Annotated in this window: 34 protein-coding genes and 1 pseudogene (1 of these 35 running past the window's edge); 18 read left to right on the forward strand and 17 right to left on the reverse strand. The window is 46.4% G+C overall.

Annotated features, from left to right (window positions below):
• Positions 1 to 48: 48 nt before the first annotated feature.
• Positions 49 to 1,494, reverse strand: a complete 1,446-nt coding sequence (locus QUB04_RS08315; RefSeq protein ID WP_333283265.1) for an NB-ARC domain-containing protein — start codon at positions 1,492 to 1,494, stop codon at positions 49 to 51.
• A 213-nt stretch (positions 1,495 to 1,707) separates the two neighbouring features.
• Here QUB04_RS08315 and QUB04_RS08320 point away from each other — a divergent pair, with 213 nt between their 5' ends.
• Entirely contained in the window at positions 1,708 to 3,957 is a 2,250-nt protein-coding gene (locus tag QUB04_RS08320; RefSeq protein WP_333283267.1) for a dynamin family protein, read from the forward strand.
• A gap of 142 nt (positions 3,958 to 4,099) precedes the next feature.
• Here the strand turns inward: QUB04_RS08320 and QUB04_RS08325 are convergent, their stop codons facing one another.
• The 6 genes from QUB04_RS08325 to QUB04_RS08350 all read right to left on the reverse strand — a co-directional run bounded on the left by QUB04_RS08325 (position 4,100) and on the right by QUB04_RS08350 (position 10,275).
• Positions 4,100 to 4,711, reverse strand: coding sequence for a Uma2 family endonuclease (locus QUB04_RS08325; RefSeq protein ID WP_333283448.1), 612 nt, complete (start codon positions 4,709 to 4,711; stop codon positions 4,100 to 4,102).
• 285 nt (positions 4,712 to 4,996) lie between these two features.
• Positions 4,997 to 5,941 carry a GDP-L-fucose synthase gene (locus QUB04_RS08330; protein ID WP_333283269.1) on the reverse strand — a complete coding sequence of 315 codons (945 nt, stop codon included), beginning with the start codon at positions 5,939 to 5,941 and terminating at the stop codon, positions 4,997 to 4,999.
• Between the two features lie 536 nt (positions 5,942 to 6,477).
• Positions 6,478 to 7,509: a GDP-mannose 4,6-dehydratase gene (gmd, locus tag QUB04_RS08335; protein ID WP_333283271.1), complete on the reverse strand. Its 1,032-nt coding sequence runs from the start codon at positions 7,507 to 7,509 to the stop codon at positions 6,478 to 6,480.
• 445 nt (positions 7,510 to 7,954) lie between these two features.
• Positions 7,955 to 8,686 (reverse strand): sugar transferase, encoded by a 732-nt coding sequence (locus tag QUB04_RS08340; RefSeq protein WP_333054666.1) that lies wholly within the window; start codon positions 8,684 to 8,686, stop codon positions 7,955 to 7,957.
• 243 nt (positions 8,687 to 8,929) lie between these two features.
• Complete coding sequence (locus tag QUB04_RS08345) at positions 8,930 to 10,096, reverse strand: glycosyltransferase (RefSeq protein ID WP_333283273.1); 1,167 nt, start codon at positions 10,094 to 10,096, stop codon at positions 8,930 to 8,932.
• The gene (locus tag QUB04_RS08350; protein ID WP_333283275.1) at positions 10,093 to 10,275 is read right to left on the reverse strand and encodes a hypothetical protein; all 183 of its coding nucleotides are present in this window, start codon (positions 10,273 to 10,275) and stop codon (positions 10,093 to 10,095) included. The genes QUB04_RS08345 and QUB04_RS08350 overlap by 4 nt, the downstream gene beginning before the upstream one ends.
• 249 nt (positions 10,276 to 10,524) lie before the next feature.
• Between QUB04_RS08350 and QUB04_RS08355 the strand changes: the two genes are divergently transcribed.
• Positions 10,525 to 12,615, forward strand: a complete 2,091-nt coding sequence (locus QUB04_RS08355) for an iron uptake porin (protein ID WP_333283277.1) — start codon at positions 10,525 to 10,527, stop codon at positions 12,613 to 12,615.
• 750 nt (positions 12,616 to 13,365) lie between these two features.
• Here QUB04_RS08355 and QUB04_RS08360 read toward each other — a convergent pair.
• Complete coding sequence (locus tag QUB04_RS08360; RefSeq protein WP_333283279.1) at positions 13,366 to 15,129, reverse strand: NFACT RNA binding domain-containing protein; 1,764 nt, start codon at positions 15,127 to 15,129, stop codon at positions 13,366 to 13,368.
• An 865-nt stretch (positions 15,130 to 15,994) separates the two neighbouring features.
• Between QUB04_RS08360 and QUB04_RS08365 the strand changes: the two genes are divergently transcribed.
• The 11 genes and pseudogenes from QUB04_RS08365 (at position 15,995) to QUB04_RS08410 (ending at position 45,448) form a co-directional block, all read left to right on the forward strand.
• Entirely contained in the window at positions 15,995 to 20,707 is a 4,713-nt protein-coding gene (locus QUB04_RS08365; RefSeq protein ID WP_445301042.1) for an amino acid adenylation domain-containing protein, read from the forward strand.
• 1 nt (position 20,708) lies between these two features.
• Positions 20,709 to 23,981, forward strand: coding sequence for an amino acid adenylation domain-containing protein (locus QUB04_RS08370; protein WP_333283283.1), 3,273 nt, complete (start codon positions 20,709 to 20,711; stop codon positions 23,979 to 23,981).
• Between the two features lie 204 nt (positions 23,982 to 24,185).
• Positions 24,186 to 25,874 (forward strand): pyridoxal-dependent aspartate 1-decarboxylase PanP, encoded by a 1,689-nt coding sequence (panP, locus tag QUB04_RS08375; RefSeq protein WP_333283286.1) that lies wholly within the window; start codon positions 24,186 to 24,188, stop codon positions 25,872 to 25,874.
• A complete protein-coding gene (locus tag QUB04_RS08380) occupies positions 25,864 to 27,405 on the forward strand; it encodes a condensation domain-containing protein (RefSeq protein ID WP_333283288.1) in 1,542 nt (513 codons plus the stop codon). The genes panP and QUB04_RS08380 overlap by 11 nt, the downstream gene beginning before the upstream one ends.
• A gap of 173 nt (positions 27,406 to 27,578) precedes the next feature.
• Positions 27,579 to 28,628, forward strand: a complete 1,050-nt coding sequence (locus QUB04_RS08385) for a TauD/TfdA family dioxygenase (protein WP_333283290.1) — start codon at positions 27,579 to 27,581, stop codon at positions 28,626 to 28,628.
• A 22-nt stretch (positions 28,629 to 28,650) separates the two neighbouring features.
• The gene (locus QUB04_RS08390) at positions 28,651 to 31,911 is read left to right on the forward strand and encodes an amino acid adenylation domain-containing protein (protein WP_333283292.1); all 3,261 of its coding nucleotides are present in this window, start codon (positions 28,651 to 28,653) and stop codon (positions 31,909 to 31,911) included.
• Positions 31,908 to 37,724 (forward strand): amino acid adenylation domain-containing protein, encoded by a 5,817-nt coding sequence (locus QUB04_RS08395; RefSeq protein ID WP_333283294.1) that lies wholly within the window; start codon positions 31,908 to 31,910, stop codon positions 37,722 to 37,724. The genes QUB04_RS08390 and QUB04_RS08395 overlap by 4 nt, the downstream gene beginning before the upstream one ends.
• 246 nt (positions 37,725 to 37,970) lie before the next feature.
• Positions 37,971 to 42,332: an amino acid adenylation domain-containing protein gene (locus tag QUB04_RS08400; protein ID WP_333283295.1), complete on the forward strand. Its 4,362-nt coding sequence runs from the start codon at positions 37,971 to 37,973 to the stop codon at positions 42,330 to 42,332.
• A 59-nt stretch (positions 42,333 to 42,391) separates the two neighbouring features.
• Positions 42,392 to 43,783: an aspartate aminotransferase family protein gene (locus QUB04_RS08405; protein ID WP_333283298.1), complete on the forward strand. Its 1,392-nt coding sequence runs from the start codon at positions 42,392 to 42,394 to the stop codon at positions 43,781 to 43,783.
• 443 nt (positions 43,784 to 44,226) lie between these two features.
• Positions 44,227 to 44,698 (forward strand): annotated as a pseudogene (locus QUB04_RS32505) (ISL3 family transposase); the annotation flags it as partial.
• 498 nt (positions 44,699 to 45,196) lie between these two features.
• Positions 45,197 to 45,448: a hypothetical protein gene (locus tag QUB04_RS08410; protein ID WP_333283300.1), complete on the forward strand. Its 252-nt coding sequence runs from the start codon at positions 45,197 to 45,199 to the stop codon at positions 45,446 to 45,448.
• Positions 45,449 to 45,583: 135 nt separating this feature from the next.
• Here QUB04_RS08410 and QUB04_RS08415 read toward each other — a convergent pair whose 3' ends face one another.
• The 7 genes from QUB04_RS08415 to QUB04_RS08445 all read right to left on the reverse strand — a co-directional run bounded on the left by QUB04_RS08415 (position 45,584) and on the right by QUB04_RS08445 (position 52,142).
• Positions 45,584 to 46,393 (reverse strand): peroxiredoxin-like family protein, encoded by an 810-nt coding sequence (locus tag QUB04_RS08415; protein WP_333283302.1) that lies wholly within the window; start codon positions 46,391 to 46,393, stop codon positions 45,584 to 45,586.
• 162 nt (positions 46,394 to 46,555) lie between these two features.
• Positions 46,556 to 46,804, reverse strand: a complete 249-nt coding sequence (locus QUB04_RS08420) for a hypothetical protein (RefSeq protein ID WP_333283304.1) — start codon at positions 46,802 to 46,804, stop codon at positions 46,556 to 46,558.
• Positions 46,805 to 46,845: 41 nt separating this feature from the next.
• Complete coding sequence (locus QUB04_RS08425; RefSeq protein WP_333283306.1) at positions 46,846 to 47,328, reverse strand: Hsp20/alpha crystallin family protein; 483 nt, start codon at positions 47,326 to 47,328, stop codon at positions 46,846 to 46,848.
• Positions 47,329 to 47,429: 101 nt separating this feature from the next.
• Positions 47,430 to 47,744 carry a hypothetical protein gene (locus QUB04_RS08430; protein ID WP_333283308.1) on the reverse strand — a complete coding sequence of 105 codons (315 nt, stop codon included), beginning with the start codon at positions 47,742 to 47,744 and terminating at the stop codon, positions 47,430 to 47,432.
• 473 nt (positions 47,745 to 48,217) lie between these two features.
• The gene (locus QUB04_RS08435) at positions 48,218 to 50,527 is read right to left on the reverse strand and encodes a nitric-oxide reductase large subunit (protein WP_333283309.1); all 2,310 of its coding nucleotides are present in this window, start codon (positions 50,525 to 50,527) and stop codon (positions 48,218 to 48,220) included.
• Between the two features lie 593 nt (positions 50,528 to 51,120).
• Positions 51,121 to 51,624 carry a hypothetical protein gene (locus tag QUB04_RS08440; protein WP_333283311.1) on the reverse strand — a complete coding sequence of 168 codons (504 nt, stop codon included), beginning with the start codon at positions 51,622 to 51,624 and terminating at the stop codon, positions 51,121 to 51,123.
• Positions 51,625 to 51,779: 155 nt separating this feature from the next.
• A complete protein-coding gene (locus tag QUB04_RS08445) occupies positions 51,780 to 52,142 on the reverse strand; it encodes a DOPA 4,5-dioxygenase family protein (RefSeq protein ID WP_333283313.1) in 363 nt (120 codons plus the stop codon).
• Between the two features lie 154 nt (positions 52,143 to 52,296).
• Here QUB04_RS08445 and QUB04_RS08450 point away from each other — a divergent pair, with 154 nt between their 5' ends.
• From QUB04_RS08450 to tnpA, 4 genes are all read left to right on the forward strand, one after another.
• Positions 52,297 to 52,779: an alpha-L-fucosidase gene (locus tag QUB04_RS08450; RefSeq protein ID WP_333283315.1), complete on the forward strand. Its 483-nt coding sequence runs from the start codon at positions 52,297 to 52,299 to the stop codon at positions 52,777 to 52,779.
• Positions 52,780 to 52,783: 4 nt separating this feature from the next.
• Positions 52,784 to 53,056: an alpha-L-fucosidase gene (locus QUB04_RS08455; RefSeq protein ID WP_333283317.1), complete on the forward strand. Its 273-nt coding sequence runs from the start codon at positions 52,784 to 52,786 to the stop codon at positions 53,054 to 53,056.
• Positions 53,028 to 53,480 carry an alpha-L-fucosidase gene (locus tag QUB04_RS08460; RefSeq protein WP_333283319.1) on the forward strand — a complete coding sequence of 151 codons (453 nt, stop codon included), beginning with the start codon at positions 53,028 to 53,030 and terminating at the stop codon, positions 53,478 to 53,480. The genes QUB04_RS08455 and QUB04_RS08460 overlap by 29 nt, the downstream gene beginning before the upstream one ends.
• Positions 53,481 to 54,297: 817 nt before the next feature.
• Positions 54,298 to 54,735: an IS200/IS605 family transposase gene (tnpA, locus tag QUB04_RS08465; protein WP_333283321.1), complete on the forward strand. Its 438-nt coding sequence runs from the start codon at positions 54,298 to 54,300 to the stop codon at positions 54,733 to 54,735.
• Positions 54,736 to 54,769: 34 nt separating this feature from the next.
• Here the strand turns inward: tnpA and QUB04_RS08470 are convergent, their stop codons facing one another.
• Positions 54,770 to 55,735: an S-layer homology domain-containing protein gene (locus tag QUB04_RS08470; RefSeq protein WP_333283323.1), complete on the reverse strand. Its 966-nt coding sequence runs from the start codon at positions 55,733 to 55,735 to the stop codon at positions 54,770 to 54,772.
• A 50-nt stretch (positions 55,736 to 55,785) separates the two neighbouring features.
• The gene (locus tag QUB04_RS08475; RefSeq protein WP_333283326.1) at positions 55,786 to 56,709 is read right to left on the reverse strand and encodes a DUF2382 domain-containing protein; all 924 of its coding nucleotides are present in this window, start codon (positions 56,707 to 56,709) and stop codon (positions 55,786 to 55,788) included.
• A gap of 566 nt (positions 56,710 to 57,275) precedes the next feature.
• Between QUB04_RS08475 and QUB04_RS08480 the strand changes: the two genes are divergently transcribed.
• Positions 57,276 to 57,671 carry the 5' portion of a hypothetical protein gene (locus QUB04_RS08480; protein ID WP_333283328.1) on the forward strand. The gene runs 216 nt beyond the window's last position, so 396 of the gene's 612 nt are visible here — the first part of the coding sequence; the start codon lies at positions 57,276 to 57,278; the stop codon falls past the right edge of the window.

A 57,671-nucleotide genomic window follows, 5' to 3' on the forward strand; every position in this document is an offset into this window, starting at 1 on the left:
TATCACTAACTCCTCGGAGTCAGGCTAACCGTCCCTGGATAGGAGAACCTACCCATTTAGGTTAAACGAATCGCACACTGAATTTGATATTAAATATTGTCTCACCACAGGACAAACGCTGAATAGCGTTTCATTCTCCCGTTCTTCTATTTCAACTAACGATCGCCTCCCCAAAGATTGCAGCCCGTTGAATAACTCCGAGGGCGATAAATCGGCATCTTTTAGCAATTGCTCTATTGAAACTGAATTTGCTTCGCGGCTGAGGCGGCTGATGAGGTTTTTTTCTAATTCTGACAAACGATTTATCTGCGGGTGCAATGTTGCTGCCAATTCTTCCCCTAAGAATAGCATATCATATTTCAAAAATTCTGCAACCCTACCTCGGAATATTTCTTGAATAGTGGTGGCGACTATTTTCAACCACAATGGATTGCCTCGGTAGGTGTTAATTAGGTTTTCCCATGTTTCGGGATTGAGTAAACTTTTTTGCCGGAAAATTTCGGCTGCGGCTGCACCTAGGCCTGTGAGTTGTAAGCTGCGAACTGGTGATTTTTCTCCTTTTAAGGCGGTAATTTCTCTGGGTGGTTCCCAACTGTTGAGGATTAAACAACTGTTGTGGGTTGTTTCTCCGATTTGTCTGAAGAGGATGCTGTAATTTTCGCATTCTGGGCGGTAATTTCCTGCTAATTGTCCGCTGCTGAGAATGGTTTGCACGTCGTCGAGGATAATGAGACAGCGGTTTTTTCGCAGATATTCCATTAACAGGGAAAGTCGATCGGGAATGCTGGTAGGGAGTTCGATTTCGGGTTTATTTAAGAGAAATTCTAGGAGATTTTTTAGGGTAGTTTCTAAGGGTGGGGAGTGGCGGAGACTTCGCCAGATGACGTATTCAAAGTTATGCTGAATTTTTTGGATGAGGTGGAGGGAAAGTGCGGTTTTGCCGATGCCGCTGAGTCCTGATATGGCTGCGAGGTTGCACTTTTCTTGGACGATGGATTTTTCGAGGGTGGCGAGTTCGGATGTGCGTGAAGCGAAGCTATCGCCATCAGGCGAATCGCACAATAATGAAATATGAGGTGCGTCTGCTAAGTCTAGTCTGGTTTGGGGTTGGGAGGTGTCTGAGGTGGGGGTTGAGGGCGATCGGGTTTTTGGGATTTCGGGAGCTTGCAAACTATTATCACAGACATTTACATTACCAATCTGTAAAGAATTTTTTCCATAATTTGAAAAGTAGGCAAATTGCGACCTCTCCAATGCCGACCTAAAATTTAATTTATTGACATTTTCACCTAATACATCTGAGAGTAGTTGCCATAATTCCGATGCGACATTTCTGACATGACCTTCTGTGCAGTGAGATTCTTCTGCAATTTTAGAGTATCTTTGACCTTTCCATACACCCAGCAGGATAGCTTTTTGCAGATCCTCCAAATGTTCTCCCGTCTTGGCGAAAACCATGTCATCGGCAAATCTCAAGACTTCTTGAACGTTCATTAGTCAGGTAGGCGTGAAAGTTTTGCCTATTTTATCATATTTTTTATGACATTTTCTGACAAAGATGGCACAATCTGACGTTTTCTGACAGATCGCTCGTCTCAATTGCTGATCAAATTTGACATTTTCTTACTCCGATAAATTCATAATTAGAAGATAATTATAAAAACCAAATAACTTCCTGTGGGTTAAACTAGCGGGTAGCAGAATGCTATGAACATTAATTTTAGACGCTATCGGGAACAGAAAGGTATCAGTCAAGAATCAGTTGCCAGCGGGCTCGGCATTTCTGTAGATCAGGTTAAAAATTATGAGCAGTTCCCTGCACAAGTTCCGATGGGAATGGCAGTAAAATGGCTGCAAATATTAGGTGTTGACATTGCAACTGCCATGTCAGAGGAAATACCTCCACTCCCAGGAATTGAACCAGGCAGTCCCTACGCTGAACTTTATCGTCGGCTAAATTTACTTAATCAGTATATCGATGAAAATTCTTTTTTACCTTGGCTAGAATTGCCAACAGAACTACGTATACCTAACGATCTGCAAAAACAAATTAACCAGTATTATCAAAAACCAAATGTTGTCTTGACAGGAGCATTTGACTCTGGCAAATCCTATCTTGCTAATACTCTTTTAGGCCACAAAGTATTGCCAACAGGCTATCAGCCTGCAACAAGAGTCATTACCATTGTTTGTCACGTGGAAAGTCGCCCCGAATGGTTTGATGGAAACGTGGGAATTATTGATGAGAAATTTTGGCAAGATGAAAACGGCAAGCTAAATTTTGACTTCCTATATTTAGAGGATAGGGAGCGTTGTCAGAAGCATTTTTTGCAATTCGGCTCCTTTGACCTGCTAGAAAAATATGGCGTACACCAATATGATGACTCTGACGACAGCAATGACGGCGGACATACAGCTATAGTTTATGTAGATGCTCCTTTGTTAAGAGCGTGTAACCTGATTGACCTTCCCGGTTACTCTGATAAACAAGATGAAGTATCAAAGGATGTTGAGAAAGCTAATAGTGCCACCAAGATTGCTAATGTCTTGCTTTATGCTTCTCCTGCCAAGGGTCACATCAATGGTCAAGATATGGTGCGACTTCGGAATTTGCTGCGTTTGTTGCCGACCCCAGAGAATGAGTGCAACGACTTTCCGACGCTAGGCAATTTCTTTATTGTGGCGACACACGCAGATCCGAGTATCCCTGACGATGAGCTTCCCAAAATTCTCAATAAAGCTTCAGCCAGACTGTATAAAGAACTTGATGAAACTGCTATAGAGTTTCGTCGGAAGCTAACAAAGCGCGATATTATCAAGGAAGATGTGCAAAAGCGTTTCTTCACTTTCTGGTCAGAAAAGCCGGATCGCTGTCAGCGTCTCTTTGATGATTTAACTCAACTCCTCTGCGAGACTCTTCCTAAACCAGTCATCTCTCGTATCGACCGCGAAATCAATGCGGTCAAAAAAGACAAAAAACAAGAATACGCTAACTCGATTGACCAATATCAAACAACTGTTGCCAAAATAGAGGAGTATCGAAAGGAGCTTGACAAAGCGGAAAAAAATGAACCAGAACGTCAGCGAGAAATGCGGCAAAAACGCAGTCAAGTGAGTAAACAAATTAAGGAATTAGAGAAAGATACCCGCCAATCATTTCAGATCTATGCGGCAAAAAAGATCGATGTAGAGTTTATAGAACAAATGATTCGCCAGAGATACGACAAACAGAAAGAGGCTCAAGAATACGCTCCCGGTTATTTAGTCGATCTGCTGCAAAGTCATTTAGAAAATCGGATTAGTGTCAATTCTGAAAAACTCAAGGCTGAGATTGACGCTTTTCTAGAAAAATACCCAGTGCCTAAACTTCCCAACAAAGATGGAATAGTAGTATCTATTCCCTTCGATACAAAAGGAGCTTTTCTTGGTGGGATAGCAGGTTTAGGTACTTATGGTGCCTTAGCCGCTTGGGCAGCAGGCCTTGGCAATCTTGGCAGCTATATCTTAGTAGCGAAATTAGTCAGTCTTTTGTCAGCACTTGGTATTAGTATCGGTGGTGGCACGGCAACAGTAATTTCTTTCGTAGCTGCGATTGGTGGCCCAATAGTTCTAGGGATCGGTTTAGCTGCTGGACTGGCTTCTTTGGTGTGGAATTTTTTTGGGGAAGCTTGGCAGAAGCGGTTAGCAAAAGAAATTCACCAACAATTCAAAAAACAGGGTGTTGTTGATAAATTCTTAGGAGGAATCGACCAGTATTGGCAAGAGACAGCCACAGCCTTTGATAAAGGTGTCGACGCAGTTGAAGCAAAATGCAAACAGTATCTCAAGCATCTGCACGAAATTACTTCAACTGATACCCAGTCAAAAGAACGAATTGAACAGATTATCATAAATCTGGAGAAACTCAGGGTTTTTTTCGCCAACATTCCTTGGGATACCCAGGGAGAATGTTTGTAAAAAAAACCAGCGGTTCTCGTGGCAAACCACCCAAACCCAATAACACGACGTATTGAGTTTTAACTAGGCGATCGCCCTTTCTTTTCCCTCATCCCCAAGTGCGATCGCCCTTCCTTAACTGAGGTGCGATCGCACTTTCCATTTATCCCCTAGATCGCAGTTCATCAAATTCTGCTTCTAAATTTTCCTTAGTAAAAACTACATCCTCATAAATAGCATCAATACCTGTGCGAAAATCTACGCTAGCCAAGTGAATTTCGCTGCCTTGAGTATAGGAATACAAAACCCACAACCCTTCAGCATTGCGACGAAAACACTCTACCCGCTCACGCTTTTGGCTAATTAACACATACTCTTGAAGCGTTTCTAATTCTTGATAGTCAGCAAACTTATCGCCCCGATCGAATCCTTCCGTACCATTAGACAACACCTCGACAATTAAACAAGGATATTTTTTAAAAGATTGAGATGATTTGTCCCGTTCGTCGCACGTTACCATCACGTCAGGATAGTAGTAAATATTCTTAGATTCAATCCTAGCTTTCATGTCGGACATATAAACACGACAGCCCCTACCCCGAACATGATTTCTCAACAAGGTAACTAAGTTGACAGTAACAGTTACATGAGCGTCATTTGCACCTGCCATTGCATAGACTTCGCCCTGAATATACTCATGTTTGAGCGGACTGAGTTCTTCTAACTTCAGATACTCTTCCGGTGAGATATAATTGTGGGTGCGATCGGCAATCATTGGCTTTCCCAAAATTCAGTTTTCGATGATTTCAGTCGAGGTATTTGTATTATAGCAGTTTTCACTCGGATGAAATACAGGACACAGCAGTAGGGACACGGCACTGCTGCCGACTATTGTCAGTGAATTTTCAGCGGAATTTGTATAATTTATTAGTGCCAGAAGGGGGACGGGTTCCTGTAGGATAGGTGGCAACCTCCGACTCTTATAAATGAGGTTTCTCAACCGCATTTAGTATTATTCCTAAAAAAACCCGGTTTCTTCAATAAACCGGGTTTTTCACACTTACGCTGCGTGTTTTCGATACCACTCAATCGTATTTTTCAACCCTTCCTTAAACTTCACCTCCGCAACAAAACCAAACTTTTCCTTAGCCCTTTGGGTATCCAAACAGCGACGTGGCTGACCGTTCGGTTTGTCTGTTTCCCAAACAATTTCTCCCTCAAATCCCATCAATTCGCAAATCGTTTCCACTAAATCGCGAATTTTAACTTCGCTATTCGTTCCCAAATTAACTGGGTCAGATTCACTGTAAGATTGAGCCGCCATCACAATTCCTCGCGCGGCATCTGTGGAATACAAAAACTCGCGGCTAGGGCTGCCGTCGCCCCAAACTGGGAGTGTTTTGTCTCCCCTTTCTTGGGCTTCGTGGACTTTGCGAATTAATGCGGGGATAACGTGGGAACTTTTCGGGTCAAAGTTATCTTCCGGGCCGTACAGATTTACTGGTAGCAAGTAGATACCGTTGAATCCGTATTGCTGGCGGTAGGATTGCAGTTGCACTAATAAGGCTTTTTTCGCTACTCCGTAAGGTGCGTTAGTTACCTCTGGATAGCCGTTCCAGAGGTCGTCTTCTTTGAAAGGAACTGGGGTCAAGTTGGGATAAGCGCAAATCGTGCCGACGCAGACAAATTTTTCGACTCCTGCTTCGTAGGCGGCGTGGATTAGTTGCGCGCCCATCATCAAATTGTCGTAAAATAATTCAGCGGGTTTGACTAGGTTTAAGCCGATGCCACCGACGTGGGCGGCGAGGTGAATGATGATATCTTGTTGGTCGGCGGCGCGCTTGCAGTTTTCCATAACGCGGAGGTCGCAGTCGCGCGATCGAGTTACAGAAATTTTATCAGCATCGGCCCCTGCTTTCACTAGCTGGTCGATTACCTGACGACCCAAGAAACCGGCGCCGCCCGTGACTAGAATGCGTTTGTTGCTTAAATCCAAGCTGGTCATAATTTTAGCCTCGGGATTTTGAATAAAGGTCGATCGACAATTTCAATTCTAAAATTGTTGCTTTAGCAAAAAAAGCTTTCAGCTACAGGACGAGGTTGCCCACAAATCTGTTTTAGCTGCCGCAGATAGGGACAATTTGCTCATTGCACACCCGAAAGTTAGATTTATGAGCCGCGAGCCCTCAACTATCATTTTAATGTTTTTATTAGCCCGCACCTCCGAAAATTTTGGGAGCAATTAAGCGGGTTCTTTGAATGCCGATCGCGCTAATATAGCGGTTCTCAAGCGTGGTGAGGTATGGGGGCTAGTCCTATGCCCACGGAGCCCACGGAGCCCACGGAGCCCACGGAGCCCACGGAGCCCACGGAGCCCTATGAGCACCTCATGTTACGGAGAAAGGCTATAGCTGTAACAACCCTCTCATCAGTTGTGAAGTGTTTGCAGGGGCAATCCTCCGGGGCGCGCCTTTCGCCAAAGGGGTAGACACGGGGCCCTACCCCTACAAATTGTTTGCACTGACGGCTTGATTTAGCGACTTAATCAAATCCGTTGCCCGAACCCCGTCCTTGCTCGTCTAAAGCTTTCATGTCAGCATCTACCATTAAATGTACTAACTCCTGAAAAGTTACAGAAGGTTCCCAATTTAATTGCTGGCGTGCCTTAGTCGAATCGCCAATCAATAGTTCGACTTCTGCAGGACGCAAGTAGCGTTCGTCAAACTCCACATATTTTTGCCAATCTAAATTGACGTAAGTAAAAGCCAAATCGAGAAATTCCTTAATGGAATGGGTCTCGTTGGTAGCAATGACATAATCGTCAGGCTTGTCTTGTTGCAGCATCAGCCACATCGCCCGCACGTAGTCTTTAGCATAGCCCCAGTCCCGCTTGGCATCGAGATTGCCCAAGTAAATCTTTTTCTGCTTGCCGGCGACTATTCTGGCCACGGCGCGAGTAATTTTGCGAGTTACAAAAGTTTCGCCACGGCGGGGAGATTCGTGATTGAACAAGATGCCGTTGCAGGCAAAAAGTCCGTAAGATTCGCGATAATTTACTGTTTGCCAGTGTCCGTAAACTTTGGCGCAGGCGTAAGGACTTCTGGGATAAAAAGGAGTTGTTTCCTTCTGCGGAACTTCCTGTACCAAACCAAACATTTCCGAAGAACCTGCTTGATAGAACCGCACTTCAATGCCGGTGCGGTGCTGATAGTCCCGAATTGCTTCTAGCAGCCGCAATACTCCCATCCCTACTGTGTCCACCGTATATTCCGGCGAGTCAAAACTGACTCGAACGTGAGATTGAGCGCCTAAGTTATAAATTTCTACCGGCTGAACTTCTTCCAATATCCGGCGGAGAGTGGTGCCGTCCGTCAAGTCGCCGTAGTGTAGAAACAGGCGCGCACCCTCGCTGTGAGGATCGACATAGATGTGGTCAATTCGATCGGTATTGAAACTAGAACTGCGCCGGATAATGCCGTGAACTTCATATCCTTTCTCTAACAGTAATTCGCTCAAGTACGAGCCGTCTTGACCTGTAATACCTGTTATTAGCGCTCGCTTACGTTGGGTCATCTGATTTTCCTTTGACAGGCTGTGTTAATTCACAATAAATTTTTTGGCAGAGGCTGTTGATCCCTGCCGGCCGTATTCTCAAACTGCTTTATAAAACTTACTCAAACTTAACTTTAGTTACCTAAAGCCAGTTGAAGTTTACTTCCTACGCTGTTGGGTAGTGGGCTATCCCAAGATAAGTAGGCTATCCCCCTTAAGCCAAAGGTTATAGAGTTAAGCTTAACACCTAAACCTACAGTAGTCTATCTAGAAGAACTGATCTTTCTAGATGAAGAAGAGGTAGGTTTATTTAACTATTTGCCCCTTTAGTTAAGCACACAATTATTCGACCGGCATCCAGGAACTGTTAAGTTTTGACAAAGAGTTTGTCGCTTGCTGTCAGTAGTCAGCATCAGTGGTCAGTAACAAATAAAACTAACTACCGATTGCTGACTGCGGACAAAAATTAATATGCGCCGTTATTTTTTGGAAAAATCACAACTCCAATTGTTTTGAAAACAATCCACATATCCATCCAAAGGTTTTTGTCATTTGCGTAATAGAGGTCGATTTGGACTCGGCGGGGATAGGGAATGTCGTTGCGACCGGACACTTGCCACAAGCCTGTAATTCCAGGTCTTATGGTGAGAATTTTGTTGATGTGATTGCCGTATCTCGGCAGTTCTTCTTCAACTAAAGGTCTCGGCCCGACGACGCTCATATCTCCTTTTAAAACATTCCAAAACTGGGGAAACTCGTCTAAACTGGTCATTCGTAAAAATCTTCCAATCCAGGTAATTCGAGGGTCTTGTTTCAGCTTGAAATTGTCCTCAAACTCTTGACGCAAATGCGGAGAATTTTCCATGATTTCCAGCAATATATCGTCCGCATTTTCCACCATCGTTCTGAATTTCAGGCAATAAAACCTTTTACGGTTTTTGCCTACTCGTTCCTGTACGTAAAAAATAGGACCGGGCGAGCTTAAGGCGATTAAGAAAGCCAAAAGCAGGTAAACCGGAGCAAACAGGATCAGAACCGATAAGGAAAACAGGATGTCAAATAACCGCTTGAAAAGTTCTCCGTCGAGGCTCTGTAGAGAACGACTTATGCGTCTATCTCCTTGCAGGACAGACCCAAAACCGCGTCTTGCGATCGCTCGAATTACCTTGCCGGAGATTAGTTGGCTGTCGGCAGTCATCTTACTCCTTCACTTCACACCACACACAGTCCTGATCATAAAGCCTCAAGACGCTTTGTTCTCTCAATTATGTTGCCAATACTCAATTTTCTGCATTCAGAAGGCTTCAAAAGGCAGAAGGAAGAAGGAAGAGGGCTTCTCAACGCACCAGGAAGAAGGCACAAGGCACCGATGCAGAGGTCTTCTGAAGGCACTTATACAAAGGCAGAAGGAAGATTGTCCGGCTATCGGGTTCTGGCACCCTCAAGCCCCAGACTGGGTAAAATCACGGGATTGAAATTCCTGATAGCAGCGTTCCACAAAAGCTAGATAGCGCTGCCCAAAGACATCGGGGGCAAACTGTTCAGCGCGCAACCTGCTGATTTCTGGCTCAAATTTGCCTTGCAACTGCTCAAATTCCTCGACAGCTTCGACTAATGCGGCTGCGCTTTGGGAGGAAAAAAATAAACCAGTCCCTGTCTCTGGGTGTTGGCGAATGTCGAGCACTGTCTCCAAAGCGCCCCCTGCTGCATAGGAAATTACCGGTGTTCCGCAAGCTTGAGCCTCTACCAAAGCTATGCCAAAATCTTCGCAAGCTGCATAGACAAAGGCTTTCGCCTCTGCCATGTACTTTTCAACGATGGAGGCGGGCTGCCAGCCGAGCACTTGCACGTTGGGTTTGGCGAGAAGCCGAATCATTTCTAATTCTGGCCCGGTGCCGATAACAATTAGAGTATGCCCTAGTTGATTGAATGCTTGGACGATCGCACTTACGTTTTTGTAACTTACCAACCGACAAACTGTGACGTAAAAGTCTTGTTTTTGCCGCATCAAGGAAAATCGCTCGATATTTACCGGCGGATAAATCACCTGGGCCCGCCGCCGATAGCACCGCCAAATTCGGCGCGCAGTGTGTTGAGAGTTAGCGATGAAATAATCAACGCGATTGGCGGAAATTACGTCCCACTGCCGCAGTCGATGCAACAAATATCGCGTCAGCAGACCCTGGATGCCCCGTCCGGCTTTGCTGCTACGCAAATAGTCAAAAGTTAAGTCCCAAGCGTAGCGCATGGGCGTGTGGCAGTAGCAGACGTGCATTTGCTGGGGACTGCTGAGGATGCCTTTGGCGACGGCATGGGATGAGGAGAGGATGATGTCGTATTCTCGCAGATCTAGTTGTTCGATCGCGATCGGCAGAAATGGCAAATATTTTTGGACGCCACTGCGGGCCTTGGGAAAGTGCTGCAAAAATGTTGTGCCAATCTGTCGCCCGAAAAGATAGCTTTCGGGATTGGCCGATTCAAAGTCGATGAGGGCATAGACATCTGCCTCGTCTACGTGTTTGAGGATTTCCTGTACTACGAGTTCTGAACCGCCAGTAGCTAAGGGCGTCAACCATTCGTGAACTAGGGCGTATTTGAGTTTTTTCACTTGTATTTGTAGCCGATCAAACGATTTGTTAGCGCCAGTTCTGTCAATATTAATCTTACTGAGGGATCACTTACGCCATATCGGGCCATCAACCAGGTTTCTAGGTAGGTATCTTCAAACTGAGATGTTGCGCCATTCTCAATTACTTGTTTAGGAACAGGCTTTTCGGCCTGTTCCACAAAGAGTGAATTTTCTTGTGGAACAGGCCGAAAAGCCTGTTCTTGAGAATGGTGCTCTTCGGTGAGTCAAACCAAGGATTTTGGGAATAAACGGGGTTTTTGTGAAATCAGCCACAGCAAAACTGCACTCTTCGGCAGTGATTTCCCCAATTGTTGACAAGAAATACTATTAGGCGGAATACTGAAGGTGATTTGCGGGCGCCTAAATCTTCGGAATCGGCGATCGGCTCAATGTGGTGTAAGGAAAAAATGTCCAAATTTTTGTGGAAGGGACTTCTAGTTAGTCCCGCTGTATTGGCAGCAAGTTTAGTCGTATCTTCGACGGCGCTAGCAGCAGAGCAACCTGGAGAAATTGCCGCCACAGATCAAGCGAATCAATTGCAATTAGCAGGTGCTGCAACCGAGGCGGCAAAGTCTGAGACGGCAAAGCCTGAGACAGTCGAACCAGCGTCGCTAGCGAGCAAATCGACTGTTGAAACTATTGAGAAAGAAAGTGCGAACCTCTACGAGGGCTTCACTAACGATTTGATCGTCCCAGTTGCCGAACCAGCAAAAGCACCGGAAGTTGCAGCAGCAGATTTAGGCGAAACCAAACCCGCAGTCGCGCCCGCAAACTTAAGTGTTGAACAACCTGTCGCGGAGCAAATTCCCGCAGTCGCGCCCGCAAACTTAAGCGAAACGCAACCCGCCGCTACACCGACTAATTTAAGCGCGGAAAAATCCCCCGCACAACCCGATCAGATTTCCCAATCGACTGATTCAATTGCCCAACCTCCAGCACAGTCAAATGTTTTAGAACAAATCAAGGAATACACCACAGAAGGCAGTAGCAGCGAAAATGCGGCCGGCCAAGTAACATCTGTGTCGCAACTTTCCGACGTTCGGCCCACAGATTGGGCGTTCCAAGCTTTGCAGTCTCTAGTAGAGCGCTACGGGTGTATAGCTGGCTATCCTGACGGCACTTTTCGCGGCAACCGGGCGATGACTCGCTACGAGTTTGCCGCAGGTTTAAATGCGTGTTTGGATAAAGTTAGCGAGCTGATTCAAGGCGGTTCCAGAAGTCTGGCGACGCGAGAAGATTTGGCTTCTGTGCAAAGGTTGCAAGAAGAATTTGCGGCGGAATTGGCAACTTTGCGTGGCCGCGTCGATGCTTTGGAAGCGCGCGCATCTGAATTAGAAGCAAATCAGTTTTCAACTACGACTAAACTCAACGGCGAAGTGATATTTGGTTTGGCGGGTATCGCCAGGGGAGAGGATGCTGAAGGTAACGAAGCCGATAAAGCGACGGCTTTTGGCAGCAGGGTTCGTATCAATTTCGACACGAGTTTCTCAGGAGAAGATTTGCTGAGAACTCGATTGCAAGTTTTAAATTTGGGTGCGTTTTCTACGGAAAATACCAAAACTGCTGAAGGGGAATTGCGGTTTAATGTCGGGCCTTTTGGGGAGGCTAACAATATAGTAGCTTTAGATGCGCTGCTTTACCAATTCCCTATAGGGAACAGAACGACTGTAATTCTCGAAGCTAATGCCGGCGCTGCTGATGATTTTGTTAACACTGTCAACCCTTACTTTGACGGAGACGGCAGCTACGGTGCTCTTTCTAACTTCGGTACTCGCAACCCAGTTTACTATTTGCTTGGTGGTTCTGGCATCGCTCTGCGGCATGAGTTTGGGGAAAAATTAGAGCTGAGTTTGGGATATTTGGCCGGCGACGCTGCGAACCCGACACGGGGAAATGGTTTGTTTAACGGCTCTTACGGCGCTTTGGCTCAGTTGACTTTCAAACCGAGCGACAGCATGGCTTTAGGTTTAACTTACGTTAATTCCTACAACTTAATTACCAATACCGGCAGCAATGCTTCTAATTTTCCGCAGCGTCTCGGTTCCTTCGGGTTCGACAGCGATACCACTCTCCCGATTTCTAGCAATTCCTACGGCGCGCAAGCTTCGTGGCAGTTGAATCGGAGATTTGCAATTGGCGGTTGGGCGGGTTACACCAACCAGCGCATTTTATCCAACTTGGCTACTCCTACGGGTTCTGTGCAGCGGGGGGATCAAAAAGTCTGGAACTGGGCAGTTACTTTGGCTTTTCCCGATTTGTTGAAAGAAGGAAATGTGGCGGGGATTTTGGTAGGTATGGAGCCGCGGGTAACGAGTTCTACTAATCGGACTTTGCCGGAAGATAAGGATACTTCGCTGCACGTTGAAGGTTTCTATCAGTTTAAGTTGAGCGATAATATTTCTATCACTCCTGGTCTGATTTGGCTGACTGCTCCTGACCACAATAAGAATAATTCTGATTTGGTGATTGGGGTTGTCAGAACGACGTTTACTTTCTAGGAGCGGGCCTTGGGGATTTTAGATTTTAGATTTTAGATTTTAGATTGGCAGTTTTAATCTAAATTCTAAAATCGCCAATCTAAAATCGGTGGGGGCTTGGGTTTAAGGTTTCAACAGAAACGACCAGCTTTAGCTAAAGCTGGTCTGCACAAATAGTTAAATCCGTTGTGTTCCCACAGTGTTTTTCTCACAGTGAGGAAACCCAAGTTGCACGTTTCTTTGCAAAGGGTTCTCAAACAAATATCATCTCTCGTGAACAAACCTGACGGTCAACTGAGTACAGTTAGACCGCAGGCTTCTTTTTCCTTTTTTTCAAAGGCTTTTTATAGTGAGGTAGTTCCACCCCCACTTGCTAATACAGTATCAGAGTATTTCCCGATCATCAAGGGGTATAAAAGAATAATTGTCGCTTTGGGTACCTACACCCGACGCTTCTTTCCATCACGCGGGCGTAATTCCCAACGGGGTACTTCGCGCCGCGCTCAGATTAATCCCCTCTAAATATACCGAGGGACTTCCCGGCTGGTAGTTAAGGGGTATTATAACAACAAAATTTAATTTTCTGTAATAAAACTTTACATTACAGACGGATTTTTATTTTTAGGACGATCGCCCTTTATGTAACTTTGTATAATTAAGCCTGGGTTCAAAAACCCGGTTCCTGCGTAGGTTTATCGGTGGCAAACCGTTTATTTTGGGTAAAAACGAGGTTGAGATTGCCGATCACCCCTTTTACTCACTTTATATAAACTATGCCGGAGCTTGCTGCGGTCTGCCCCAGACAATTCGCTCCTGCTTGTATACAACCATACCAGGTTTAGCACCTTTCGGCTTGTATACATATTTCGGTTCTGTATAAACCACGGGGACTTGTTCGCTGTGGCGGGCGCGACTGTAATAAGCAGTCATGTCGGCGGCAAATTGCAAATCGGTTTCTTCAGCCACAGTACCGGGTTTGAGACGCAGCAAAGCGTGGCTTCCGGGAATCTCTAGGGTGTGGAACCACAAGTCGTAGTCGTTGGCGGTGCGAAAAGTGAGTTGGTCGTTTTGGCGATTGTTGCGCCCGATTAATAATTCAAAGCCGCTGGGGGTTTGGTAGCGGTGAAATTCGATCGCAGCATTTTTGTCGGTACTGCGGTAATCTGGTACGTCTAGATATTTTTGCTGGATCAGTTCTTCGCGGATTTCGGCGAGGGTTTGCAAATCTTGGGTGTTGCGGTAGGTTTCCAATACTGAAAGTGCGACTTCAACTTGTTCTAAATAGTCGATTTCTTCCTGTACGGCGGCTAACAATGGTTCTACTGCAATGCGAGCTCTTTTAAGTTTTTGGTGTTTTTTGTAGATTGCTTGAGCGTTTTGAACAGCGTTTTTTTCCGGGTTTAGAGAAATGATAACTGGTTTCTCGGTTTCAAAGTCGGGGAGAGAAATTGATTTCATTCCCGGTTCCCAATGCTGCAAATTTGCCATCAGCAAGTCGGCTTGGGATTTGTGGGTGTCTGCGTCTGCGGATTGCTGCAAGCGTTCTTTAAATGTGTTGGCTTTGAGGCGCAGTTTTGCCAGGACGTTGTTGAGTTTTTGGGTAAGCTGATGCCGCAGTTGCGCGAATACTTCTTGATTGATTTGGCCTGTGTAGTAGCTGTTAAGTAATTCTTGAACGGAAGAGATGGAAGAATCAGAGGGCGGGCACGGGGGCACCGCCCCTACATTGTGATTTTCTGGTGTCGGCCAATCGATGACGGTGTAGCCTTCGGGGGTAAAACTTGGGTGAAATTTGGAGTTTTCTAGGCATTGCAGCCAGTATAGCCAGCGCTGGAATAGTTGCTGCCATTGGTCGGGATTGAGGCTGTCGGTGGATTGTTCGGGGTCTAAAGAAGCCGATCGAATCATTGACAAAACTAAGGCTTTACTCATCCCTCGGTAATTCTTCAACAGATTGCCCTTTAATTGTCCAGGAACCAGGCTAATTCGTGATTGCCAGCGGTTTTGAGATTCGCTCAGACTAGGCACTGCATCGGTCAAAGACGGGGGCATTTCGTAGGGTTGACCGGTTTGGATGGGACGGACGGTGGACTGTTTGGCGCTGACTTGGTGGGCGCAGGTGACAACGAGGTTGTCTTGGGCGGTGAGGATGACGTTGCTGTACTTGCCCATGATTTCGGCGTACAAGTGCCAGAGGGCTGGTTCTCCGGGGCGTTTGGCGAATTGCAAGTCGATGACTCTTTCCCAGGATGAAACGGGGGCGATGGAAACTAAGGCTAAACCGCTGAGTTGGTGCCGCAGTTGTTCGCTGAAGGTGAAGGTGTCGGGAATGCGGGGCGGGGGGTCGCCGACGCAGATGCGGGCGGCGACAGGATGCCAGGAAAGGTCAATCCAGCCGCGCCCTTTCATGGTGCGGAGGGCTAGGGACACGGTGAATCGATCGCGCTGGTAGACTTGTTCTAAGCGCGCTGGCAGCCATTGGGCTCGCAGTTCGCTGCAAGCTGCGGTTAAAGTTGTAAAGTCTACGGGTTGCACGGTGGCCTCTTTGCGATCGAACTATCTATTTCTATGCTGACAGATATCGGTCACATTTTACTAACTATAGCCTTTCTCAGTAACATGAGGTGTACGCTTGATAAGCGGGCATAGGGCATAGGGCATAGGGCATAGGGCATAGGGCATACCTGACTTTATTGAGAACTGCTGTATATACAATTATTGTTTGCTATTGCTTCGCGTCCTTCGCTATGAAAGCGCTTCCATAATTCCGTTAAGAAATAATCTCAATTCCGGTTGCATTGGAATGATTAAACCGCAGAGAACGCAGAGAACGCAGAGTCAGAGAACAGAGAGATGAATACAGGACGATGAAGGGCGGATTTGATATAACAAATAACTAATAAACATCTCCAAAAAAGCAGGTTTTGAACAGGCACGATGCCTGTTCGACAATAATTATGGGAGATGTCTAATAATATCAATTCCGGCTGCGGCGAAATGATATCAAATCAGTCATTAGTCATTAGTCAGTAGTCAGTAGTCAGTAGTCATTAGTCATTAGTCATTAGTCATTAGTCATTAGTCATTAGTCATTAGTCATTAGTTAACAGTCAACAAGCACGGACGGTGCAACCGGAATCGATATAGCGGTTCTCAAGCGTGGTGAGGTATGGGGCAAATCCTAAGCTGTCGCGCCTTTAAATTGCATATTCAGGGCGGGCGGGACGCCCACCCCACAAGAGTTAGATTGTTTTTTGACAGACAATTTAAATGCAGAACAGCTTATGCCCAATGCCCAATGCCCAATGCCCAATGCCCCATGCCCAATGCCCAATGCCCAATGCCCAATGCCCAATGCCCAATGCCCAATGCCCAATGCCCATTACCAGTTACTAATCCAATGACGGTGCATTTTTCCGAAAAAACTCTAACAGATACTCACGACTCAGCAAGTACTGCGGAAGAAGAAGTATTTGCATTTCCCACCTCTTTTGCCCAGCAAAGACTGTGGTTTATTGACCAATTTGAACCGGGAAACCCTTTTTACAACCTTCCGGCGGCTGTGTTACTAAAAGGCAGGCTAAATGTAGTAGTGCTAGAACGAACTTTCAAGGAAATTGTGCGCCGTCACGAAGCTTTGCGGACGACATTTGCCACTGTAGACGGTCAACCCGTGCAGGTGGTTGGTGAGAAATTTAATTTCGGCCTGCAAGTTTTAGACCTGCAACAATTGGCGGAAACAGAGCGAGAAGAAAAAGTAAAACAACTGGCTGCAGAAGAAGCTAGCAAACCTTTTGACTTAACCAAAGGGCCGCTGTTGCGAGCTAGTTTGCTACAGTTAGATGCTGAGGAATATGTCTTGCTGCTGACGCTACACCACATTATTTTTGATGGCTGGTCAATCGGAGTCTTTCTGCAAGAATTAGCAGCACTTTACGAAGCGTTTTTGATTGGCAAACCATCCCCACTTCCCGAACTTTCCATCCAGTACGCCGATTTTGCTATTTGGCAGCGGGAATGGCTGGCGGGCGATTCCCTGCGGGATAGCTTCGCTTCACGCTTGCAAACTCAACTTAACTACTGGAAAAAGCAGCTTAGTGGCCTTCCCCCCTTGCTGGAATTGCCAGCCGATCGCCCCCGTCCCCCGGTGCAAACCTATCGGGGCGCAAAAGAATCATTCCTCATCCCCAAAACGCTAAGGTCAGCCCTCAAAAAGCTCAGCCGCCAGGAAAATGTCACCCTGTTTATGACACTGCTAGCAGCCTTTAAAACGTTGCTCTATCGCTATACAGGACAGGCAGATATCCCCGTTGGCTCTCCCATTGCCAACCGCAACCGAGCGGAAATTCAAGGGCTAATCGGGTTTTTTGTCAATACTTTGGTATTGCGAACTGATTTGTCAGGTGTTCTCACTTTTCGGCAGTTGCTCGATCGCATTCGGGAGGTGAGTTTAGAAGCTTACGCTCACCAGGATTTGCCGTTTGAGAAACTGGTTGAAGAGTTGCAACCCGAGCGCAATTTGAGCTACAATCCACTGTTCCAAGTTGCTTTTGTTTTGCAAACTGCACCTGTTGCTGCAGAATCAATAGCCGGACTCAATCTCACTCTTTTAGATGTTGACAATCAGACAGCAAAAGTTGATTTAACGCTGCATTTAGAAGAAAAGCAGGAAGAAATTAGCGGTCAGTTTGAATACAGCACAGATTTATTTGATGCGGTCACTATTAGGCGGATGGCGGGGCATTTTCTGACGTTGCTGGAGGGCATAGCTGCCAACCCAGAGCGGCCGATTGAAGAGCTACCGTTGCTGGGGGAAAAAGAGCGGCATCAGTTGTTGGTAGAGTGGAATGACACCCGCGCCGATTATTCGAGCGATCGCTGCATTCATCAATTATTTGAAGCGCAGGTCGAGCGAACTCCCGATGCCATTGCAGTCGTATTTGAAGACCAAAAACTCACCTACCGCGAGCTGAATGAACGAGCCAACGAACTCGCGCATTACCTGCAACAACTCGGCATTAAACCAGAAGTTTTGGTGGGAATTTGTGTCGAGCGATCGCTTGATACGATCGTCGGCATTCTCGGCATTCTCAAAGCCGGGGGCGCTTACGTTCCGCTCGATCCAGCCTACCCGCGCGATCGCCTTGCTTTTATACTCGAAGACGCACAAGTAAAGGTACTGCTGACTGAGAAAAAGTTGTTGCAAACCCTTCCCAAATGCAGCGCCAAAATCCTTTGCCTCGATGCGGATCAAAGTGCTTTCTCCCAAAACAGCAAAGAAAATCCCGCCAGCGACACCACTGCCGAAAATCTCGCCTATATCATCTACACTTCTGGCTCAACAGGCATCCCCAAAGGCGTTTTAGTTCCTCACTCAAACGTCGTCCGCCTGTTTGCTGCTACCCAGTCGTGGTACAACTTCAACGAGCAAGATGTATGGACGCTGTTTCACTCTTATGCCTTTGACTTCTCAGTCTGGGAAATTTGGGGCGCTTTACTCTACGGCGGGCGACTCGCGATCGTGCCTTATTCAGTCAGCCGATCGCCCCAAGAATTTTACAGCTTGCTATGCAAAGAACGAGTCACAGTTCTCAACCAGACTCCTTCTGCATTTTACCAGTTGATAAACACAGAAGAATCTGTCGGAATTGGCGACAATTTAAGCCTGCGCTTAGTAATTTTTGGCGGGGAAGCTTTAGACTTGCAAAGCTTAAAACCTTGGTTCGATCGGCACGGCGATCGGCACCCCCAACTTGTCAATATGTATGGCATTACAGAAACAACTGTCCACGTCACGTATCGGCCCCTGACTGCCGCTGATTTAAGTAAAAATGCCAGCCTTATTGGCCGTTCAATTCCTGACTTGCAAGTTTACCTGCTCGATCGCAACTCCCAACCCGTTCCCATCGGCATTCCTGGGGAAATTTACGTTGGTGGTGCTGGCGTCGCGCGGGGCTATCTCAATCAGCCAGAATTAACGGGCGATCGGTTTATTTCAAACCCATTTAATGACAGTTTGAAAGCGCGGTTGTACAAATCGGGAGACTTAGCTCGCTATCTGCCAAATGGCGATATTGAATACTTGGGACGAATTGACCACCAAGTAAAAGTGCGCGGTTTCCGCATCGAATTAGGAGAAATTGAAGCAGCACTAGGACAGCATCCAGATGTCGCCCAGGCTGTGGTTGTAGTGCGAGAAGATGTACCGGGCGATAAGCGCTTGGTAGCTTATATCATTGCTAACTCAGCCGCACAAAATAAGCATTCAATACTGATTCACGAACTGCGCTGCTTTCTGAAAGAAAAATTGCCGGAATACATGGTGCCTGCTGCTTTCGTGACGCTGGAATCGCTGCCTTTAACAAACAACGGTAAAGTCGATCGCAAAGCGCTTCCCGCACCCGATCGCGATCGTCCTGAACTCGAAGAGGCATTCGCCGCGCCTCGCACAGCTATTGAGAAAATCCTGGCAGAAATTTGGGCGCAAGTATTGGGGTTAGAACAAGTGGGAATTGACGACAATTTCTTTGAATTGGGCGGCGATTCTATCCTCAGCATTCAAGTCATTTCTAAAGCCAATCAAGCCGGGTTGCGGCTCACTCCTAAACAACTGTTTCAACACCAAACCATTGCACAGTTAGCAGCCGTCGCCGATATAGATCAGACCCAAAAATCGGAACAGGGATTAATCATTGGCGACGTTCCTCTGACGCCGATTCAGCACTGGTTTTTTGAGCAAAATCTCTCCGATCCACACCACTGGAATCAGGCGGTGCTTTTAGAGTTGCGGCAACCTCTCGAACCTGTATTAATTGAGTCAGTTTTGCAAGAATTGCTGAAGCACCACGACGCGCTGCGCCTGCGTTTTGTGCAAGGAGAATCTGGCTGGCTGCAGCATATCGCCAATCCCGACGAAGTTGCTCCGTTTACCTGCATTGATTTGTCGTCGCTACCTCCACAGGAGCGAGAAGCCGCTTTCCAAACCGCCGCCACTCAGTTGCAAGTTAGTTTGAATTTGTCAGAGGGGCCATTACTTCGCGCTGCCCTATTTGACTTGGGCAAACATCAGCCAAATCGCTTGTTATTGGTCATTCATCACTTAGCGGTTGATGGGGTTTCGTGGCGAATTTTAATTGAGGATTTCCAGACAGCTTATGGGCAGATTAGCCGCGACGAAACAGTCGCGCTACCGCCCAAAACAACCTCATTTAAGCAGTGGGCAGAACGCTTGCATGAGTGGGCGCGATCGCCCGAATTGCAGGAAGAGTTCGATTACTGGTTCGCCCTTTCTCACCAACCAACTTCTCGCTTGCCGGTGGATTTCCCCACAGCAGCTAATTTAGTTGCATCGGAAAAGACAGTATCCGTTGCTTTGAGTGTTGAAGAAACAAAACTGCTCTTACAAGAAGTACCTGCCGCTTACCGCACTCAAATTAATGATGTATTGCTAACTGCTTTAGGTCAAGCATTTGAACGCTGGACTGGCAATAACTCACTTTTACTTGACTTAGAAGGTCACGGGCGCGAAGATATATTTGAAGGAGTAGATTTGTCGCGCACAATCGGCTGGTTCACAGCAGTTTTTCCCGTCCTGTTAAATTTAGAAAAACATTCCGATCTAGGGGCGGCCATCAAATCAGTGAAAGAGCAATTACGCGCAGTGCCAAATCGCGGTGTTGGCTGCGGTGTCCTAGGATATTTAAACCCCGAAAATGCTAAAAATTTGCACAATTTGCCGCAAGCTGAGGTAAGCTTTAACTATCTCGGACAGTTTGACCAAGTGCTGCCGAAATCTTCTTTATTGATGCTGTCCTCCGAGCCTAGTGGCCCGATCCGCAGCCCGCGCGGAAATCGGCGTTATCTGCTGGAAATTAACGGATTTATTGCCAGCAGCAAGCTGCAATTAGATTGGACGTACAGCGAAAACATTCACCGACGAGAAAGCATTGAAAATTTGGCAACGGGCTTTATAGAATCGCTGCGATCGCTAATTCAATACTGTCAGTCCCCCGACGCCGGCGGCTGCACTCCTTCTGACTTTGCAGAGTTTAAGTGGAGTCAGTGGGGCCAGGACGATTTAGACAACATTACCGCAATTTTGGGAGAGCTTTAATATGATAAATGGCAATATCGAAGATTTTTATCCCCTCTCCCCAGCGCAGCAGGGCATTCTCTTTCATTCGCTTTACCAGCCAGAATCGGGCGTATATTTCGGGCAACTGCTGTGCGTCTTGCGCGGCGATCTCAATGTTTCTGCGTTGAGAAATAGTTGGCAAAAAGTTGTAGAGCGACATCCCATTTTGCGGACTTGTTTCGTGTGGGAAAAGTTGAAAGAACCCGTGCAAGCGGTGCGTAAGCAGGCTGCATTATCTTGGCAGCAGATGGACTGGCGATCGCTCTCTGCCTCCGCACAACAACAGCAGCTAGAAACGTTCCTAAAAGCCGATCAAGAGCAGGGCTTTGACTTGACATCAGCTCCCTTAATTCGCATTGCACTGGCGCAGTTAGAAACAGATACTTTTCAGTTTATTTTGAGCCACCACCACTTAGTTTTAGATGGGTGGTCGCTGGCGATCGTTCTTGAGGAAGTTTTTGCATTTTATCAAGCATTCTCCCAGGGCGAGGAATTGCACCTCAAACGCCCTCGCGCTTATCGGGATTACATCGCGTGGCTGCACCAGCAAGATTTATCTGCGGCTGAGTCATTTTGGCGGCAAACTCTCAAAGGTTTTGCAGCTCCAACTGCGATCGGCCGGGGCAATATTGTCGCGGGAAACCGTTTAGAAAGTAGTGGCGAACAGCAGGTGATATTTTCTGCAACAGCCACCGCCGCACTGCAATCTGCCGCGCGGCAGCATCAGCTAACATTAAATACCCTCGTACAGGCAGCTTGGGCGCTACTTTTGAGCCGATACAGCGGCGAGGAAGATGTGGTTTTTGGTACGGTTGTATCCGGGCGACCCCCAGAGTTAATGGGTGCTGAATCGGTAGTGGGGCTGTTCGTAAATCCTCTGCCAGTGCGCGTAAAAATTGACCCACAGGATTCTATTTTATCCTGCTTGAAACAACTCCAAGCGCAACAAGTTGAGGCGCGGCAGTATGAGTACAGCCCCCTCGTTGAGGTGCAGGGGTGGAGCGAAGTTCCTCGGAGTTTGCCTCTATTTGAGAGTTTGGTCGTTTTTGAAAATTATCCTTCGGATGCTTCTTTGCAGGAGAAGATTCAAAACTTAAAAGTAGAGAATATTCGCTCTTTGGAAACAACGAATTATCCTCTAACGGTGATGGCGATGCCCGGTGCGGAATTGACGCTGAAAATAATTTTCGATCGTAGCTGCTTTGAAGACGCTGCGATAGCGCGAATGCTCGGACACCTGCAAACTTTACTAGAGGAAATGACTGCCAATCCTGAGCGGAAACTGTCAGAATTGCCCCTATTGAGCGCCGCCGAACGCCAGCAATTACTTGTCCAGTGGAACGATACCCAAGCGGATTACCCCAAAAATTCCTCAATTCACGAATTATTTGCAGCGCAAACAGAGCGAACCCCAGATGCAGTGGCTGCAATTTGCGACAATGAACAATTGACTTACCGCCAATTGAATGCCAAAGCCAACCAAATCGCGCATTACCTGCAATCTCTAGGTGTAAAACCCGAAGTTTTGGTGGGAATTTGCTTAGAGCGATCGCTGTCGGTGCTGGTGGCTATTTTGGGCATTTTAAAAGTCGGTGCCGCTTACGTTCCTATCGATCCTGCTTATCCCCAAGAACGCCGATCCTTCATGCTGGCCGACGCAAAAGTTCCGGTGCTTTTGACTCAAAAAAACCTCCTAGAAACCCTCCCCGAACACAGCGCTAAAGTCGTCTGTATCGACGCCGAATGGCAGGAAATTTCCCGCGAGAGCGATCGCAACCCCGCTGTTAAAGTGCCAGCCGAAAACCTCGCTTACGTCCTCTACACTTCCGGCTCGACAGGCACTCCCAAAGGCGTACTCGGCACCCACCGAGGCACAGTCAATCGCTGTTTTTGGAACCCCTACCCTTTTATCGAAGCAGATATTTGCTGTCAAAAAACGTCCTTAAATTTTGTCGATTCGGTTTGGGAAATCTTTGCTCCTTTGCTGCATGGGTTGCCCACTGTCATTATTCGCGATCGATCCGTCAAAGATATTAACCAATTCCTTCAAACCTTATCAAAGCAAAATGTAACGCGACTGGTGCTGGTTCCTTCTTTGTTGCGCGCTATCTTAGATTCCTTCCCTGATTTAGACAGGCGTTTGCCTCAATTAAAATATTGGATTTGCAGCGGAGAAACTCTGCCGCTGGAACTTTGCCAGCAATTTCGAGAGCAGATGCCCCAGCGGGTATTAATCAATCTTTATGGCTCTTCTGAAGTAGCTGCGGACGTGACGTGGTACGATGCAACTCACTGTGTCGAGAAAGTTCCAATCGGTCGCCCGATCGCCAACACGCAAATTTACCTGCTCGATCGCAATTTGCAACCCGTTCCCATAGGAATTCCCGGCGAGATTTACGTCGGCGGCGATGGATTAGCAAAGGGCTACTTAAACCGCCCCGACTTAACCTCGGAAAAATTCATTCCTCACCCGTTTGGGCAAGACAAATTAGATTTTCTCGGTAATTCTCATCAAAAAGTTTTGTTCAAAACAGGCGATATCGGTTGTTACCTGCCCGATGGTAATATAGAATTTCTGGGCCGTGGCGATTGCCAAGTAAAAATTCGCGGTTTCCGCATCGAACTCGGAGAAATAGAGGCAGCACTTTCTCAACATTCTTCTGTGTCCACCGCTGCTGTTTTGCTTCAAGAAAATGAACCAGGCAATCAACGCCTAGTCGCTTACCTAGTTCCTAACTCAGGGTTCAGAAATCAGCACCCAGAACTTATTTCGGAACTGCGTTCATTCTTGAAGCGCAAACTGCCCGATTACATGGTGCCTTCAGCTTTTGTGCTATTAGATGCGCTGCCACTAACGCCCAACGGAAAAATTGACCGCCTCGCCTTATCTCAAAGGTGCGATTACGTTTCTGATGAAACAGCCTTCACTGAGCCACAAACGCCCACAGAGGAAGAAATTGCTGAGATTTGGACTGCTCTTTTAGGGCTAGAAAAAGTAGGAACTAACCAAAACTTTTTTGACCTCGGCGGTCACTCTCTGATGGCAACACAGTTAATATCGCGAGTGCGATCGTCCTTTGGGGTAGAGTTAGCGATGTGCGATTTTTTTGCCGATCCCACCATTCAGAATTTAGCTGAACAAATCGAGGAAGAAATTCTGGCAAACGCCGATGCTAACCAGATAGATAAATTGCTCGATCTCTTAGAAAAGAGTGATGGAGAGTCAGCACAAACTGTGATGGTGGCTGAGTAAACATCGGGTGGCTAAAAAAACACAAAAAGCCCTTTGCTCCTTAAGGGTTCGGTGGGGAATGGGAGATTTAAAAATCCCATTTAATATCCATTCCGGTTGTATCGGAATGATTAAACCGCAGAGGACACAGAGGATACAGAGAAAGGGAAGAGAGAGATGAATAATTCCGATGCTAACGGATTTGATATAACAGGATAAATTCGCATGAATAAACTAACAGTAAAAGCCAAAAAATCTCAAGACGTAATGGAGCAATTAAAAGCCTCTGTTACCCCACTTGAAGAAAAGTTAATGGAGCTATTCAGTGCCTCAGAAAAGTCATTTTTGGCAGAAGAAGCAATGGAGGAGCGAATTTCTGGCCTTGTTCAAGACTTTTTGTACGCAAAAACCGCTAGTACAGATATTGACTTAGAGTTAATTATTCAGGAGTTTAGGGAAAACAAAATTCCCGCCCTTCCTACAGATGTTGGGAATTATATCGATGATTTGACCCAAACCCTCGTTGCCCATTCCATTCACACATCTTCCCCCCGATATATCGGTCACATGACGAGCGCACTTCCCTATTTTGTGCGCCCGATCGCGAAGCTTGTAACCGCGATGAATCAAAATTTAGTCAAGATGGAAACTGCCAAAGTTTTAAGCCCCTGCGAGCGCCAGACTTTGGCAATGATGCACCGATTAATTTACGATTTTTCTGAGGATTTTTATAACCAGCACATTCAAAAAAATGAGAGCACGCTCGGTATCATGACAACGGGCGGCACCCTAGCTAATATCACAGCCATGTGGTGCGCTCGCAACGCTTCTTTAGGGCCAAAAAATAACTTTGGTGGCATTGAAAAAGAAGGCTTGTACGCAGCTTTAGAGTTTTACGGCTACAAGGGAATGGTGATAATCGGCTCCAATTTGATGCACTATTCTTTTGAAAAAGCTGCCGGTTTATTAGGCATTGGCGATCGCAATCTCCTAAAAATCCCCACCGATGCCAATCACCGCATGGATTTGGCAGCGCTGCGCCAAACTGTAGCCGAATGTCGCGATCGCAATCTGCACATTCTGGCAATTATCGGTATTGCAGGCAGCACCGATTCGGGAAGTATCGATCCGCTTCCAGAAATAGCGGCGATCGCGCAAGAAGCAAACGCTCACTTTCATGTCGATGCCGCTTGGGGCGGCCCCGTGCTTTTTTCCGAACGTCATCGGCACAAATTCGCAGGCATTGAACTAGCAGATTCCGTCACCATAGATGGACACAAACAAATGTATTTGCCAATGGGAATCGGTCTGGTTTTATTCCGCAATCCCCAAACCGCCAAAGTTATTGAAAAAAATGCACCCTACACGGTGCGAAAAGACTCCATCGATCTAGGCAAACGCTCTCTCGAAGGCTCTCGACCAGGTGCGAGTTTGTTCTTGCAAGCCGCCTTAAATATCATCGGTCATCAAGGCTATGAGTTTTTGATAGATGCAGGCATCCATAAAACGCAGCACTTCGCCAATTTAATTCGGGAAAATCCAGCATTTGAATTGCTGCTAGAACCAGAAATTAATATTCTTTTATACCGCTACATTCCAGAAACATTCAGGGAAAAAGCAGCCAAAAAACAACTAACCGAAGCAGACAACCACTTCATTAATCAATTTAACGAGCGCCTTCAGGAGGCCCAGCGGCAAGCCGGTCACACCTTCGTATCGCGAACAACCGTGCAAAACACTTGTTATGGCAAAACCATTCCCATTGTTGCTTTTCGAGTCGTTCTTGCCAACCCCCTCACCACTGAAGCAGATATTAACTTTGTTTTAAACGACCAGCTAAAAATAGCAGCAAAGCTTTCCTTAACTATCACAAACAGCGACCACTGCGAGGAGGTGAATCATCATGTCTACTAATCGTTCAGAACGACTAAAAAACCTCTCGCCCCAGAAGCGAGCGCTCCTCCTCAAAGCATTGGGCAAAAAGGCAGTACAGGCTGAGCAATCTCAGCGCATTCCCAGGCGATCGCAGCAAAATTCGGCTCCCCTTTCTTTTGCCCAGCAACGGCTGTGGTTTCTCGATCGATTGTCTCCCGAAAACCCTGCCTACAACCTTCCTGCTGCTGTGCGTTTGCAAGGGCAATTGAATTTGTCAGCACTGCAACAAACACTCAATGAAATTGTCAGGCGTCACGAAGTTTTACGGACTGCTTTTGCAGAAGTGGACGGGGAACCTGTTCAACTGATTTCTCCTTCCTTAGATTTCGCTTTGTCGGTGGTAAACTTGCAACATTTACCAGAAATTGAGCAGCAAGCTGAAATTGAGCAGCGTACTCTTGAAGAAGCCCAACGCCCCTTTGACTTAACGCGAGATCCCTTACTGCGGGGCACTTTGCTGCAACTTAGTTCGGCAGAATATGTGTTGCTGCTGACAATACACCACATTATTTCTGATGGTTGGTCTATGGGGGTATTGGTGCGAGAAGTAGCCGCACTTTATGAAGCTTTTTCCAATGACAAACCCTCTGGGCTGCCTGAACTTCCCGTGCAGTATGCCGACTTCGCCAGTTGGCAGCGGCAGCATTTCCACGGAGAGAAATTAGAAAAACAGCTCGCTTATTGGAAACAGCAATTGGGAAGCGATTTAGATGTGCTGTCAACAGATAGGCAGCGCTCTCCCGTGCAAACTTTCCGAGGGTCGCAGCAATTTTTTGTGATTTCTGCTTCTTTAACTGAAAGGCTGAAAACCCTCGTCCAGCAACAAGATGTCACCCTATTTATGACGTTATTGGCAGCATTTCAATCCTTGCTATCCAGCCAAATAAAGCAGGATAACCTCGCTATTGGCTCTCCCATTGCCAATCGCAACCGCCTTGAATTAGAGGAACTGATTGGATTTTTTGTCAATACTTTAGTGCTGCGAATTGACACCGCAGGTAATCCAACTTTCCGCGAACTACTCAGTCGAACACGCGAGGTAGCGTTAGCAGCTTACGCTCACCCGGATGTTCCTTTTGAAAAGCTCGTGGAGGAATTGCAGCCGGAGCGAAATCTCAGCTATAACCCGCTGTTTCAAGTGTGGTTTGTACTCCAGAATGCGCCCATGCCACCCTTGGAGTTAGCTGGTTTGACCTTGAGCATTCTGGAATCCGATGTCGGTATGTCGAGACACGACTTAAGCCTCACTCTCTGGGAGAGTTCAGAAGGAATTCAAGGCTTATTTGAGTACAAAACAGACTTATTTGAGGCTGCGACTATTGCCCGAATGGTGAGAGGTTTTCAAATCCTCCTCAACCAGGTAGTCATTCAGCCAGATATCAGGATCGACGACTTGGCAGAAATTCTTGCGGAAGCAGAAAGGCAGCACCAAATCGAGCAGCAAAAACAAATTCATCTTTCGGGCATTCAAAAATTAAAAATGGCTAAACGCAAAGTTATGAAGAGTTGAAAATGATGGCTCATATCAATTCCGGTTGCATTGGAATGATTAAACCGCAGAGTACGCAGAGAACGCAGAGGAAGAGAACAGAGAGAGGAATAGTTCCGATGCTAACGGATTTGATATCAATCTCTCAGGTTTTTTCGGGAAAAAGGGATAATTTTTTCACACAACCAAAAACTATGACAAATACAGAAACAAAGAATCTCAATTCCCAAAAGTTAGGATTGGTTAGGCGAAAAGCCGTCAGCCTGTCCTCAGAGGAATTAGTCAAAACCGCCTACCTCCAGCCCGAAAACCTTCTACCTCTAGTTGTTCAGCCAACAGTAGAAAAATTAAATCTCGCAGGTTGGGCACAGAACAATCGCTCATCAATTGAAACGCAGTTATGGAAGCACGGAGGAATACTTTTTCGAGGCTTTGAAGTCGGCGGGGTGAATGGTTTCGAGCAGTTTATTCAAACTCTTGCTGGCGACTTGTTGGAATATTCTTTTCGCTCGACTCCGCGTAGCCTGGTGAGCGGAAATATCTACACTTCCACCGAGTATCCTGCCGAGCAATTCATCCCACTGCACAATGAAATGGCTTATTCTCGAAATTGGCCGCTGAAAATCGCTTTTTTCTGCGTCAAGAAAGCCGAACAGGGAGGAGAAACTCCGATTGCTAACAGCCGCAAAGTGTTTGAAAGCCTGGATTCAAATATTAAAGAAAAGTTTGCCAAAGAAAAGGTTATGTATGTGCGAAATTACGGCGGTGGCGTAGATTTGCCCTGGCAAAATGTCTTCAATACTGATAGCAAAATTGAGGTAGAAGATTATTGCAAAAAAGCGGGAATTGAGTTAGAATGGAAAAGTGGCGATCGCTTGAGAACTCGGCAAATATGTCAAGCTGTCGCCCAGCACCCAAAAACGCAGGAAATGGTGTGGTTTAATCAAGCTCACCTCTTCCACATTTCCAATCTCGAACCCGCCGTTCGCAAAGAGCTTTTAACTTCTTTTAAGCAGGAAGATTTACCCCGCAATGCTTATTACGGCGATGGCTCGCCCATTGAAGATTTTATATTAGACGAAATTCGTCGCTGCTATCAGCAAGAAACGATTGTTTACCCTTGGGAAGAAGGAGATGTCTTGCTGTTAGATAATATGCTAGCCGCGCACGGACGCACGCCATTTTCTGGTTCGCGTCGGGTTGTTGTCGGTATGGCAGAAGCGTTTAGCTGTCAAGATATTTAGGCTTATTAAAGGAACTTTAGAAATGCAAAACGCAACAATCGAAGGGTTTAGACTCTCTCCACAGCAACGGCATCTGTGGGGGTTACAGCAAAATAAAAGCCAACAGACTTATCGCGTTCGAGGTGCAATTTTAATTACAGGAAACCTCCATCGAGAGATTCTTAAAAGTGCGCTGCAAAATGTCGTAAATCGGCACGAAATCCTGCGTACTAGCTTTCACTGCTTGTCAGGGATGACACTACCCCTGCAAGCGATCGCCAGCACTGGTGAAGTTCCTATCTCGGAACACAATCTGAGCGGTTTGTCTCCAGAAGAACAAGAAGCTAAAATCGCAGCGCTTTTTCAGCAACTAAGTCTGCTTCCTTTTGATTTTGAGCGCGGCTCACTTTGGCACATCTCTTTAGTCACTCTCGCCCAAGACAAGCACCTATTGGTGGCGAACTTCTCTGCCTTAATTGCAGATAGCGTCACCCTGAAAAATTTTACCCGCGAACTCAGTCTTTCCTACTGCGCCTGTGCGTGCCAAGAAGAAGCAGCCGATGAGCCAATGCAATATGCCGATATTGCTGAGTGGCAAAATGAGTTACTCGAATCAGAAGAAACGGCAATCGGCCAAGAATACTGGCGAAAGCTGAACCTTGAATCTTTGGATTTATTAACGCTTCCTTGGGAAAAGAAGAATTCAGAAGCGGAATTTAAGCCGCTAGTAGAAAGGGTGGAAATTCGCGGTGATTTGTTGAACAGCCTGGAAGCGATCGCCCCAAAGCACAAAAGCGATATTTCTGCCTTCCTGCTGACTTGCTGGCAAATTCTCATTTGGCGGCTTACCAGAGAGCAAAACCCGATTATCGGCGTAGCGATTGACGGCAGAAAATATGAAGAATTAGAACACTCTCTGGGGCTGCTGTGCAAATACTTACCCCTACAGTGCCCAGTGCAAGACGAGTTAAATTTCTCACAAGTGAGGCAGCAAGTTGAGCTTAATCTCAACGAGATGTACAACTGGCAAGAATATTTTAGCTGGGAAGAAATCTTAGAAAACGAAAAAAGCAGCAGCTTTTGGCCCGTCTGCTTTGAGTTCCAAGGAGAGCCTAAGAACTATGATAATTCAGGCGTTTCATTTTCCCTTGTTCGGCAAGATGCCTGCCTAGAGCCATTCAAACTCAAGCTCTCCTGCCTCCGCCTGTGCAATTCCCTAAGCGCTGAATTTCACTATGATTCCGCTTTATTTGCTGCGGCAGATATAAAGCGCTTGTCAGAACACTTTCAGGCGCTTTTAGAAAGCATAGTCAAAAATCCAGAAGTCGCTATCAGTCAGGTAGACATACTGAGCGATCGCGATCGGCTGCAACTTCTCATTGACTTTAACCAAACTCAAAAAGATTACCCGAAAAATAAATGCGTTCATCAGCTTTTTGAAGAACAAGCAGAACGCAACCCAGACAACATTGCCGTCGTCTTTGAAAGTGAACAAATCACCTACCGAGAACTCAACGATCGCGCCAATAAACTCGCCCATCACCTGCAAAACTTGGGAGTTGAACCAGAAGTCGTTGTTGGCATTTGCGTTGAAAGGGGGGCGGGCACGGGGGCACCGCCCCTACAGGCAATCGTAGGAATGCTGGGCGTACTCAAAGCCGGTGGCGCCTATTTACCGATCGATCCAACGACCCCAATAGAGCGCAAAGCACTAATGCTAGAAGACGCTCAGGTGAAGGTTTTGCTCGTACAACAGCGGCTCATCGAAAGCTTGCCGAAAACTCAGGCAAATATTGTTTGCATCGATACAGACATTCCCACTGTTTCTGCCTCTTACACCGATCGCGCCTCTTCTGACAATTTAGCTTACGTCATCTATACTTCCGGTTCCACTGGCATCCCCAAAGGAGTCGCGATCGAACACCGGCAACTGCTCAATTACCTGCACAGCATTCAGGAAAAATTAAACCTACCAGCCGGTGCCAGTTTCGCTACCGTTTCCACCTTCGCCGCCGACTTAGGAAACACAGCGATTTTCCCCGCCCTTTGTTTCGGCGGTTGCCTGCATATTATCTCCCTAGAACGCGCCACCGATCCAGAGGCACTGGGTGAATATTTCTGCCGCAATCCCATCGACTGCCTCAAAATAGTTCCCTCTCACCTAGCCGCCCTTTTAAAGTCCTCTCAACCCAAGTCAATTTTGCCTGGTAAACGGCTTATTTTAGGAGGTGAATCTGCCAACTGGAGCTTAATTAAAACACTTCGCAATCTTGCTCCCAGTTGCTCAGTATTCAATCACTACGGCCCAACAGAAACAACTGTAGGTGTCCTGACTTATCAAGTCGAATTTGATATAATTGGGTGCGATTTTGAGACAGTTCCACTCGGTCTTCCGATTGCCAACACTCAGATTTATATCTTGGATTCTTACTTGCAGCCGGTGCCGATAGGCGTACCTGGTGAACTGTACATCGGCGGTGATAATTTGGGACGCGGATATCTTAACCGCCCTGAATTAACCGCAGAAAAATTTATTCCCAATCCATTTGACACGCAAGCAAAGACGCGACTGTACAAAACCGGCGACTTGGCTCGCTATTTGCCAGATGGAAACGTCGAATTTATCGGGCGAATTGACGGCCAAGTAAAAATTCGCGGTTTCCGCATTGAATTGGGAGAAATTGAGGCGGTACTGGGGCAACATCCAGATATCGCGCAGGCTGTAGTTGTGGCGCCAGAAGACGAGATGGCACAAAAGCGCCTCGTGGCTTATTTGATTTCCGAGCAGAAACAAGCACCTACCCACAAGGAAATTCGCAATTTCTTAACGTCAAAATTGCCGGAGTACATGGTGCCTTCTGCTTTTGTGATACTCAAAAGTTTTCCTTTAACTTCTAACGGAAAAATAGACCGACGAGCGCTGCCCGCACCTGACGAAATGCGACCGGAGTTGACAGAAAACTTTGTCGCGCCTCGCACAAATATCGAGGAAGTTTTAGCCGCTATCTGGGCTGAAGTTCTCAAACTTGAAAAAGTCGGCATTTACGACAACTTTTTTGAATTAGGAGGGCATTCCTTATTAGCAACTCAAGTTATTTCCAGAGTGCGCCAAGCATTTCAGGTCGAGTTGCCTTTGCACCGTTTATTTGAGTCGGCCACTGTCGCCGATTTTGCAGTAGCGATCGCACAAAAGCAAGCCGAACAAACAGACAGTGAAATGCTAGCGAGAGTGTTAGCAGACCTCGATCAACTGTCAGAAGCACAAATTCAGGAAATTCTCGCCCAACAAGGAGTTAGCAAATGAGTGATTTAATCGAACGCATCGCCGCTCTTTCTCCCCAAAAACGCGAGTTGCTGTTGCAGCGGCTCAACCATAAAAAAGAAAACGTTTCCCTAGAAAAAATTCTGCCTCAAAGTCGAGAGTCTAACACTTTTCCTCTGTCGTTTGCTCAACAGCGGTTGTGGTTTTTTGAGCAACTAACTCCAGGCAACTTTACCTATCACATTGTCGCCGGCGTGCGTTTGACGGGAACACTCGACGCGAGATCTCTCGATCGCAGTCTCAACGAACTTGTCAAGCGTCATGAAGTTTTGCGAACGGCTTTTAAAACAATAAACGGGCAACCCGTTCAGGCGATCGCTTCCAATCTGGAATTGAAAATTTTAGAAATAGATTTGCGAGGTCTTCCTGAAACTGAACGATCTCGCGAAGTAGAACGGTTAATCGCCGCAGAAGCAAAGCTTGCTTTCGATTTGTCACAAGCACCCTTATTGCGTGCCAAATTGCTGCACTTGAGCGATTCAAACTGGGTGCTGCTATTGAGTACGCACCACATCATTTTCGATGCCTGGTCAATGGGAATATTCATCCAGGAACTCGCCACGTTTTATCAAGCCTTTTCCACTGGCAAACCTTCTCCCCTTCCCGAACTGTCGGTACAGTACGCAGACTTTGCAAGTTGGCAGCGCCAGTGGTTGCAGGGAGAAGTTTTAGAGACGCAGCTTGCTTACTGGAAAAAACAGCTTGGAGGCAATCTCCCTGTACTAAATTTGCCAACAGATCGCCCCCGCTCGGCAGTACAAACCTTCCGAGGATCGGTGCATAAATTCACCATTCCCAAGGCAATCGCAGATGAAATCGCCCAATTAAGCCAGCGGGAAAAAGCTACTTTATTTATGACCCTACTGGCAGCGTTTAAAACGTTGCTCTATCGCTACACCGGGCAAGAAGATATTTTAGTCGGCTCCCCCATTGCTAACCGCAACCGACGCGAAATCGAGGAAGTAATTGGCTTATTTGCTAACACCTTAGTTTTCCGCACTAATCTGTCGAGCAACCCGACTTTTAAAGAGTTACTGGGAATCGTGCGAGAAGTAGCTCTCGGCGCGTATAACCACCAGGATTTGCCCTTCGAGAAACTGGTAGAAATCCTACAACCCGAACGAGATTTAAGTCATAATCCCCTATTTCAAGTGTTGTTTTCTCTGCAAAATGTTCCGTCGTCGCAGATAAAATTGCCCGGAGTGACGTTGAGCAGTTTGGAAATAGAACGGAAAACGGCGAGATTTGATTTAGCGCTTGACCTGGAGGAAGGATTAGAGGGTATTAATGGAACGCTTGAGTATAGCCAAGATTTGTTTGACGCTAGCACTGCACGACGGATAGCCGGACATTTTCTAACCTTACTAGAAAGTATAGCTGCCAATCCCGAACAGCGCATTTCAAATTTGCCAATATTGACGAAACCTGAACAGCAGCAACTGCTGTTCGAGTGGAACAATACTCAATCGGAACTTCCGAAAAATCACTGCGTACACGGATTATTTGAAGCGCAGGCAGAGCGGACGCCGGATGCGATCGCTGTCGTTTTTGACGGGGAGCACCTAACCTATCGAGAGCTGAATCGGCGAGCAAATCAGCTAGCACATCACCTAAAAAACTTAGGGGTTAAACCGGAAATTCCGATCGGAATTTTGGTCGATCGCTCCCTAGAAATGGTAGTGGGATTGCTCGGCATTCTCAAGGCTGGCGGCGCTTACGTTCCGCTCGATCCGGCGCATTCCAACGAGCGCTTGAACTTCATGCTAGAAGACGCTGGGGTTGAAATACTGATCGCGCACTCGCATTTAGGTGAGAAAATTGACCGCGCATTGCATAAAATTTTCCTAGATTCCGACTGGCAGAATATCGCGCCCGAAAGCGAAGAAAATCCATCGAGTGAAGCAACCCCTGACAATCTCGCTTATATAATCTATACATCAGGCTCCACCGGGAAACCCAAGGGCGTTCAAGTCAACCACCGCAGCGTCGTTCATCTTTTTGCAGCCACTCGCCCTCTATTTAATTTTAGCGATCGCGACGTTTGGACGGTTTTTCACTCTTACGCTTTCGACTTTTCCGTCTGGGAAATTTGGGGAGCACTTCTTCACGGTTGCAAACTAATCGTCGTTCCCGTGGAAGTGACGCAATCGCCAGCCGCATTTTACCAACTGCTGTGCTCCGAGCGAGTCACCATTCTCAATCAAACTCCTTCAGCAATCCGCCAACTGATTGACGCTAAAAAAGCTGCCACTAACTTTCAACAATCGAGCCTCCGCTTAATTGTTTGCGGCGGGGAAGCTTTTCCTACAGAACTCGCTGCTCAATTACTTGAGTGGAACATACCCCTTTGGAACTTTTACGGCCCGACTGAAGCGACTGTCTGGACAGCCATTCATCCCATAAAATTTATTGAATCCGAGCGCCCTTACATTCCAATTGGTCGCCCCCTTCCCAACACCCAGCTTTATATTTTAGACGCCAATTTGCAGCCCGTTCCTGTAGGCGTTTTCGGCGAACTTTATATCGGCGGCGCGGGCTTATCCAGAGGCTATCTAAAGCGCCCCGAACTAAACGCAGAGAAATTTATTCCCAATCCCTTTGCCGAAAATAAAACTGCTTTTTCATTAATCCAGAATTCTTCATCCTTCATCCTTTCAAAACACATCTATAAAACCGGGGACTTGGCTCGCTATCTTCCAGATGGAAACATTGAATTTATGGGGCGCAGCGACCACCAAGTTAAAATTCGCGGATTTCGCATCGAATTAGGCGAGATTGAAGCAGCGATCGGTCAGCACCCAGCCTTGCGGGAAACCGTCGTGCTGGTTCGAGAAGACAATCCAGGCGACAAGCGTTTAGTAGCTTATATCGTTGCTAACTCAGCACTCAAAACTCAAGACTCAGAACTTATTAAGGATTTGCGCTCTTACCTGAAACAAAAATTGCCGCAGTACATGATTCCCTCAGCGTTTGTTTTATTGGAGTCGCTTCCTTTAACGCCTAACGGAAAAATCGATCGGCGATCGCTACCTGCACCTGACATCAACCGAGCAGAATTCGAGAGCAATTTTGCCGATCCTCGAACTCCCGACGAGCAATTAATAGCAGAAATTTGGGCGGAAGTTCTCGGTTTGGAGCGAGTAGGAATTCACGATAATTTCTTTGAATTGGGAGGTCATTCATTGCTGGCTACTCAGGCGATTTCTCGCCTGCGAGAAGCTTTTCAACTTGAAGTACCCTTGCGCTCTCTTTTTGAATCCCCTACCGTCGCAACTGTCACCGAAAGCCTCTTGCAATATCGCGCCTCGCAAAAACTGAAAGCACCCCCCATCAAGGCTGCGTCAAGGCAGGAAGAATTACCCCTTTCTTTTGCACAACAACGACTGTGGTTTCTCGACCAATTGCAGCCGGGGAATCCTGCCTATAATATCCCAGCAGCCGTGCGCTTGAAGGGGGCGCTCAATGTAGCCGTTCTAGAGCAAACTTTTCAGGAGATTATCAAGCGACACGAAGCATTGCGGACAACTTTTAATTCGGTGGAAGGACGACCCGCTCAGGTTATTATTTCATCTTTTAATTTCACATTGCCGATCGTAAACTTAAGAGAGTTATCGCAAGCTGAACGAGAAGCCGAGGCAATGCGGCTCGCCGCTGAAGAAGCGCGACAGCCTTTTGACCTAACAAAATGGCCGTTACTGCGCGTCACATTGTTACATCTTGACGAGACAGAATACCTGCTGTTACTGACAGTACACCACATCGTAGCTGATGGCTGGTCGATGGGGGTACTCGTGCGGGAAGTGGCGGCGCTTTATGAAGCTTTCTGCAGTGGCAAACCTTCTCCCCTACCCGAACTTGCTGTACAGTACGCAGACTATGCTGTTTGGCAAATAAACTGGCTGCAAGGCGAAGTTCTGGAAGCAAAACTCGCTGACTGGAAGCAGCAGTTGGGTCAAATTTTGCCCCCGCTGCAATTGCCAGCAAAACAACCGCGTTCTGCTGTTTCTAGCAATCAAGCTGAGATTCAAACTTTCCAGCTTGATTTGCAACTTTCAGAAGCCCTAAACGCACTCAGTCGGCAACAAAATGTCACCTTGTTTATGACCTTGTTGGCAGCACTTCAAACGCTGCTTTATCGCTACACAAATCAAGAAGATATTGTCGTAGGTACTGACCTGGCAAACCGCACACAAGTTGAGACAGAAGCTTTAATTGGTTTCTTTGTCAATATCCTCGTCTTGCGAACCGATATGCGCGGCAATCCTACATTTCGCCAACTGCTCGATCGCGTGCGCGAAGTGACATTAAAAGCTTACACTCACCAAGATTTACCCTTCGACAAACTGGTAGAAGAACTGCGTCCCGATCGCAGCCTGAGTCAGACACCGCTATTTCAAGTTTTATTCGTCATGCAAAATGCGCCTATGCCGACTTTAGAAATGGCGGGTTTAACTTTAATGCCGGTTGCAATTGATAGCGGTACGGCTAAATTTGATTTGGCGCTATTTGTCTCGGAAACAGAGACAGGAATTGTCGGCAGTTGGAAGTATAATTCCGACCTATTTGACAGAGATACGATCGCTCAAATGTCAAATCGCTTTGAAACCCTCCTCGGCAGCATTGTGGCGCAGCCTGACAGTCGTTTGAACACTTTAGAAATTTTCACAGAAGCCCAGAAGCAGAAACAAGCCATGCAAGAATTAAAGCGTGAAAAAAGCAATTTTAGTAAGTTCAAAAGCGTCAAGCCGAAGCCAGTGGCTTTGCCCCAAGGCGAATTGATAAAAACCGAGTACCTGCACCCCGACGAACTCTTTCCTTTAGTCGCAAAACCCGCAGTAGCCGATGTCGATCTCGCAGACTGGGCGAAAAATAACCGCAAATTTATAGAGGCAAAATTGCTACAGCATGGAGGGATTCTTTTTCGAGGGTTCACCGGCCCTGTGGTTGCCGCATTCGAGCAGTTTGCACTCTCAATTTGTTCGGAATTATTTGGGGAGTACGGGGATTTGCCACGCGAAGGAGTTAGCGGAAAAGTTTACGGTTCAACTCCTTACCCAGCAGATAAAGCTATCTTATTTCACAGCGAGAGTTCGCACCTGCACCGCTGGCCGATGAAAATCTGGTTTTTCTGCGTTCAGCCAGCGCAACAAGGCGGAGAAACGCCGATTGTTGACTGCCGTAAAATTTACCAGTTGCTAGACCCGAAACTCAGAGAAAAATTTGCCCAAAAGCAAATTATGTACGTTCGTAACTACACAGAGGGACTGGATGTAAGCTGGAAAGATTTTTTCAAAACAGAAGACAAATCCGTGGTTGAGGAATACTGCCGGCAAGCTGGGATGGAATTTGAGTGGAAAGCAGGAAATAATTTGAGAACCCGCAAAATTCGCCCTGCAATTGCCAAGCACCCAAAAACCAAAGAAATGGTATTTTTCAATCAACTTCCCTTGCACCACATTTCCTGCTTAGATGCGGCAACCCGCGCTTCCTTACTCTCGGTTTTTGGAGAAGAGAACCTCCCCCGCAATGTCTATTACGGTGACGGCACTCCTATTGAAGACTCGGTAATGCAAGAAATTCAGGCAGTGTACGCGCAAGCTGCTGTTAGTTTTCCCTGGCAAGCAGGAGACATCTTAATGCTAGATAATATGCTTGCCGCTCATAGTCGCAATCCATTTATCGGTTCGCGAAAAATTGTTGTAGCGATGGGCGAAATGATCGGTGAAGCAGAAATTGAAAAGCTGACTTCTCTTCCGCAAAATTCGGCTTTAGGCGGCTCTGCTACGAAGTTATAATTGCCAGTAGTAGCCACTTCAACGCCTTTTCCATAGTCTGTTTTAACTGAGATGTTGCACCCTTCTCAATTACTTGTTTAGGAACAGGCAAGATGCCTGTTCCACAAGAGATGAATTTTATTGTGGAACAGGCATCTTGCCTGTTCTTGACAAGGGTGCAAGATGTGATGTGAGTTTTAACGGACTTGAGCTATTAGCCAGGGAGTTAAGTCCCTGGCGAACTTAAAACATAAAGCAATATCACCAATGCAAACAATTAATGGATTCCGGCTTTCTCCTCAACAAAAATATCTGTGGCTGTTGCAACAAGATAGTCCCGCTTATCGCGCTCAATGTGCGATTTTGATCAAGGGCAATCTCCAAGCAAATGTCTTAAAAGAAGCGCTGCAAAAAGTCAGCGATCGCCACGAAATTATCCGCACAAGCTTTCAGCGAAAGACCGGGCTAAAAACTCCTATACAAGTTATCTCCGAACATAGCTCTGTTTCGTGGAATTGGGTTAACTTAAGTGAAGTAAATCCCCAGGAGCAAGAAGCCAAAATTGAAGAGATTTTTCAGCAAGAAAAGAGCGCTTTCTTCAACTTCGATCGCAATCCTGTTTGGCACTTGTCTTTAATTACACTGTCATCTGAGAGGCATATTTTACTGGTTAGTTTGCCCGCACTGTGCGCCGATAGTCGCACACTAAAAAATCTGGTTCAAGAAATCAGCCAGTGCTATGCCGCCTGCCTTCACGGTCAAGAAATTACCGATGAGGTTGTGCAATACATTCAATTTTCCGAATGGCAAAATGAATTGCTCGAAGATGAGGAAGCGGCGGAGGGCAAAGAATACTGGACTGGGCATAATTTTTCAGCGCTAGCGAGTTTAAGGTTGCCGTTTGAAAATAGATTAATTAACGCGCCAGCTCAATTTACTCCCCAAGCTTTTGAGGTCAAATTAGAGTCAGCTTTGCTGGAAAAAGTGGAAGATCTCGCCCGCCAGTACAACACCTCACTTTCTACATTCTTGCTCGCTTGCTGGAAAATTTTGCTCTGGCGGCTGATTGGCCAATCAGAGCTCACTGTTGGCGTGGCATTCGATGGTCGCAAATACGAAGAACTAGAGCCAGCGCTTGGGCTGTTTGCCAAATTTTTACCGCTGTCGAGCCAACTAACAGAAAACTTTTCCTTCGCGGAAACTTTGCAGCAAATTCAGCAGGAAGAACGCGAGGCATACAAGTATCAAGAATATTTCTCCCACGAATATCTAGGCAACTCTTCCGGCTTTTCATTTGGTTTCGAGTTTGAGGAACAACTCGAAAAGCATTCGGCTAGTGGCGTATTTTTTTCGATTTACAAGCAGTATGCGTGCTGCGATCGCTTCAAAGTTAAACTCTCTTGCCGCCGCCAAAATGACTCGCTCGCCGCTGAGTTTCACTACGATCCTATCTTCATTGCAGACAACAGTATCCGGTGCTTGGCAGAGCAATTTTACGCCTTAGTGCAAAGTGTAGCCAGCAACCCACAAACCGCAATCGGCAAGCTCGAAATGCTGAGCGATCGCGCCCGAAATCAATTATTAGTAGAATTCAACAGCACAAAAGCAGATTACCAGCTCGATAAGTGCGTTCACCAGCTCTTTGAAGAACAAGCAGAGCGATCGCCCAACCGTATAGCTGCTGTTTGTGAAAATCAGCAAATTACCTACAGCGAACTCAACGCCCGCGCTAACCAAATCGCCCATTACTTGCAGCAATTAGGTGTCAAGCCAGAGGTGATTGTCGGCCTTTGCGTTGACAGGGGGGCGGGCACGGGGGCACAGCCCCTACAGGCGATCGCTGGAATTCTAGGCATCCTCAAAGCAGGTGGCGCGTACCTACCGCTCGACCCAGCCATGCCCAAAGAGCGCCTAGCATTGATGCTGCAAAATGCTGAGACTCCAGTGCTGTTAACCCAACAGCATCTCATCAAAAGTTTGCCTGAAACTAAGGCATATATCGTCTGCTTAGATACAGACATTCCCTCTTTTTCTCCTACTACTTTCGTCTCTGCTTCGGGTGAAAATTTAGCTTACATTATCTATACCTCCGGTTCCACCGGCACTCCCAAAGGAGTCGCCATTGAACACCGGCAACTGCTCAATTACCTGCACGGAATTCAGGAAAAATTAAACCTGCCATCAGGTGCAAATTATGCCACCGTTTCTACCTTCGCCGCCGATTTGGGAAACACCGTTATTTTTCCGGCGTTGTGTTCGGGTGGATGCCTGCACATCATCTCTCAAGAACGCGCAACAGATCCTCAAGCAATTGCCGCTTATTTTCAGCAACATTCTATCGATTGTCTGAAAATTGTTCCCTCTCACTTAAAAGCTTTGTTGAGCGCTGATAACGCCTCGCAAATCTTACCGAAAAAGCGATTAATTCTCGGCGGTGAGCCTTTGATGTGGAATTTAATTGAAACAATTCAGAAATACAATCCAGACTGCTCGATCTTCAACCATTACGGGCCGACAGAAACAACTGTAGGCGTGCTGACTTATCAGGTAAAAATGCAGGGCGATCGCATTTCCCAGACAGTTCCTTTAGGTCGCCCGCTACCCAACACGCAGATTTATTTGCTCGATTCGCACTTGCAGCCAGTTCCTGTAGGGGTAGCCGGTGAATTATATATTGCTGGTGCGGGATTGGCTCGCGGCTATATAAACCAACCAGAACTCACCGCAGAAAAATTTATTTGCAAGTCATTGACTCAGGAACCGGAAACTCGACTTTACAAAACTGGCGACTTAGCTCGCTATTTGCCAGATGGAAATATAGAATTTATCGGTCGCGTCGATCGCCAAGTAAAGCTGCGAGGTTTCCGCATTGAATTAGGGGAAATTGAGGCGGGGCTGTCTCATCATCCCTCTGTACGCGAGGCAGCCGTTTTACTTCAGGAAAATGAACCGGGAAATCAGCGTTTAGTCGCCTATATAGTTTCTCACTCAAAACTCAGCGTTCAGGACTCACAACTGATTGAAAGCCTGCGTTCATTCCTCAAAGAAAAGCTGCCCGAATACATGATACCTTCTGCTTTTGTGGTTCTGAAAGCGCTGCCACTGACTCCCAATGGCAAAATAGACCGTCAAGCGCTTCCTGCACCGTCCATAGCAGCCAATTTTACAGATACGTTTGTAGGCCCTCGCACTCCCGGTGAGGAGATTCTTGCCGAAATTTGGAGCCAGCTTCTCAACCTTCAAAAGGTAGGAATTCACGACAATTTCTTTGACTTGGGGGGACACTCATTACTGATTACTCAGTTGTTAGCCAAAGTGCGAGAATCTTTTCAGGTGGAATTGCCTTTGCGCGTTTTGTTTGAAGCTCCTACTGTAGCTGGTTTAGCTGAAAAAATCGAAATGCGACAAGGGGGCAACACAGCGGGCGATCGCACTGCAAGTTTCGATATTAACGCTGAAGTTGTTTTAGATCCGGCAATTCGCCCTGCAACTCCATTGAGCGAGCAAAAAACTGAACCAGCTTGCATTCTCTTAACAGGGGCGACGGGCTTTTTGGGAGCCTTTTTACTCCGCGATCTCTTGCAACAAACTCAAGCAGAAATTTATTGCCTAGTCCGTTCTGCCGATTCAGAATCAGCTAAAAAGCGGATTCAAAGCAGCCTCGAATCCTATTTAATTTGGGATGAAAGCAGCAGCGATCGCATTATCCCAATTGCTGGAGATTTGTCTCAACCACTTTTGGGGCTTTCCGAGGAGCAGTTCGGAGTTTTAGCCAATAAAATTGATGTCATTTACCACAATGGCGCGTTTGTCAAGTTTACTTATCCCTACTCGGTTCTCAAACCCGCTAACGTTTTGGGGACGCAGGAAGTTCTGAGATTGGCGAGTCAAAGTAAGCTAAAACCCGTCCATTTAATTTCTACGATTTCCGTTTTCTCGGCAATGGGAGAATCTGGGGTTAAGGTGGTGCGAGAGGAGGATGAACTCACTCCGGGAGAAGGTCTCAAAGGCGCTTACACTCAGACTAAATGGGTGGCAGAAAAGTTAGTAGAGGTCGCGCGCGATCGCGGCATTCCTGTTAGCATTTACAGGCCAGGTCGCATTTCTGGGGACAGCCAAACAGGGGCCTGCAATCCCAGCGATTTACTGTACAGGTTAATCGCTGGTTGCGTGCAACTTGGATGTGCGCCCGATGGTGATAAGCTGATGAATGTAGCGCCTGTTGACTATGTGAGCGGAGCGATCGTTCATCTTTCGAGGCAAAAAGAATTGCTCGGAAAGACTTTTCATTTAGTCAACACTCAGTCCTTTCAAATGAGTGAATTGCTGGGCTGGATTTGCTCAATGGGTTATCCAATCAAACGAGTTTCGTCTGAGACTTGGCAAGCAGAAATAATCAATCGCGCTGGAAATTCTCCCGATCATGCTTTGTACCCGCTTGTCGGTCTTTTTTCCGAAAAAGTTTCTGAAGCGGAAATGCCACAATCAGGAACGCTACATTTCGATTGCCAAAATACGCTAGATGGACTTGCTACCACTGACATCACCTGTCCCCAAGCGGATGCGAATTTGTTTCGCACTTACTTTTCCTATCTCGCCGATTCTGGCTTGATAGGTAGCCGCAATTAAAACCTGTAAGGGCGCAAAGCATTGCGCCCCTACCTAGCTCAATCTCTGGAGAATTCAAAATGAACGAACAATTGCAGCAAAGACACATGAAAGCGCTGATAGAGCGCTACACCGATCGCACAAAGACCTCTAAGAATTTCGCGCAAAAATACCGTCCGGTTCTCGCTGACAATCGGGCTTCAGATGGGTTTCGCTTGCCTGTCAAGGAGATGTTTTATCCCATTGTCGCTGAGCGATCGCTTGGCTCTAAAATGTGGGATGTTGATGGCAACGAATACATCGATATCACAATGGGATTTGGCATCAATCTTTTCGGCCATAATCCGCCCTTTATTAAAGAAGCCCTATTAGAGCAACTCGATCGCGGCGTACAAATTGGCCCACAAGCAGAACTTGCCGGAGAAGTTGCGGAATTAATCTGCGAATTAACTGGAATGGAGCGCGTCGCTTTTTCTAATACCGGCACCGAAGCAGTGATGGCAGCTTTACGATTAGCTAGGGCGGCAACTAAACGCAATAAAATTGCTTTGTTTTCTGGTTCTTATCACGGTCATTTTGACGGAACTCTCGCAGTTGTAAAAAAGATAAATGGCGATTTATGCACCATTCCAAAAGCGCCAGGAATTCTCGCTAATTTTATTGAAGATGTTTTAGTTTTGGATTACGGAAGCCCTCATGCCCTGGAAATTATCAAAGCTCACCAGCACGAATTAGCGGCGGTTCTCGTGGAGCCGGTGCAAAGCCGCCGTCTCGATTTGCAACCTAAAGAATTTCTCCAGCAACTCAGGCAATTAACAAAAGAATCAGAAATTGCGCTGATTTTTGATGAAATGGTTACTGGTTTCCGAATTCATCAAGGTGGCGCGCAGGCGTGGTTTGGCATTGAGGCAGATATTGCAACTTACGGTAAAATTGTCGGGGGCGGTATGCCCATTGGAATTATCGCTGGAAAAGCTGCTTATATGGATAAAATTGACGGCGGTTTGTGGAACTACGGTGATGATTCCTACCCCCAGGTAAAAACAACAATTTTTGCCGGCACTTTTTGCAAGCACCCACTTGCTCTGGCCGCTGCGCGTTCCGTGCTGCGCTATCTTAAAAGTCAAGGCCCCGCCCTTCAGCAGCAGTTGAATCAGCGAACTTCGCAGCTAGTTGAAACCCTGAATGCTTATTTCAAAGAAAATGAAGTCTCTGTCTGGCTTGTAAATTTCGGATCGCAATTTCGCGCTGCTGCATCCGTTGAGATAGATCCGCTACTTTTTCACTTACTCGAAAAGCGTATTTTCATATCCGAAGGTCGTAGCTGCTTTCTCTCTACCGCTCACACTCATGAAGACACAGATCGCATCATTCAGGCGGTTAAAGAGAGCATTCAAGAAATGCGCGAAGGAGGCTTTTTCCCGGTTTCTTTTCACCCCCAAGCAGAAGTTTTTTCAATCGCCAGCAAGTAAAACCCGCTAGTAAATTATTAAAGGGTTACAAAGCACGCGATCGTACCCATTACTTACTATTCAGACTGCGATCCTTTGGCTGGGTTCTACAACGAAGTCTGGGGCGAAGAACTTAGCAACCCACATTCTGCAGATGTGGGTGGGATTTTTTTATCAGTTGTGAAAACTTGGAGCCAAAACGCTTTTATCTTGAACTTATGCGGTTTTAGCGTTACGGGAGCCTGTCTAATTTACCTAAATTAAGCAGGTTGAAATAATTGACTTTTTCTAATATATTTATGTCGCTATTTTATCGCTTTAACTCATCTTTTGAACCAAGTCAACTCATGCCAAGAGCAAATTGTCTTGACTAATAAATGGTAACCGTTCAGGGGGCGCACCACCCCAAGAGGAGTTGTAAAGAATTTGGGGAGAAAGGCGGGCGTCAAAAATAGGAACCAAAAAAAGTTATAGAACAAGTATTCCCAAATGCACAAGTTGTTATTGACCGTTTTCACGTGATGAAAGCAGTTAATAAAGACTTGAATAAGGTGCGTCGAGCAACAGTAATCACAGATAGAGGCAGCAAATATTTATTGTTGAGTAATCGAAACAACCTTAATTTCGACCAAATTGAAAGGTTAGCAATCACCTGGGAAAAATCATAAGGCTTAAGAATTGCTTATGAGAGGAAAGAAGAGTTTCGGTAAATATACGAGACCAATATGACTGTCAAAAGAGCAGCGGACAAAGTTCAATGATTGGGTGAATTATGCGAGGAGCTTTTTTAAATAATCATCTTCGACTATTGTCAATCATTTTGAAGGAATTGGTAATTACTTTCTTAATCGCACAACAAGTGGAGTGATGTCAGGGATAAATAATCGAATTAAATTAATTATGCGACAAGGATATGGCTCAATACGCTTGGGTTAAAACTATTTATTCCGGGCGAGAGCCCCCTCGCATACCCCCTACTCCCCCTGATTGTTGGGGAGTAGGGGTTGACTTTGAGTAATTTCTTGTCCCACCCCCTACTCCCCTTTTTAAGGGGGGCTAGGGGGGATCGAGCTTAACTGAATCGTATTGGGATATGGCTTCTCAAAGTTTGATAATTTTCGAGAACGCGTATTAGCTTGCTTTTCTAATTAGATAAAAATATCACCGCAAGTTCAGGAGAGCCTTGAACTGCTCCAAAACTTTATAAATCTACCTAAATCTTGAGTAAAGTTTCAGATGGGCAACAGCTTTTCTAGATGCCTATCCTTGAGGCTGTGAGCTATCCACCGCTCACCCCTGCTGGGGACTCGTGCTGGCGCGGGCTATGAGGGGTAGCAGTGCAAGAATGAAGTTGTAAGTTTTCATAGAGGGGATGAGGAAGTTCACAGCCTGAGTGGCTGCTCACGGCATCTCTCAATCAGGAGGCAAAAGGGGATGGATCAGGCAACTTTAAGGCAAATGGCGATGGCTACGTTTTCACAAGTTGGCATTCAATTTGATGAAGCTAACGTCAAGGCGGAGATTGACGATAACTGGTTTCTTGGTGGTAGTGAGCCCACCAATCAACTTTACTTTGTGCATTTGCTAGTTGACGGACAAGGGCGGGAAGAACCGGGGCGACATGGTTGGGTACAGTTCAATTGGAAAGGAGAGATGCTCCCGTTGGGAGCTGCTGGAACAGGATGAATATGGTAAGCAAGAAATTGCCAGCAGCAATGATGGGATTGAGTACGATCGCATGAATCCCCCTATCCGTAAGCCCATGCCCATTCGCTATCGACCACTCTTACCCCCTGCCAGCCCTACACATAAGGGCGATAGTTAGTGCATATCGTCCTGCCCTAACGAGTCTCCATCAGCCATTATTTCTGAGAGAAATGTCAGGGGATTGCTCATATCAGCAGCGAAACCAAGGATGGCGCGATCTCGATGTTCGTAGACTAAATCTCCCTGAGCATTAAACAAGAAAGTTGCGCCTCGTTGAGTGAGATAAGCAGCATTTGGAACATAGGTTCTCCAATGACTCAGCACTTCTCCCATATTCCGCAGCCGTAAAGTTGCCAATTCAAAAGGACGCTGGAAACCCTTGCCACCTGCCCACCGGAAAGTAGAGCCTTTGAGGGGTGGAAGAGGGAAAGCCTGAATAATTTCATCATCACCAATTAATTGAGGTGCTTTTGTGTCGCCTCGATATCCTCTCCATACTTCTGCCAGAGTGCCAGGGCTACCAATCCCCGCACACATGAACAATAGATTGAGGTAAGCATTCATAGCAGCCGATAAACCGGGTAGTTTTAACGATAAACCTGGATACAGGTCAAGTTTGTGGTGCAGTTGGGCACTTGGATCTACAAACAAACAGTTGCTAGGAAATCCTGTATAGCCACAGAATCGCTTACCCGATGAGAGTGAGCCAATTCCCACAGCTCGGATTGCTATCCCTTGTGTTTCCAGCCGTTGAGCGTCCCGCTGCAACCACCAAGCATATTCAAGGCTGTCGAAATCTCCCAATTGTGGCAAGAACAGAACCAATTGCCTCATAGAGGAATCGCAACCGCTCAAGATGGGTAAAACGGCTCCATCACTCACCCGTTGGCGTGAGGTTTGGCTCAAGAGGGTATGGATATTCATCGGCTAATTATCTATTGAGGAATTGGGAAAGTAGAAAATCATCAATTGTTGGACAGATGCTTTACTCACATCAAATCGGGCGGCTACTTTCGGAATTGATGTATCACCTGGTTGAGATGCTTTGACTATCGCGCTTGAGCTGGCAGGGTATGTCTAGCTGTGCTACTTTACCACAGATAAGCCGGTGATTAGAGGCGATCGCCAATCCTCTCTCCGGTTCGCAGACTCAATAAAATTGGTGCCGACAAGCGTGAAATATTTTGGCAGACTAACTGGAATCAGCGTCAGTTCACGGCATCTGTAGGTAGCTTTTCGCTCGGCTTTCCCAAATAAAGAATACCGAGAGCAAGTAGCTCCCGGTATCAGCTTTTCCAGTTCCGTTGTTGCGCGAGTAAATCCAATCAGGCTCAATTTGGGGAAATTTGCCTCACTCGATTAAGCACAGCCGCTCGTTATTGGTTAGCCTGTTCCAAAGCTGGATTTGTTGAAGCTCCAGCAATTTCGGCTAAATTAATCTTGACGACTTTATTGCGAGCTTCAGTCACTTTGGGCAGTGTTAGCGTTAGAATCCCATCTTTGCATTCAGCTTGCACAGAGTCGTTTTGAATGTGTGCCGGCAAGGAAATTACCCGGTGGAATTTGCCATATCGGAATTCAGAGCGGACGTACCCCGATTTCTCGTCTGTGTTTTCGTAGCGGCGTTCGCCAGAGATAGAAATTGCTTCACGAGTGACTTGAACGTCAATGTCTTTGGGGTCAATTCCGGGCAGTTGCGCTTTTAATACGAAGTTGTCCCCAGCATCAGCCAATTCCAGAGCGGGCATCCAAGTGGCTTCTGAATTATCTCTCGTTGTTGCCAGTTGGTCAAAAACTTTATCGAGTTGCTGACGGATGGTTTCAATTTCCGTGAAGGGTTGCCAAGAGCGCATCAACATAATGTGTCACCTCAAAGATTGGTAATGCTTTATGAGTTTGTTTGGGTTGAAGCTCATTGCTTACAGTTATTATGATGCCGCTTCCCAAGTGGGAGGAACAGTCAGGAGAACCCAACCTTATTGGTCGTATTTGCCAGAATGGACGTGAAAGAACCAGGGGGAATTGGGATTGAAGAAAACCGTACAAAGCTATTCCTAGAAACCGAAAATGCTGTAGCAACGCCATGAGCTTGCCTCGCCCGTTCTGCTGGCGTGTGAGCGTCGGGGGAAGGATCGGCGGTGTTGCCAACCGTACCAAAAGCACGGTGCGGGTGGTGTGTAGCACCGTAAGGATGTGCAGAGCGGGCGTGAGCTGCTTTCCAATAGCCATCGCTTGCTGTATGAGGGATCTCGGATAATCCCCTTCTTAAAAACAAAGTTTTGATATAGCTAGCTGCGGGAGTGGGAGTCCCACATTAACGCCTCCACAAGCCGAGTGTTACCCACAGCTACTTAATAAATTCTCCCAAGCAGTAATTCAAAACAGCCAAGACACCTTCATTGTCTAATGACAATGAAACAATTGTGTGACTGGTTTGCTTGCATCTTCCTCATGATGGCTGCCGCTTTCCGCTTTAATAACTATCCTTTTTTTCGCTCTATTTATGCTTCTTTTTTAGCGAGCCAACCCTCAGCGTGAACAATTAAACTCATCAATTTTTCGTAGTCAGTGCATAGGACAACATATAGGCTAGAATGATCAAGCCGATTTCCTAAACCGGAACATTAAAAACTAGAAAACCTACACATTAAAGTCGGCTCCGTAAAAGAAGAATCCCCGAAATAGAATTTCGAGGATTCTCAAGAAAATCAAAAATTTGACCACAATCCTGAAGCTAAAAAACCAGATTTAGCCTTCAGTGGGATAAGGTTTCTCCTGACTTGGTAGACTGGGAGTGCGGAAAATCGCAATAATCGCACGTACCACGAAGATAAACATTGCCAGCGCCCCAATAGAAAAGATCACATCACCAGGAACCCTTGTCCAAACCGTCCAGTGCATCCATTGGGAACCCATCACCGTTTCACCCCGTGCATACCAAGTTCCGTAATTGATCGACTGGGTAAGCTGGTAAAAACCATTCGGAATCGGCCCAAATAGCAGCATCACCACCAAACCAATATTTAGGAACCAGAACGAGAACTTTAGCTGCTTCTCATTCCATACCGATTCCGGCGTAAATTCCCGCAGGGCAAACAACATTAGTGCTAATGCCAGCGACCCATACACCCCAAACAGCGCTCCATGCGCGTGAATAGCGGTTGTATTCAAGCCTTGAGAGTAATAGAGAATACTAGGCGGGTTGATCAGGAAACCAAACACCCCTGCCCCCACCAAATTCCAAACGCAGGTAGCAATAAAGAACCGTAGAGGCCAGCGATAGAAACCTTCCGCCTCCCGTGAAAGCTTCAGCGTTTGCAACACCTCAAAGCCAATCAAGGTGAGGGGAATCACCTCCAAAGCAGAAAAGACAGACCCAACTGCCGCAATAAACACCGGAGTTCCCGAGAAATACAGGTGGTGCAGCGTTCCCACAACACCACTACCCAAGTAGAGGATTGTAGTCAGATATGTTGCCCGTAATGCTGAGGACTTTTTCAAGAAGCCTAACTCACTACACAAGTAGGCAATCACCACCGTGGCGAACACTTCAAAAAAGCCTTCGACCCACAGATGCACCACCCACCAGCGCCAGTATTCGGCAATACTCAACGGAGTCCGGTTCGTGTAGAACAGTCCCACCGAGTAGAACAGGGGAATCGTAATCGCACTGTAGAGGAAAAAGTGACTTAATCCTGTCGGGCTTTTCTCCTGTTGTAAAGCCGGGCGGAAGGCACGGTACATCAGGAATAGCCAGAACACCATCGCCACAATCAGGAGAACTTGCCAGACCCGCCCTAACTCAATATACTCATAGCCTTGATGCCCCCACATAAAGCTATCTTCAATGCCGAGAATCCCTTGAATGGCGGCCCATGACCCCACAAGGGAACCCACCACCACAACGGTCAAAGCACCTAACAACACCAGGTTTCCCACCGCCTGACCTTTCGGTTCAATACCTCCAAAGCGCGGCGCAAAGTAAAGTCCTGCAGCTAACCAGCAGGTAGCAATCCAGAATATCGCCAGTTGCACGTGCCAGGTGCGGGATGCTGCATAGGGAAGAAATTGTGCTAGGGGAATGCCATAAAAACTATCGCCTTCAACGGCATAGTGTGCCGTTACCATTCCCATCGCCATTTGCACCATAAATAGTGCCATTGCCACACCAAAAAAGAGTGAGGTGGTTTTCTGGCTGGCCGTCGGGATTCGCACGGTGGGACGAGTGGTGACCGACTGGAGGTCGTCTACACTTTCACGAGTCAAGTAAAGCAGTAGAAATCCACCGGTTCCGGCAATCAGCAGCACCACGGAAATGATTGACCACAGAATGAATTGTCCGGGTTGTTCATTTCCAATCAGGGGGTCGTGAGGCCAATTGGCGGTGTAGGAAAAAGTCGCGTTGGGACGATTGGCGGCAGCAGCCCACGCAGTCCAGGCAAAGAACGCCGTGACATCATGAATCTGGGATGGCTCTTTAAACCAGCCATGCGGAATCGAGTGAATGACGGAACCGTAGGTCAGCAAATGTTCATAGTCGGCAAAGACTTGTTTTAGTCCCTGTGTCTGAGCGTCAGTCAGTAGCAATTTATGGGTGTTCGGGTCATACCGATTGGTTTTGAATTGCTCGCTGATTGTGGCTTGCAACGCTGCCCGTTCTGGTGCAGGCAATGCTTCTAAATCACTCTGGCTCATAGCGGGGTCATTGTTGTGCAAAACCCCGGCGGTGGCTAATCCCCAGCGATGCAATACATCTGCTGTCCAGTCGGGAGCGAGGTAGCTACCATGTCCCCAAATACTGCCGATGTGCTGACCACCCCTTGCTAGGTAAGTGGCTTGACCATCCTGAATCTGTGCTTTTGTGATCACAATCTCCTGTTTTGGAGACTGGATTACATCAGGTAAAGGGGGAGCATTTTTCCAAATGGCAGCCCCTGCTGCTAGGAGAGCGGTAAAAGCAATGATACAGATTAGTACCAACCAAGCCGGAAGACCTAGGGCTAATCGTCTATGAGGAGGTGCCAGTATTTCAGGACTGGCTATCTGAGAATCTGTCATCTATCTCACCTTAAAAAAATATTAAATAGGCAAGGAAATATTCTTCGCTTTTTTGAGCATCGGCTATTACCAAAGAGCCGACTTACTACAAGAGTAAGATAAGATTTTGGTGATGGAAAAAACTTTAACAAATAAAATAGTTTCGCAATATAATTTATTACTTCCGAAGCTGCCTGTTCAATTGCTTTGCCGGCGACCAAGGTAATCCCAAGGGTGGAAGTAAAACTAGATTCAAAGCGGATCTAACATTAAATTATTTCCCTTAAAATATTTAAATCATAGTCATCTATCTTAAGAGTGAAGTGTGATAGGGAAAGTCCAAAGTAAAGTTTTTGTAGCTAAGTATGAAAGTAATAACCGAACAGTTCGCATCGAGTCCAGTGTTTGCTCAACAGCAACCCGATCGGCTAGCAGAGTTCTGGTAAACGAATACGGGATTCGCTATCTTGAAGACTTAGACGCTCGGAAAGCTGCTCCAAATCTTGTAGCGATTGCTAATCTTATCTAGTTTGATGAACCTGCCACAAGTCCTTATAGTTCTGTGATGATGGGTAACTGCTGTGGGGTTTAGTCAGAGGCGATCGTACTTTTGCTCAGTTAATCCCCTCTGGCAAGTACAAATCATCCCCCGGAAGTCGCCGCTCGATCACTTCTTGCCGATTTTCCAACATAACCGAATCAACGAATTTACCAAACCGCACATTGTACTCACTTTCAGTGCGCTTGATGCTAAATGCTGCATCAGCCCGCCGTTCGATGGATTCTGCCATGCTGGCTTGAACTAAAGCTTGAGCTTTTACGTTGCCTTTGCCTACTTCATGCAACCAATATGCTGTAGCTAATGCAATGGGAATAGGCTTGATTAATTGAGCGTTACCTTCCACTGGAATGCTTTGAGCTTGCGTAAAATTATATCCGCCAAAAGGCAGAGCCAAGGGCGATTTCCCAGTGAGAAACCGGCTCAAGGCGCTGCCCTTTTTATCCACCGCACCCATAACCCCAATTGCATCGACTTTGTAGCCGCCGTCGGGTAGCTGGTAAACGTGAAGCGGAATTACACCTAAAAGGATGGTGGCGGAAATAGCTTTAACTGTCATTTCTTAGTTCAAATAATTTACAATTGCCAAAGATTAGCCTGTTTTTGACTAATTAATCAACGATATCTCTGAGCAAAGAATTTAGTTTGCGGACTACCGAACCTAGCAAGTAGTGTTTGCTCTACATAGAGTAATCCACTGCTGAGAATGATGACTTAGAACTTCGCGTTGGCCGTTTTAGGTCGCAGAACTTCGACATTCAGCTCTAGTTTTTCTCCCAGCCACAAAGAATGTGTTGTATGGTCTGCCACATCGTCGCCTGTTTCGGGATGGACGAGAATATCTAACCCCTCGCGGTGGAGCATCAACCAGGGAACGACTTTGCCAAACTGCGGGGGTAAAAACGCAACTTGATACATCGCTTGGGGGTGGGGCCCAACGGGTTTATCGTGCCAGCGCCCTAGCTGCACCTCAAACTGAGCCAATCCTTCACGCACGCGCGATGCTGCATCGCGGCTATCATTGTCAAAGTAAATATGTGCGTGAAAACCAACAATTTCGATGGTGTCTGCTTTCATGATTTTCAGTGGGGTATTATGGGGAGGTTCATTGCAGCCAAATCCAACAAAGAAGTATACCCTAGCTTATTAATTTTACCTGCGAGTAAACATTACTCTTTCACAATACCGCCTATATTTCAGGGTGAACCAATGACTCAAGAAAACAACTGGTTTGAGACAGCACGATTGGGAATGTTTGTTCATTGGAGTCATAGCAGCCAGTGCGGGTACGAAGTATCAAAGGCGGTTAGTGGGAGGCGTCTTTAGCTTGCCGTACTGCCAAGATGTCCCGGTAGCCGACTATCACCGCAGCGCCCAAACTTTCAATCCGACTGAATACGACCCTCAAACTTGGGCGCATTTAGCGAAACGCTTGGGGATGCAGTATGTGATTTTGACGGCTAAACATCATGATGGATTTTCCTTATTTCATACCCAGGAATCCGACTTTTCTATCGAGTATGCGCCGTACAAAAAAGATATTGTCCGAGAATTTGTGGAGGCGATGCGGGCGGAGGGTTTGCGAATTGGGTTGTATTTTTCCTTAATTGATTGGCATTACCCTGACTATCCGGCTTTCACCGAAGCCGATAAACCGTATCAGTTTGGGAAATTCCGACAGCCGACGACTTCGAGCGTGGGAGCGCTACCTTGAATTTATGTTCGCTCAAGTCAAAGAATTGTTGAGCAACTACGGAGAGATTGACTTGAAGAGGTTTGATGGCGGTTGGGAGCGAAAGCCAGAGGAATGGCAAGCTAGACAGCTACATGAAATGATTCGCTCGCTGCAACCGCATTTGCTAATCAACTCACGCCTCAGAGGATTTGGAGACTTCGATACCTGCGAACAATTCATTCCCCCCCAACCGCCTCAACGTACTTGGGAAGCTTGCCTAACTCTGAATGAAAGCTGGGGTTATAACCCTCTATGACACCCAATTCAAGTCAGCTCGCCAACTTATTCATACCCTCTGTGAAGTTGCAGGTAAAGGTGGCAATCTGCTGTTGAATGTCAGCCCTATGGGCAACGGGCAGATTCAATCCGAACAATTGGATTTGTTGCAATTCGTAGAAGCATGGATGAGTGTCCATGCCCAGAGTATCGTAGGAACACAGCCTGGACTGGAACCTTGGCAATTCTACGGCCCTTCTACTCGGCGGGGCAATCGCTTTTACCTATTCTTGCTGATGAAGCCCTACGAGTCAGTAACAGTAAGAGGTGTACCCATTAAACGGATTCAAGCCGTTTCTAAAGTCGCTGGAGGGGAATCATTACAATACTCAACTCGCTGTGCGATTGTCGATTCTATGTTAAGTCCCGATCCAAGGCGGGGAGTTAACGATTCAAGTGCCTGAACAAGCTCTCAATCCCTATGCTACGGTGATTGCAGTTGATATTGCTCCAGCCAATGATAGAACAAGGATGTAACCAGTGTAGCGATCGCACTTCTTCACTTCCTACCCCAGTTGCTTTTGGCATCCAACTCAACATCACTCAGCATTTTGGGTGCCCTTTCGTACAAACCCCGCAGCACGACCTTGACATTAGGAAACGCGAAATACTTAGCTAGGCAGGCCGATGCAATGGGGGCTAGGGCGTGTTTTCTTGCCTCGTTGTATCCTAAAAATAGGCGATCGTAGGCAGGGAGTCTGGATGAATCGAGGAGACCAGCCCTGTCAAGGTGCGGGAAGCTAGTCGTTCAGTTAATGTCAATAAGCGGCCTGAATTTTCAAGAACCTTTAGGAAGAAGCGAAAATTCTTATAAATGCCTACAGTTGGAGATATTTTCTTTGTAATCAACTCGTATAATTGTCCTATTCCCTCGAAAATTTCCACGTTAAACAACCCTGACAGTCTCTAACAAACCCACCTATCATAGGAAGAATGTCTCAGACATCACAGGCGTGAGAAACTTAATTAAGTTAATCCCCCTCTAGCTGCAGTCCAGACGGGATTTAAGGAGACTTTTTCCTTTTTGCCTCGGCAAGAAGTTTAGCAGTAGAAACATGAGGATGAGCTGGGTCATACGTTGGTTTGGGCTTGGATTTCTTTGGTCCTCGGACTGAAGAAGAAAATCTCTCAAGTCGTACTTGATTGGCTAAATCGTTTAGGGTGTTGCTAAATTCAGAGATAGTCATTTGCTGAAAAATTTGCTATGTTGGTTTGCAAGTAATGACAACTATTTACCGCAGGGAACGCCATTCTGTTACAGAACTTAAGATACACTTGGTCTGTGTGACAAAGTATCGTCGGTCTGTCTTCACAGGTGAAAGTATTGATTTGATTGAAAAGTCGTTTCGAGAGGTGGCTGAAAAAATGAATTTTCAAGTGCTGGAATTCAATGGCGAAGGCAATCATGTTCACGCGCTGATTGAGTATCCGCCTAAGTTGTTTATCTCTCAAATAGTTAACGCATTAAAAGGCGTTTCTAGCCGTCGTTACGGACAGGCTGGACATAAGAAGCCCCATAAAGAAGCATTGTGGAGTCCTAGCTATTTTGCTGTTTCTGTAGGGGGTGCGCCCTTAGAAGCTTTAAAGGAGTATATTAGAAATCAAGAAAAGCCGTCCACTGAAGAAGGGGCTGGTATCCCAATTTCTTGGTCAATCTAATCCAGTGGTAAAAAAGTTAAAGTTGATGGTAGAACTAGCGACTTGGGATCTTAGGAATGTACTTAGCACTATCCTTGTCAGGAAGCGGTTCTATCTGACCTTGATTGACCAAAGCTTGATGAATTAGGGCAGTAGCACTACCCCGACTGAGCAACTCGTTCGGATTAAGAACTCTGGGATCTGGATAGTTGACCACTATCTTTGCCTTTGTCGCTGCTGCCACTGGCTCAACCGCATATTTAGGAATTTTCTCGGCATCTTTATAGTACGAATTGAGAAAATCTAATGCCGAATTTTTAGCAGGCGCAGTTGCAGCTTTTGTGGTTGTTGGTGGAACAGCCTTAGCCGGTTTAGGTGCGGGCGCAGCCGCAGGCTGCAGCCTTGCCACTACAGGTAATAACGGCTGCATCAAAACAGTCGCTGCGAGGGGAAATGCCAAACGGTTCCTAGCAATTCGACGTTTATTTACTGGAGTTGCCTTGGCTGCAGTTACAGCCGCTTGATCAGTTTTGACAACAGGGGGATTGTAATCCATATTTAAACCCCTCATTAACACAACTAATGCTTGTGCCTTAGTCAAGGGCTGCTTCGGACGAAACTTCTTTCCGGGAAAATCATTCATAAATCCCGTTTCATAAGCTTCTTTAATCGGAGTTGCTGCCCAGTAGTTTTGAGGCACATCCTTAAAGTAACTTCCACTGGGTATCTTTCTAATGCTTGCTCGATTAAAAGCTTGGTGGATCATCGCCGAAAATTCATCCCGATCCACAACCTGTTTTGGTCTAAAACTTCCGTTTACATATCCGGTAACAATCTCTTTTTCAGCTAAGGAATCAATAAACGGACGCGCCCAGTAATTCGGCGGTACATCAGGAAATTTCGATTTAGCTTGTTGAGCAGCAACTTGCTGGGAACTTAGCACAAAACCAGTGCCACTGACACTAACGGCTAAAGCTAAAAAGGCTACGCTGATTGACGGTAAATGCCTGCGAGTAGACATAATAAATTTCCTCCTGATTTTTGCATTTTTAACGATACTCTTTGGCTGAGTTAAAGCGGATTACTTTTTTTCCGCTCCGAATCCCATTCTGTTTTTTTTACATCTAACTCTTCGCGACGTACTGTGTCTGTTGCCTCAACCGTATCTTGCTCAACTTCTTTTCTGACTTGCACTTCCTCGCGCACGAACGCTTGCTTTTTGATATTGACAGTTTGTTCGTAGATTTCAAAATGTGCCATTTCTTCTTGCTTGAAGGCGGTATCTGGAGTTACTCGACTCCCTGCATATTCTGGAGTAGTGCGCTCAATCACAACTCGCTCTTTTTCTACAGGAAGCTGCAGTTGTACCGTTTTGGTTTCAACTTGCTTGCCAATTATTACCTCGCCTGTTTTGCGACGGGTTTTATCTGCAACTAATCGTTCTTCGTACAGTTTGAGTTTTTGATGATCCTGTTCGTTCATCTGATACAATTGGGGCTCTTTATCGTAAGTATAGGTATCCCGGTCATAAGCAGGATTACTAGCTTGAGGCGAGACAGCATGCCGTGTAGAAACTCGAACAGGTGCTTCTAAAGGTAATGATGCTTCTACTGGTGCAGACCCTTCTACTGTTGCAGTCCGATAAATACCCCGCACTTGTTCTTCATAAGCGTAATCAACTGCCATCCCATGCTCATACCTGGGTAGTTTTTCCACTTGGTCTTTACTCCGCAAATTTGTAGCGTAAACACGCCGCCCATTAAAATCAATGCGACAAAGAGCGATGGGAAGTAAAACTTTTTTGTCAACAATCCAAGAACCAGTCTCTACCACAAAATAGCGGAAACGTCCTGTCTCATCTACCAGCACAGTATCGATCGTGCCAATTTTATCATAGGTACTTCCGCCATACACATCCAGCCCTTTGATATCGTCGTCATCAAAAGCTGCTTGGCGGTAGTGGGGATTAAAATCTTCTATTTTGTAAAGTAACATTGTTGTTTCCTGTACCTATGTACATCAAGCCCTCTACCTACTTTAGATAGATATCAGTTCTAATACTTCCATCTTATGAATGATTCAGCAAATTGAAAATCATCAAGATAGGGAGATTTTTTTATATTTTTCTATCTTTAGGTAGATGATTTTAGCTCTCCCGTACTGAGGGTGATAAATTTATCTAATCATTCGTAGGTTGGGTTGAGCCAAAGGAAGCCTCCGTTTCACTCCGCCCAACTATCTCAGGCTAACCAGTTGGCTTTCGTTCCCAGGGCTCCAACCTACAACCTTTATGCCAAAAGCTCTCACAAGGATTTCTCAGGTTTTATTATGACCTCAACTAGGGGAGAGCCTACAAAATTAAGGGCATCTATAAGTAGCTGCTGGGGTTTTTTCTGAATGAGATTTCGATTGATGAGCGAAATTACTACTTTTGAGCCTTAAAATAATCAAATTAAAAACTATTATGCCCCTCGGTAGATATTCTAGTAATATTTATTAAGTAAAATTAAATTCCCATCAATGGGAAAAAAGTAACAACGTAACGCAGGGGTTAATCTTTTATGACTTATCCAGATCGATCGGGCAGTCCACTCACTGATCCTACAATCGTCAATCCGCTGGTGGATTACCACGATCAAGTGAGGTGGGGGCCAATTTTGGCAGGAATTGCGATCGCTCTGGGCACTCAACTAATTTTAAGCGCTTTGGCAATGGCGATCGGATTAACCGCAGGTGCAACAGGCGCGGATGCAGGTTCCGTTGGTTTTGGGGTCGTAATTTGGTCGATTATCAGTTTGCTGATTTCCCTATTTTTGGGCGGTTGGGTAATGGCTCAAAGCTGCGGGCCGATGACCAAGAAAACAGCATTTTTGAATGCAGCAATTCTTTGGGGAACTACATTAGCACTTAGTGCTTGGTTATTAGGAAGCGGGATATCGGGTGCTGTTGGCGCTGCG

It is taken from the genome of Microcoleus sp. D2_18a_B4 (assembly GCF_036702475.1).
GTDB lineage: Bacteria > Cyanobacteriota > Cyanobacteriia > Cyanobacteriales > Microcoleaceae > Microcoleus.

Excerpts from the sequence above, each read along its gene's own strand:
- QUB04_RS08315 (WP_333283265.1), bottom strand. The coding sequence starts at position 1,494 with ATGAACGTTCAAGAAGTCTTGAGATTTGCCGATGACATGGTTTTCGCC.
- QUB04_RS08320 (WP_333283267.1), top strand. The coding sequence starts at position 1,708 with ATGAACATTAATTTTAGACGCTATCGGGAACAGAAAGGTATCAGTCAA.
- QUB04_RS08325 (WP_333283448.1), bottom strand. The coding sequence starts at position 4,711 with ATGATTGCCGATCGCACCCACAATTATATCTCACCGGAAGAGTATCTG.
- QUB04_RS08330 (WP_333283269.1), bottom strand. The coding sequence starts at position 5,941 with ATGACCAGCTTGGATTTAAGCAACAAACGCATTCTAGTCACGGGCGGC.
- gmd (WP_333283271.1), bottom strand. The coding sequence starts at position 7,509 with ATGACCCAACGTAAGCGAGCGCTAATAACAGGTATTACAGGTCAAGAC.
- QUB04_RS08340 (WP_333054666.1), bottom strand. The coding sequence starts at position 8,686 with ATGACTGCCGACAGCCAACTAATCTCCGGCAAGGTAATTCGAGCGATC.
- QUB04_RS08355 (WP_333283277.1), top strand. The coding sequence starts at position 10,525 with ATGTCCAAATTTTTGTGGAAGGGACTTCTAGTTAGTCCCGCTGTATTG.
- QUB04_RS08365 (WP_445301042.1), top strand. The coding sequence starts at position 15,995 with ATGACGGTGCATTTTTCCGAAAAAACTCTAACAGATACTCACGACTCA.
- QUB04_RS08370 (WP_333283283.1), top strand. The coding sequence starts at position 20,709 with ATGATAAATGGCAATATCGAAGATTTTTATCCCCTCTCCCCAGCGCAG.
- panP (WP_333283286.1), top strand. The coding sequence starts at position 24,186 with ATGAATAAACTAACAGTAAAAGCCAAAAAATCTCAAGACGTAATGGAG.
- QUB04_RS08380 (WP_333283288.1), top strand. The coding sequence starts at position 25,864 with ATGTCTACTAATCGTTCAGAACGACTAAAAAACCTCTCGCCCCAGAAG.
- QUB04_RS08385 (WP_333283290.1), top strand. The coding sequence starts at position 27,579 with ATGACAAATACAGAAACAAAGAATCTCAATTCCCAAAAGTTAGGATTG.
- QUB04_RS08390 (WP_333283292.1), top strand. The coding sequence starts at position 28,651 with ATGCAAAACGCAACAATCGAAGGGTTTAGACTCTCTCCACAGCAACGG.
- QUB04_RS08395 (WP_333283294.1), top strand. The coding sequence starts at position 31,908 with ATGAGTGATTTAATCGAACGCATCGCCGCTCTTTCTCCCCAAAAACGC.
- QUB04_RS08400 (WP_333283295.1), top strand. The coding sequence starts at position 37,971 with ATGCAAACAATTAATGGATTCCGGCTTTCTCCTCAACAAAAATATCTG.
- QUB04_RS08405 (WP_333283298.1), top strand. The coding sequence starts at position 42,392 with ATGAACGAACAATTGCAGCAAAGACACATGAAAGCGCTGATAGAGCGC.
- QUB04_RS08410 (WP_333283300.1), top strand. The coding sequence starts at position 45,197 with ATGGATCAGGCAACTTTAAGGCAAATGGCGATGGCTACGTTTTCACAA.
- QUB04_RS08415 (WP_333283302.1), bottom strand. The coding sequence starts at position 46,393 with ATGAATATCCATACCCTCTTGAGCCAAACCTCACGCCAACGGGTGAGT.
- QUB04_RS08425 (WP_333283306.1), bottom strand. The coding sequence starts at position 47,328 with ATGTTGATGCGCTCTTGGCAACCCTTCACGGAAATTGAAACCATCCGT.
- QUB04_RS08435 (WP_333283309.1), bottom strand. The coding sequence starts at position 50,527 with ATGACAGATTCTCAGATAGCCAGTCCTGAAATACTGGCACCTCCTCAT.
- QUB04_RS08440 (WP_333283311.1), bottom strand. The coding sequence starts at position 51,624 with ATGACAGTTAAAGCTATTTCCGCCACCATCCTTTTAGGTGTAATTCCG.
- QUB04_RS08445 (WP_333283313.1), bottom strand. The coding sequence starts at position 52,142 with ATGAAAGCAGACACCATCGAAATTGTTGGTTTTCACGCACATATTTAC.
- QUB04_RS08455 (WP_333283317.1), top strand. The coding sequence starts at position 52,784 with ATGTTCGCTCAAGTCAAAGAATTGTTGAGCAACTACGGAGAGATTGAC.
- QUB04_RS08460 (WP_333283319.1), top strand. The coding sequence starts at position 53,028 with ATGAAAGCTGGGGTTATAACCCTCTATGACACCCAATTCAAGTCAGCT.
- tnpA (WP_333283321.1), top strand. The coding sequence starts at position 54,298 with ATGACAACTATTTACCGCAGGGAACGCCATTCTGTTACAGAACTTAAG.
- QUB04_RS08470 (WP_333283323.1), bottom strand. The coding sequence starts at position 55,735 with ATGTCTACTCGCAGGCATTTACCGTCAATCAGCGTAGCCTTTTTAGCT.
- QUB04_RS08475 (WP_333283326.1), bottom strand. The coding sequence starts at position 56,709 with ATGTTACTTTACAAAATAGAAGATTTTAATCCCCACTACCGCCAAGCA.